Raw genomic sequence first — 56,193 nt, 5'->3', positions numbered from 1 at the left:
GTGTGACGGTCGTTTCTCCAATAAGAAAGCGCTGCTTCATTTGAATAGCCCCTGATCTCATCACAAAAATTTCTTTTTCACTCATTTTCACAACGGTTTTTACTTGACCCATTTCATGTTCTTCATGGTAAGTGAGATACGTTTTGTCATTCTTCTCTTGGTACGTTCCAGTCGTGCGGAATTCGATCGTTTCAGCCGGCTCCGTCTCTGGTTTCATCACTGACTTTACATGAATTGAAATTTGGTTTTGTGTCATTTTGCACTTCCTTTGCTAAGACCCGTTTAACTAAAATAGTATACCATAATCATGATCGCCTATCATACCATCATTTCTCTTCTTCACGACGATTAAACTTCGTTTTTCATCTTCAGCCATCCCTTTAGAAAAAAAGAAAAATACAACTGACCACTACGACAAGTCCAGCCTTTACACCTAAGTCTTTTCTTTTCATTAAGTAAAAAAGAGCCTGTATGCCTGAACTTGCCAAAAATGCCTGAAAAAAATCAAATGGTGCGATTTGATCCTTTTTAAAAACCACCTGCATGAATAACGCAATGGCCGTCAGATAGAAAAAGCCTCGATCGTGAAACAGCCCCAGCATCTCTTCCTTTGCTTCCTTCTTTGAAGCAAAAACAGGCGGATCAGCTGCGAGCTCTCGTTTCAATGTGAGAAAGCCTGCCCCTAACACACATAAAGCGAGGAACACCATCAATATTGACGAAAACATGAGCTCCCTCCTTTATTTTTTGACAATGTAAAAAAAAGAGCTTGTCCACATGAGATGACAAGCTCCTCTATCAACTGATTATTTCACAAATCCAAGCAGCATTTCGCGTAAAAGCTTACTCGCTGTATTCGCTGTTTGGTCAGAGTGATCATATACAGGTGCTACCTCGACTAGGTCTGCCCCAACGACTTTGACGTCAGATCCTGCGATCGCATGAATGGATGCAAGCAGCTCTTTTGATGTAATACCGCCAGCATCTACCGTTCCTGTACCAGGTGCATGTGCTGGGTCAAGTACATCAATATCGATCGTCACATATACTGGACGCCCTTTTAGCTTTGGCAATACTTGCTTCAATGGCTCGAGTACTTCAAATTTAGAAATGTGCATACCCGCTTCTTTTGCCCATTCAAATTCTTCTTTCATCCCAGAACGGATGCCGAAAGAGAATACATTTTCAGGTCCAATCAGTCCTGCAACTTTACGAATCGGTGTTGAATGTGAGAGCGGCTCACCCTCATATTCCTCACGAAGATCTGTATGTGCGTCCATATGGATGATGGCCAAATCAGGGTATTTCTTATACATTGCACGGAAAACCGGCCAAGACACAAGATGCTCGCCACCCATTCCTAATGGAAACTTCCCTTTTTCTAAAATGCTGTCGACATACTCTTCAATTAAATCTAAGCTCTTTTGTGCATTCCCAAAAGGAAGTGGGATGTCACCCGCATCGAAGAATGGCACCTCGTGCAGTTCACGATCTAAATAAGGGCTGTATTCCTCTAAACCGATCGATACTTCACGAATGCGGTTCGGACCGAAACGTGAACCTGGGCGGTAGCTGACTGTCCAGTCCATCGGCATGCCGTATAAAATGACCTTTGCATCTTCCCATGTCGGTTGACTTCCAATAAACACTTTTCCTGAATAAGCCTCGTCGAATCTCATGCAAGATTCCTCCTTTTACGCTTCAAAAAATGCGCAAACCGTCATTTGCGCATGTCCATTTCGCTTGATTTATTTGATTAAGTCGCTCACAAATTTCGGCAGAACGAATGCCGCTTTGTGCAATTCTTTTGTGTAATATTTCGTCTCAATATCAAAGAAACGGCTGTCTTCTACAGCAAGTGGATCATATTTTTTAGAACCGATGGTGAATGTCCAAAGACCGCTTGGATACGTTGGAATATTCGCTGTGTAAAGCTTTGTAATTGGGAAAATTTCTTTTACATCACGCTGTACATTTGTAATCAGCTCAGGTGTGAACCAAGGGTTGTCCGTTTGTGCAACGAAAATACCGTCTTCTTTGAGTGCTTTTGCGATTCCTGCGTAAAATCCTTTAGAGAACAGGTTCACAGCTGGTCCAACTGGCTCAGTCGAGTCAACCATGATCACATCATACTCGTTGTCAGCTTCAGCAATGTGCATAAAACCGTCTCCTACTTTCACATCTACACGAGGATCGTCTAGTTTCCCAGCAATAGAAGGAAGGAATTTCTTCGAGTATTCGATGACCTTTCCGTCAATATCAACAAGTGTCGCTTTTTTCACACTTGGGTGTTTGAGGATCTCACGAATGACACCGCCGTCTCCTCCGCCTACGACAAGAACATTTTCCGGGTTTGGATGAGTGAAAAGAGGAACATGTGCCACCATTTCGTGGTATACAAACTCATCTTTCTCAGACGTCATCACCATGCCGTCTAAAAACAGCATATTGCCAAACTCTTCTGTTTCCACCATTTCTAAATGCTGAAAGTCTGTTTGTTCTGTGTGAAGGGTTTTGTTCACCTTCAATGTAATACCAAAATTCTTCGTTTGCTTCTCTGTATACCAAAGTTCGCTCATTGTTCATCTTCCTCTCATCCAATAATAAACAAACATCTATTGTTAGCGCCTTTTATCGGCTTTGACTATATCGATTGTCCAAGAAAAAAGTATAGTGGATTCATATCAAATTGTAAAGAACCGCATGAGTTCTCTTCATTTTTTAAAGCGCTCCTGCAATCGCTTGTTTAAAACGGTTTTCTTTGTTCCATACTGATAAAAAACCGTCAAAATGGGGGCTTTGCATGGACACAATCATGAGTAATAAAAAAATCCGCATGACCGTGAAAACGATTCGAGCCTGTTTTTTTATCGGCTTGCTCGCTTTTCTATTTGCAGGTACCGTCTTTTTGACGATTCTATTAATAGCTAAATGGCAAGGTGCCCCTTCTGTTCAAGTTCCCCAATCCACTACCATTTATGCAGCCGATGGCTCAAAGCTTGGAGAATCCAGCTTTGGAGAAAAGAGATATTGGGTGCCATTAAAGGAGATGTCTCCTCATATCAGACAGGCAGTTGTCGCTGTTGAAGATAAAACCTTTTATGAGCATCATGGCTTTGATGTGAAACGGATGGCAGGTGCTGCGGTGGCCGATATTCGTGCCATGGCTAAGGTGCAAGGTGCCAGCACGATCACCCAGCAATATGCACGAAATCTGTATTTAGATCATGATAAAACGTGGAAGCGGAAGTGGAATGAAGCCTTTTACACGATTCGTTTAGAACAAAACTATACAAAAGATGAGATTTTAGAAGGATACTTGAACACCATTTATTATGGTCACGGAGCGTACGGTGTGGAAGCAGCCTCCCGTCTGTATTTCGGGAAAAAAGCAAAGAACTTAACCCTCGCTGAATCTGCCCTGCTTGCCGGTATCCCAAAAGGGCCTTCTCTTTATTCCCCTTATGTGAATGAGGAGAAAGCCGGCGCAAGAAAGAATATGATTTTGAGACAAATGCACGAGGATGGCATGATTACGAAAAAAGCAGCCGATGACGCTGCGAAAGAAAAGCTGTCCTATCGCCCTTTGCAAAAGAAGCAGCTGCAAGCAAAGCAAGCCCCGTATTTTTATGACGATGTGATTCGAGAGTTGAAACAAAGTTTGGGGTTAACTGAGGAACAGATTGAAACCTATGGGCTTCATATCCAAACGACTCTCAATCCAGAATTACAGAAAATCGCAGAAAAGACGTTAAAAAATACGATGAATTCCAAATCAGAAATCCAAATCGGCTTTGCCGCCATCCATCCTCAAACAGGGCATGTACTTGCCCTCATAGGCGGGAGGGATTATGAGAAAAGTCCATTCAATCGGGTGACACAAGCAAAAAGGCAGCCCGGTTCAACCATGAAACCCCTTCTTTATTACATTGCCTTGCAAAACGGGTTTACACCCGCAACCGTCATGCGCAGTGAGGAAACGGTGTTTGAATTAGATGATCAAGGCAGCGATGCCGCTTATTCACCAAGCAATTATCACGGCTATTACGCCAATGACGGCATTACAATGCTTCAAGCTTTAGCACTGTCTGATAATATTTACGCTGTAAAGACCCATCTATTTTTAGGAATGGAACAGCTTGTACGTGCAGGCAAGACATTTGGAATCAAGGAGAAACTAGATCAAGTACCCTCTCTTGCCCTGGGCACGTCTCCTGTGAAACCCATTGAAATGACCAATGCTTACGCCATGCTGGTCAATGGCGGAAAACGCGTCAAACCAACCTTTATTACGAAAGTAACCGACGCAAAAGGTAATGTGCTTTTTGAAGAGAAACAAAAACGAGAACAAATCCTCGATGAAAAAGCAGCATTTGTCACCACCGACATGATGTCAGGCATGTTCAATGATCAATTAAACGGCTATACAAGTGTCACTGGCCGCACCATTATAAAGGACCTTACAAGAACATACGGAGGAAAGTCTGGGACTACAGGCGCCGACAGCTGGATGATCGGCTTCTCTCCCCAGCTCGTCACAGGTGTATGGACAGGCTATGATAAAGACCGCACCATTGACTCAGTCGAAGAAACGGCCTATGCGAAAAAAATATGGGCTTCCTTTATGGAATCAGCTCTCTCGAAGCAGCCAGCCTCTTCCTTCATGCCGCCAGACGGTGTCAAAGGGGTATATATTAATCCAAAAACCGGCGACCTCGCAGGTCCAGGATGTGAATCAAAGGTATTCACCTATTTTATAGAAGGAACGGAGCCGACAGGTGTCTGCTATGGTGCTGAGGACAAAGCCTCTGAGCAGGAACCAGTTCAAGATCAAAAGCCAAAGAAATGGTGGGAAAAGTGGCTGAAACGTTAAAAAAGGCATGAAAAACCCCGAGATCTGCATCTCGGGATTCTCCATGTCCTAGCTTTAACACCAGTTTACTCAAAAACCGGAGAGAATTGGTAGCCATCCGCCAATCTTCACAAAAATTTCACAATTATTCAGGGACAGCCAATCCTTCTTTTAATTCATCTGTTGATGCGTCCCAGAGCGCTTGATTATGACCTTTTAAGAAATCAGCCAGCACCTTTTTGGATACGTCATCCATATGACTAACGACAATTTTTCGCTTCATCGATTTATCCATTAAATTCACATGCTCTGGAAGTGACTTATACCCGCGGCGGATCGAACGGTCAACAGTCATTTCACAAGCCGTCACACCTGCATAATAAGGCCCTTCTTCTCTGCGGTCAATCGTCACCCATACAAGCCAATACGGTTTTCCGTTCGGCACCTCTTCTTTTGTTTTCAAAAATTTAATTCCTTTTTCGACGGCACTTCTTGCATGCATGGCACCAATATCAATGACAGCTTCCTTTTCCTCTACATCAATAATGACTGGCGAGATATTATCAAGGCTGAGGGCACCTGCCCCAAAGCCTCCATGTCCGTCGGTTGCATCTGTTTTTTTAATGATGTTAAAACCAATTGGTTTCTTCTTTTTACCTTCCATTTATTAAACCTCCTAAAGCAGCGGCTTCAAAATAAGATTAAACCAGTGTATGATTTGATCCCGCATTCCGATCAATGGACCAAACACAAACTGTCCCAGCGGTGTGATCACGAATATGAGAAAAATAATGATCCCATATTGTTCAAATTGCGTCATTTTCGCCCGGATACGGGGGCTGACGACGTCCTCAATAATCCGATACCCATCCAGCGGCGGAAGTGGTAATAAGTTAAATAGGAACAAGATGACGTTTAAGTTAATAAAGATTAAAAAGAAATTATCGACTCCCGGCTCAAAGCGCATAATCCACTCCCCGCCAAATTTCTGAAGAAGCACATACACAAAAAAGCCCAAAAACGCCAGCACCAAGTTACTTAATGGCCCAGCAATGGAGACACAAATCCCTGCTAAGCGCGGTTTTTTAAAATGGTAACGATTCACTGGTACAGGTCTCGCCCAGCCAAACCCGGCCACAAAGATCAAAATCGTCCCGAATACATCGAGATGCTTCAGTGGATTTAACGTCAGTCTCCCTTGATTCTTAGCCGTCGGGTCTCCGAATCGGTACGCAACATATGCATGCGCCAGCTCGTGCATCGTAAATGCAACAACAAGCGTAATGGCGACATATGGAATAAGTTCTAATGGATAAACAAGAAATTGGTTCAAAGGCATGAATCCCTCTTTCTTTCTATACAATGATTTACTTCATTCAGTATACTATAAGAAGTCCCTTAAACTAAAGGGAAGCGTAGCATTAAAGGAAAAAGGAGGTTTTCGCCATGCCGATTGTCACCGTTCAAATGCTTGAAGGAAGAACAGACGAGCAGAAAAGAGCTCTTGTGGAGAAAGTCACTGATGCCGTTGTAGAAACAACAGGCGCAGGGGCAGAAAAAGTCTCTGTTATTATTGAAGAAATGAAAAAAGAACACTATGCCGTAGCAGGAAAACGCATCAGCGACCTGTAAGCATAAAAAAAGGACAAGCACATAGGTGTTTGTCCTTTTGTCTCTTATTTTATCTGTACCACGCTTTGTTACGGTTCACTTGATTTTTATGAGCCGCATCGAAGAAATCGACTGTGTAAGAATAATCATAATTCATTAGGCAGACAATGCCGCTTCCTTGAGGGTCGTGCGGTAAGCCAAAGTTATGACCGTATTCATGCGTAGCCGCTTTTGCAGTGTTCGCTGTTCCTTGATCAAGGTTAACGGCGAATGCACTTCCGCTTGGTGCACTATTGTAGACATAAGCGATTCCGCCAGCATCAAAGTTTGGATTTGCTGTAAATCCAGTGACAAAATCGTATCCTCTGCCATCAAAGCTGCGCGCAAGGTTGGAAAGGATTTGTGATGAATTTGATCCCGAAGACGTCCAAGATCCTACGGCTTGTACGACAAAGTCCACATCATGATCACGGTTAAACGTGACATCTGCTTGCTCGATGATGCTGACAATCCGTGTTTGCCAGTCACTATATTTCGCACGATACTGCGCATCAGCGACCGCATAGACAGTGACCTTCTGACTGCCTGTACTTGCTTTTGTTGAAATAGAATCTCCTGTATTGGCCTTAAAGGTTCTCGAGCCTACCTGCTTACCAGACTCATCTAATACCTTTGTTGTCACATCTCGTTCAATTGGAGGTGCTGTCGTCAAATCTTTAAAATCTTTTGCTTTTGGCAACCCCTCACTAATATGGGTTTCGAACGGCGCATGACCATGATCATGCCCATGACCTGCACTCGCTACTGGTGCTGAAGCTGAACTTACCCCCGGTAACAAACTACCTACCAATAAAAATGACAAAAAGACTGAACGCTTTTTCATTCCTATCCCTCCTTTGTTTTTCACAAGGTTATATATTCACTGAAAATTCACTATTTTCCTTCTATTCAGTCAAAAACAGGGAATTAGATGCACAGGAAGAAAGTCGAATTACGTCATTTTCACTAATTTTTCGGATATTTTGACACACATTTCATCGAAAAATAGCGCTTTTGGTCTGGGTCTTACAAAACAAAAAAAGCCCTGAAATTTGGGCTTCTGTTCAACTAGTTCAATTCCTTCAACTGATCAATATAAGCAAGGGCCGCCTCAAATTCTTCGTCCGTATAGCGCTGCTTGCTTTTAATGGTGAAGACCTTTTCCTTCACCTCATCTTCTGGCAGGTTATCAAAATATAATATCGTTGAGACAAGCTCTAGGAAACGGGATGATTGCTCGTTCATCTGCTGCGTCAGCGCTTTGAGGTCAGGCATGTCCACTTCACACTGATCAAGAAACTCTTTCCCATTGTCCGTCAGCGAATAGCGATATTGATAGTATCCGCCCTTTTTTTCCTTCATTTCGTCCAAGAATCCAAGGTTGCACAGCTCTTCAATTCTGAGCGTCAACTCCTCTGAATAGGGGCCATAAAAATGAAAATCGTATTTCTCGTAAAAAGGCAAATCTAGCTTTTTTGCTATGTAAATCATCTTTTGCAGCTTCTTCCGTCCAACGATTTCCCCTGATTCAGAGAATACCTTCATCAACTTTGCATGCTCTTTCAACAAATTCCCGACATCTCCTTTTTCAGTACTTCCTTATCCCAAACCAAGCAGCTTCATGATCGCCTTCTTTTCTTCAGCTTTTTCCGACATATCTACAATTAAGTCCATCGGGAAATAAAGTTTATGATCGGTTCTTCGTTTACCGGAAATGGCGTCAACAATATCTGACTGTCTCGACAGTTCTTTAATATGACCACTTTGCGTCAAAAGGTGGATTGGCAGCCTCTCTTCTTCCTCCCCTGGTCTGTAGAAGTCATAGGGCAAGTCAGAGGAAGAGTCGACCACTAAATAATAGTCAGGATCAATTCCGGCCTCCTTGAACAAGGCGGTCAGCTTGAAATATTTCGTCATTTCTTCATTTGGATTAAACTCTGTATATTGGAACAATCGGCGGTTCATAAAACGGCGGCACAAATCAGCCAGCACGTGATCTTCTTCATCTTCCCACGCCTGAAAATAAAATAAGACAATGGATTCATCCAGCTTAATATAGTCCTCTGTGGTGACATTCCCCTCAAAGATTGAATAAAAGTGAACGGGGGCATGTGTAAAAATATAACCCGTTTCATGCAGCTCTTTTGCACGGTGAAGAATTTTCGTTAAAATGACTTCCGCACTGCGTGTCACTGGGTGGAAATAGACTTGCCAGTACATTTGATAGCGGCTCATAATATAATCTTCAACCGCATGCATCCCGCTCTGCTTCATCACAATCTGATCTTCTCTCGGGCGCATCACACGTAAAATACGTTCCATATCAAAGTGACCGTAGCTGACGCCTGTATAGTAGGCATCACGCTGCAAATAGTCCATTCGGTCGGCATCAATTTGACTTGAGATCAAACTGACCACCTGTTTGTTTTGATACGTTTTGGCAATGACTTCAGCCACATGCTTCGGGAAATCATCACTCACCCGGCAGAGCACTTCATTGACTTCCGTCTGCCCTAAAATAATATCTCTTGTAAACGATTCATGGTCTAAGTGGAAGACCTTTTCAAAGGAATGAGAAAATGGACCATGTCCGAGGTCATGAAGCAAGGCTGCACTAAGTACAAGCTCGCGCTCCCCTTCATCCCATTCAGGCCGCCCTTTAAACACATCATCCACAATTCGTCTCACAATCTCGTATACACCGAGTGAATGATTGAATCGGCTGTGTTCTGCACCATGAAACGTCAAATAAGTAGTTCCTAGCTGTTTAATTCGTCTCAGGCGCTGAAACTCTCTTGTTCCTATTAAATCCCATATTAATGCATCCCTTACGTGAACATAACGGTGTACAGGATCTTTAAATACCTTTTCCTCAGATAATTTCCCTTTTGGATACGCCATCGTTTCGTCCCTCTTTTTTTAAGACGTGTTTCTATTATATCGGGTAACTTTTCCCGAAAACATCCTTGAATTTGCTGGTGAATGTGTTCTCAAAGATTGCACGGACGTAAAAAGCCCGACCTGACAGGGACGGACCTCTTTTTAGGTCGACTGAACACATTCAGTGACATTTATTTGACTTTTTTTTGAACCTTTTCAAGTAATTCATCTTCTGTTGGTGCGGATAATGGGCGATTGTTCACAAACGCAAAAGCCTTTTTTCGTCCTGGACCACAATAGGATTGACAGCCGATCTCAATTTTTGCATCAGGGTCAACCGATTTGAGTCGAGGCAATAACGTCTTTAGGTTCGTCGCATCACAATCGTCACATACGCGAAACTCATTAGCCATGGTCTTACGCTTCCTTTCAATGATGATACTTCATTCTATATGAAACAGTTGGACAGCCAATCGTGAATAATATACCACCCAACATTGTACATCGAAGCGGCTGGACTTGCAAGACGCTTTACCGCCCCAATCCCGAGCTTACATAAAAGCTAGTATTTTCCACTATCCTTTTAGCAAACTTGTATAAACCTTCTTGAACTTGGCTAATCTAATACCATCAAATCTTATGGGGGTTTAAACACATGTCAAAACAAAGACAAGATGCTTGGTCAGAGGAAAATGATCTCCTCCTGGCAGAAACCGTCTTACGTCACGTCAGAGAGGGCAGCACGCAGCTAAATGCGTTTGAAGAAGTTGGAGACAAGCTGAACCGCACCTCAGCGGCATGCGGATTTAGATGGAACGCTGTCGTCAGACATCAATATGAAAAAGCGTTGGCACTTGCCAAAAAACAGCGAAAACAACGGATGCGCGCACTTGGCAATGGCCAGCCTGCGAAAAAACGATTACTTTATCAGCCGCAAGTAGAAGAAACGGTTACTCAAGAGGAATTCTCACAGGAACTGGAGCCAGCAAAGGAAGAAACATTTGCACCAGCAGCTGAAACGGCCGAACAGCTTCAGTTTGTGGATCAAAGCTACAATGAAGAGTTAGCTAGTTTATCACATTTATTGTCACAGGCTGCTCCTGCCCCAAATACGGCAGAGAAAAAGCCGGAAGCAAATCCATTTAGGCAGCATCAAGAATTAACCATGGACGATATCATTAATTTCTTACGCCGTTATGAAGGCGATGGTCAGCAATCCACTGCCTTACGTATGGAAAACAGCCGCTTAAAACGAGAAAACAATGAACTTTCTCATAAAGTCTCGCAGTTAGAAGCTGAAGTGAAGAAGCTTGAAAAGGATCAGCTCACAATTCAAGAAGATTATGAAACACTCGTGAAAATCATGAACCGTGCAAGAAAACTAGTTTTGTTTGAAGAGGACGATAGTGCCGCACCAACCTTTAAAATGGACCGGAACGGCAACCTCGAAAAAATGGCAGAATAACAAAAAGTGCTCCCCGCCTCGGGAAGCACTTTTTTAAATGCCCAAAAATAGCATCACACTAAAAAGGACATTGATCAAAAACACGAACATAAAAATATATCTGACCTGCCTTACCTGAAAATCACCAAACATAAAAATATAAAGACCTGCGATGCCAAGTGTCAGGACAGGCTGAAGAAATGGCACTAAAAGCGAAATGCCGTAGCCGGCTCCCATGATGACAGGAAGCCATAGTAAATAGAGGTAACCGCCGTTTTTGGATTTCAAGAAACCACTCCCTCTCTTTCTTCTATCTGCTTGATTTCAGGCTGAACAAACTTGAGTCCGGCCATTGTGCGGCCGCGTCTTTGTGATGTCCAGACCGCAATCGCCGGCTGATCTGTCAGAGATTCTGTGTCAATGGTGATCAGCACTTTCTCATGTAATTTAATGACTTCTTCAGACTCTATTTTACACCCAGATACACTAATATCATGTATGTTCACCGGCACCTTCTCTTCTAACCGGCCCTCATAGGACAGCGTGCCTGTCACGCTTTGCAACGGTCTTCTCACCCATTTGCGCCGCAAGGCCCTTGGTACTTTCTCCGTTTCTCTTATAAAGCGGAGAAATGTCCGAACAGCATAGGATTTTTTCTCACGATCCGTTATCGATACATGCTCTCGTGTGAATAAGAAACGGATCAATGATAGGTACTCTGATTTTTCTGTATCAGTAAAAGCAACACCAACCATCAGCTTGTCTCCCTCTGGATGGCTCCAAACCACATCACACGCCACACTTTGATCCTATGAAAAGAACAATTGCATTTGTCCTTGACTTAAAGAAGAAGCTTGATCCAATGGAATGGATAGACGCGCACCTGAATCACTCATGTCTAGTAGAAAACAAGCAATCGACTCATCTTGATGATCAGAACAGAGCTGTCCCTCTTTTTCTATGACAAACCGCTCTGATTTTCGATAACGCGGACGATCAAACGCCACAATCAGTGCCATGAATAGACCTGCACCGTTATAAAGCACCCAAAAAATATTAATCAACGTGAGATCAGCATTCATCGTCCCATTTACCTTCATATCGTATCCTATTTTCACAAGGACAAGCAATGAGAGCAGCAAGAAGATCAAATGAGGAATCATCGTTTTCAAATGAAAATGTCTCTTGTCCGTTTGAATTCCCTTCGGCGTGACAAGGAATTCAACCCTCTTCTTCAAAAACAGCTCACTTAAAGCTACACCAGCCAGATGGAATGCCATAGAGCTTTCGTAAATATGACTCCAAAACATACTTCTTTTTTGATTCGACACCAGTTTAAACGCTAAATACGAACTAAAGAACGCCGGCAGCCAAAACATAAAAATGGACTGGAAATCTGCCCAGAAACTTTGAATACCAAATAATAAAAACAATATTGGTGTAAGAATGTAAATCATTTTAAACAAACCGTTAAACCAATACACAATGCCATCTAAATAAAGAACTCGCTGCATAAGCGTTAAGCCGCGAACCTTCAATGGATTAAACTTACGGGCGCACTGAATGTTCCCTCTCGACCACCGGTCTCTCTGCTTTAACAAATCAAGCCAGCTTTCAGGTGCCAGACCGACGGCTAATACTTCTCCGACAGACACAGATTTGAACTTCCCTTGGAGAAGCATTCCGGTCGCCATGTCTTCTGTAATCACTCCAGTAGCAAATCCGCCAATTTCCTCTAAGGCCGTTCTTCTAAATACAGTATTACTCCCGACATACATCACCGCATTGAACCGATCCTTACCAGCTTGGAGGGTTTGCATAAAGAAGTCCTGTTCATTTGGAATTCGATCCTTCGAGAACATATTATATTGGAAAGGATCTTCGTTATAAAACGCCTGTGGAACTTGAACAAACGCAGTCGCTCCATCATGAAAGTAAGGCACTGTCTTTTCTAAAAAGGCAGGAAGGGGGACCATATCAGCATCAAGTGTGAGAATCAGCTCCCCATTCGTTTGAGACATCGCATGGTTTAAATTACCCGCCTTAGCAAACTTGTTATCTGTTCTTGTCAGATAATGAACGCCAAACTCAGATGCAAGCTGCTCCACAGACTCCCTCTTGCCATCATCACATAAATAAATATGGACGCTGTCTTTTGGATAAGAGAGATTCAAACAGCCTGCCACCGTGCGTTTCAGCACTTCAATTGGTTCATTATATGTAGCTATGAAAATATCAACTGTTGGCAGCCTGTCCAAATCACTGATCATGACTTGTTTCCGATTTGAAGGCTTCCAAACAAGTGTATAAAACACAAGCAGCTGTAAAAAACCAATACATTCACAGGCAACAAGCAAGATGCCCATTATCATATTAAATGTACCTTCATGCGGCAGTGTAAAGAAGAGACGCCAGCAAATATAGGCAGCATTTGTTAACACACAGAGCACAATGATGATTTTTTTAACAGTAGAGGCCAGCGGCTGAATACGATACATCACATACAACACAGACAAAACACAAAGCATCAACAGCGGGTAATACGTGGTGAATAATGACAACAAATTTACCTTCTTTCTTACGCCATAAATGACTATCACATATAAAATTCCATAACAAAGGAGGGGATTTTTTCATCACATTGCCCCTCCAAATCTGTTCAAGCAGCCAAATCAACTATTATTTCCATATCCTATCTAACTGATTTGAATAAAAATCAATCGCTTTTCGATAACTTAAAATAGCAGGATCTTTTGTCGTTTCAGTTAAACAGTTCAGTAATATTTCCATCGCTTTGCTATGTTCCTTTAAATTATACAAAGTCATGGCATAGAACGTTTGAATGGCTTTGTTGTCCGGATAAGTTTCCATCCCTTTTAGGAATATCTGTTTTGACTTTTCATATTCTCCTAAAGTTCTGTATGTACTTCCTAACCCTAGTAAAGCGTCTTCTAGTTCTTCTGAAGACAATCCTAACTCAATGGCCCTTTCATAAAAAAAGACAGCTTGCCTTTCCTCTCCTAACAGGTCATAACTCCAGGCACATTGATAATGAATAGAGGCATGGTCTGGATACTCCTCTACAAGATGAGACAGCATTTCATTTGATTCTTGAAGATGTCCACTTTTTCGAAGTTCAATGGCTTTTTCAAGCTTTGTTTCCATCACTTCACCTCTACTCTTTTCAAGATGAAAAGGCTGATATTTATGAAAACAACTTTTCATTCCGTTCAATCATCCGCGTCATGTTTTTCTCAAATTCCAGCTGTTCTTCTGCGTTCAGGCCCGAGGCTGTCAGCTGATCACTGAGTTTTTGAAGCTCCTCTAGTAATAAACGCATAAGAAGTGTACAATCAATCGGTTCACCGATTAATTCTGATAAGGATGCCATCGTATCCGGCTGTATATCAGGAAATACTGCCTTCACTTCTTGCCGTTTATCCTTTAAGGCGGCGTCATAAAAACGGCGGATCAAGTCGGCACGTTCACGCCCGCTTCCATCTGCACACAAATAAATTTGCACAGCGACCCCACCGCGTAATCTACGCTGAGAAATGCCTGCAAATTTCTTTCCATTGATACTTAAATCGTAGCTGCCTGGACAATAGGAGCCGACTATTTCATAGGCTTCAATGTCCACCTCGTACATCGACAGCATCCGGCGGATCAATTCCACCATCGCATCATATCCGCGGTCAATATCAATGCCCTTCTTTTGTTCCGCAAAGATTAAAGACACATTCAGTACACCTTCATCCAGCACCACAGCAAGACCGCCTGAGTTGCGCACAATCACACGATATCCCTCTTCCTCAAGCAGCTTTACGCCATCTTGGAGAAATGGAAGTCTTGTATCCTGAATCCCAAGCACAATCGTATTGTGATGCACCCAAGAACGGGCTGTCGCTGGTGAAAGGCCCTTCCCCACCGACGCGCAAAGCGTATCATCCATCGCAAAGGATTGCTTCGGGTCCACATAAAGACCGAGACTCGACTGATCGATGATACGCCATTTTGGCTGTGTCAGTAACTCAATAGGTTCATTTTTCATCTCCTGCATATCCTCTCGTTCATAAACTGTGTTTATTATAACATGTGATGAATGGAGGGAGAATGCAAAAAGCTCTATGACATTTGGCGTCACAGAGCGTTTCAGTTGGATGATTTGGTTTTCTTGTTCTTGCTTTTCGAGATGAAATAAACAGTTGCAATTAAAACGACAGGAACCCCAACCACGAGGCATGCAGCGATCAATGTATTCCACGGCAAATCGATCATCTCCTTAATAGACTAAACTTCTATGAAACAGCCCTCATTTACCCAGCTCAACAATTCTTCAGCGACCAATTCCGAATGCTGAGGGTCCATTACACCAGCATCCACGATCCATACCTTTTTCTCCTCTTCAGCAAGCCGCATGAGAAATACTTGCCCGCCGCCATCGTCGCCAATCGCCACATAGCCGCTTGCATATTGCTGAACCTCCCATGTTTTATTGCGCTCCACCATGTCCTCCGTCCCGTATAGAAGCACCTCACCGCCAATGGAAAATCCATTTGTCTGTTTCAGCAATTCCTTATAAGCACGGGGCAGCACCATGTTTAGCTGGGATTCTGCCTCTTTGATATGTATGTCACTTACTGGTTTGTTCACGTGCAGATGTGGGATTTCAGGTAAATTGAGCATTTTAAGAGCCTCCTCTATGTTAAGCAGCTGATTTTTTTATGACCCTTTTATACAAACGAAGAAGCATTTTTAAAAGAAAATAGAAAATGACCACGTCAAGTATAAAACCCCACAATAGAAATTCAAAAGCATGATGTCCGTGCAGAACTAGCCAATCAATAGGGAAACCGCGATAATCAGCATCTGCGTAAGAAACTCCTCTCAGCAAAGCTGTTCCTATAACAATCAGAACACTGATACTTAATAGACAGTTGGATGTTTTTTTGTTTTGTTTATGTTCCATAGGCATTCCTTTCTCTGTTTTGCAGCCCGATACAAGACTTGATTCCAGTACTACAGACAACCGTCCTATCTATGACAGCATTTCTTTAAGCAAACTCTCTGCTTTATGTAATTCATCTAGAAAGGGGTTTAGATAGTCATTATAACTATCCAAATAAGCTCTCACCCCGCCAATGATCAAAATCTTTTGGAGATCTTCATTGTTCTGAATGATCCTTTGTGCATTTTTATATCTTTTGTATATTAATTGGAGAACACCTTGATTGATTTCTTGTGGATATTCTTTTTCTAGGATGTTGATGACTGTTTGGATTTGTTTCGTTAGTTGTTGTTTTTTGTTCATTGAACGCTCCTATTTTCAAGGTTTTATTTAAATCATTCAATGATACTTTACTGTTAATAATATTTATTGAGCTTTGATGATACACATGCGCTACCATATTTCAGCCCAAACTGCCCCAGTTATGAACCTACAGAAACCGATTTTGCCAACGATCAACTTGAAGCATATTTCGCTAACTCATAAATAATAAAAAGGCCCTCTTACCGAGCGCTTGTCAATTGTTACTCATCTGCCAATTCCCATACTATTTGACCATCTACCAAAATCTTATTTGGTGGATCATCATAAAGAGATATCTCAACTAAAGAGCTTTTCTCTTGAATTAACCAATCGTATACACTGCCACTGTTTTCATTAGGATGAGATAGAATATCATTTACTTGGAAAGCAGCAGCAATATATTCTGTAAAATGAATATCATCTTCATCTAACATATTATTTGTTTCAAAAACTGTATCTAGTTTTCCTAAGATTTTCAATCCATTATTCCATTCCAAAATCATATCTTTTTTTTCATACTTTATTAATGTTCCAATCAAAGAATCATAACCCATTTTTTACCTCCAATTCATCATTTTAAGGCCTCGCTGGTACGATGTGAGCACCATCTTTCCCATAATGTATCATTCCCTTAGTAGTCTCTTCATACTTTCCAGTATCAATATTATAGTATTTTCCTATCGCTTGGCCAAAGTCTATTCTTTCTTTATTCTTACCCAATTCTTTGCCTGTCCCTGCATATTTATCCAGCAATTCTTGTGCCTTTTTATTATCTCCGTAAAAAATGCTTTTCTTTTTTCCATTTGCTACTTCTTGCTTATAATTTGGTGTTTCTGGAATATGTTTTTCTTGAGCTCCTGATTTTACTTTTGCAGGGAAACCATTTACTTCACGGTACGGTCCTTTTGGTACAGATTGTTTACCGTAAGTAGGTGTTTTAACCCTCTTCACATTCTTCCCTTGATCCAACCTAAAAACATATTTCCCAACCTTCACTATCTTCGTCATTGGGATGATAGAGGCGGCGGATAGTGCTTGGTCTGTGCTGCTGATATTTTGGCTGGTTTCTGGGTCTTTGCCAGTAACGGCTCGGTAGCCGTCGTAGATGCCTCTGTATTCTAAGATGATGTTTTCGGTGGTTGAGACGACTTCACCGTCTAATATGCGTTTAGCGTTGCCACGGCTGCGGCTTTCTGGAATTTGGTCGACTTCTTCTATTCTTATTTCGCCGTTTGCGATATACGTTCGGATGATTTGTTTATTGGCGTAAACGGTGTATCTTCCACCAATAAAATCAATATCCGACGGATCCGTGACGACTTCATCTGCGATGTCGAATTCTTTTAACTTTTTAATGTCTTTTACGTTGTATAGTTTACCATTTATGACTCTGATGTCTCTATGAATCTTGTTTTTCCCGTTCACAGCTTCCTTTTGTAATGTCGTAAGCGATGGATCGTTTGCTGTGACTTGTTTACTGATGTTTTTATGGTTGTCATTCCGAACAATCGTCTCCACATTCGCCTGTTGTTTCTCTTTCAGTTTCTTCAGCATGATCATCAATGGATTGTCTTTTGGGGTGTCTATTTTATCCTTCAATCCACTGATGGTGCTGCTTACTTTTTCTTCTTTTCCATCTTTTAAAATAGATCCCTTTTGATAGCTCGTAATGTCGATTTTTGGGCCGGTGAACATGGTACTTAAGATATCTATGTATTGCTTCATTGTTTGAAGGGAGCTTTTGGTTTCATGTAAAGCACTTGTCTGCTCCCGGTCAAATGCATGAAGCAGACCAATGGTTCTTGAGGTCTCGAGCCATGCCTTTTGATAGTTTTGCTGAAACACTGATTCGTCTACATTTGGTAAATGAACAATATGACCAACTCTGCCGATGGCGTGGTTTACCTCTGATACAATTTCAGAAATCGTTCGTTCAGCTTTTTTTAAGCCTTGATCAAGATCATGTTCGATAAATGCTTGTGATATAAAGCCGTGCTCATTTGATTCTAGCGCGTGAAGAGCCTGCTTTGTGTTTTTCAATGCGGCGCTATATTCCTCAATGACGACCTGAAAGAATTGCAGGAAGGGAATATGGCATTCTGTATAAAAGGCGCGGATGGCTTGTCCCGCCTCTCCCTTTAGTGCGCCATCGAGTGAGATGATGTGATTGATTTGTTTTTCTAGGGAGCTGATTTGCTGGGACTGCTGCTTTAACGCATTCAGCGTTTGATCTATTCCGTTTATTAGCGCAAAGGCGTCAAGGGTTTTCATTGCGTTCTCCTTTATTTTCTTTTACTGCTGGAAGCAAGCGCCTTGTCCGTTTCAATCATGGTGTTCACCGCTTGTTCTGTTTGTACAAGCTGTTTCTGAAGAATGCCTATATAGGATGTACTTAATTCGTTCAGCTGCTGATTGATCTTTTCTAATGTGTCTGCCGTCAGGAGATGATTTCTCCCTTTGATGGTGGTTGGAAGGGCTGCATTCATTTGAGCGCCTGATTGCTTTGTATGCTGTAATACTTGTTTGACCTGACTGGCATCTATTTTAATTTCTCTCGTCATGTGACTACCCTCTTTTTTCTTCCAGTTGTTTCTGCTTTTCTTTCTCTATTTTTCTTTCAACCGAATGAATTTCATGTTCTAACGAATGGATATCCGATGTTAAATCACTGATTTTCTCATTGATTCGATTTAATAGATTGGTTAGCTGTACACCTTTTATTTCCTGACTGGCGGAAGCCATTTCGTCTCGAATGTCATCAAACGTGTCTGCCAAATGGCCAAACCATGTATGTGATGTCAGGTCTGGATGTGTGATTTTTTTGCTGGCATCTGACAGGGCCCACTTTGCCTCTTTGATTTCTTTTCGGCACATATTGAGTTCGATGATTTGTTCTTTTTTGATAGATATATCTGCCTTTAACGAATACAAGGCTGCTTTATATCCGATGATTGCTCCAGATATGGTCAAACACCTCTATTCCTTAAATAGTCCTCCGTTATGTTACCATTTACTAGCACAAGAGGCATATGATTGAAAGTGAATTTACCAAAAAATGAATCGTATGTATTGGGTTTTAATACCTATTTCTCGCGCGCAAAAAAGCTGGATTCATTTACTGAATCCAGCTTTTTATTCCTTATTTGAGCGATTCACCTGCTGATGCTGATGGATGATCGCTAAATGAGGTGTCTTTCTTTTCAGGAATATAATTTAGAGAGAAACCAACAAGACTGAAAAAGGCACTTAACACCAATGTTGGGTTTTTGAATAGGTTCGTACTTGCAATGATCATATCTCCCTTTTGCAAAAGAATCCCTAGTATTTGACCGAATACCAACAGGGCTCCTGACGTTAAGAACAGGACAAGCAGCACTTTAAATAAAAATTCCATCAATGCTCTCATGTGTTTCTCCTTTCTATACTGGAAGTATTCCCATTCCGATGAGCCAGCCAATTCCTACGATTGGCAGCATATAGTAGAGAATCAGCGGTATAAACGTTTTCTCCGGTCTGGCTCCTGCAAGACCAGAAGCAATGAAAATTGATCCTGATGCCGGTGGGGAAGCGCCTTCTGTTGATGAAAAAGCAAGAATGGCGACAACAGCCACAACTGGATCCACTCCGACTGAGACTAAAGCTGAAAATGAGACAAGTCCAACAGCTGTTAATGTGGCTGTAGAAGATAATGGTCCAGCCACCAGCGTGACAAGAATACCCACAATGAGCACCATGAGCCATTTCGGAATGGTAAGTACTGATGTGATTTGCGTCAAGTCTTCTGCCAATCCTAATTCAGCAAGCACCTGACTAGCAGCAACAGCAAACAGCATCAAGGCACCGATCGTTGTAAACTTAGGAATAGCCGACTTGAAAAACTGAGACCAATCTAGTGCAGACGCCTTTTTTCTTCCAATTGTTAAACTAATTAACATCATGAGAATCGGAATCCACGTAATTAAAGAAATTTGATCCATAGCCTCTGGTCCAATGTTTGGATTACTTTTCAAGTAGTTTGCCAGTGGACCTATCGTGACAATGATAGGAATCAAGGCACCGAAAAAAATAAAGATCGACTTCCACCCTTGTTTCACAGCTTCCCTAAAAGGAAGAATATCATCTGGCGGCATGGCCTGAATTTTATTCTTTTTCACCAGAATATACACAAGAATAAATCGGTATACAACTTGATACAGTCCTCCTATTAACAGGGCAATATATAAATCTCCCTCAGATACAAGGGCTGCAATTGGTGCAAACCCCAGCATGATAAACATTGAAGAGTTCGGAGGCAGTGCCGCCCCAAGTCCGCCATTCCCTGCTAAAATGGTCGCTGTATGCGTTCGGCTCCAGCCTGATTTAATCATCCAAGAAGCTGTGATAGAGCCAGTGGCCGCTGTGTTTGCAGAATTTGAACCTGAAAGAGCACCTAAGACTGCTGAACCTAACGTACTCATATAAGCCGCTCCACCGGGAAGTTTTCCTACAACCGAATTTAAGATTCGCAAGAGTGCATGAATTAATTCCAGCTTTTCAATTAAATAAGCCATGAATACAAATGCGACAGCTGCATAGAGCACCTCATATGTGGATGCAAATTTTAATCCATCCCAGAAAAGTCTTAATGCATCCAATCCGCCAAATAATGTGGTTGCAATAAAGCCTAATAGCATGGCTTCTCCCATATTCCGCTTCACGACGACATTCCATATAATGATGACAGCTATGAATACAATCAACGCAATAAAACCCATATCGTTTTTTCGCCTCCCCTTCATTAAATAAAACGCTTACAATTTATTGCCCCTGCTGCATCACGTCAATGACTTCTTCCCAGCTGGCCGGCTTTTTCCCATTAAACCGTTCAACGAATTGAAAGTCTGCTAATCTCTCTAGCTTCTGTTGTGCTGCCCGAGACATACTGGCATCAACCTCTGCTTCATCCAGCATTTCAATAGAGCCAAGAAGCTCGATCGCTCGTCTTTTCGCATGAAGTGCACTCCCTGTCACAAGACGGTTCATGGTCTCTTCAAAACTTTTGCTATCCATTGTATCGCTAAGTGAAGAAATCACTTGATGTTCCACGTTGTACTTTTTTGAAATTTCCAAAAATTCAACCATGAGACCAACGATCCCCTTCATATAAACGCTTCTGATCAGCTTCAAGGCCGAAGCATCTCCTGGCTGGTCACTGATTTTTTTAATATTCATGCCATAAGCATTCATTACTTTCATGAATTGGTCAGTTCCACTGCCGCTTGCCGTGATCGGAACCTTGTGTTTGTTAACTGGAAGAGGCCCTAGCATGGCAGCATCTACGAATAGAGCTTTTTGCTTTTCAATTTCGTTTGCCACTTGTTTTTTGATGTCTGGTGTTGATGCCGATACATCTACATATAATTGATTCTCTTTCAAACTTCCCGATACGGATTGGGCCACTTCTAAGGTTTTATTCGCTGGCACAGCAGCAATGACAATATTAGATTTCTCAATGACTTCACTAATACTGCTGGTTAATTGAACTCCTGTCTGCGATGCTTTTTCCTTCAACGCGCCAGCCAATTTCTCGTTTTGTAATAGTACATCATACGCATAAAATTGATCTAATCCTTCTGTTTTCAATCCTGTTGATAACTCATATGCAGCTTCTCCATATCCAATAAAGCCTATCTTCATCACAGATTCCCCTATCCCTGATATTTTTTCATTCTGCCTTCCAGCCATGCCGGTGCTAAGAGACTGATGTCTTGCTTTCCTTCGTTCATATACTGTTGAATCGTTTGTAATCTTTGATTTTCATACGCTTGTTTCTCTTCCGCTAGTGTCAGCAGGTGTTCCGCCTTTTCCTTTGGTACGATGACGACTCCATCATCGTCAGCAATGACTAAGTCACCTGGTGCTACTTTGACACCGCCGCACGAGATGGTTTGATTCAATTCCCCAGGACCATCTTTAAAAGGTCCGTTTGCCATAAACCCCTTACTGTATATTGGAAAAGCCAGTTCCTCTAAAGCGATTTTGTCTCGAACAAGCCCGTCAATTACAATTCCTTCTATTCCTGCAGCCTTTGCTACACCTGCCATCAATTCCCCTAAATATGCATGGCCCTTATGGTCTTTTCCATCAACAATCAGTACATCTCCTTCTTTCGCAGAGTAGATCGCTTGATGAAGAAATAAATTATCCCCTGGCCGTAAGCTGACGGTAAAAGCTGTACCTACTATATTCATGCCTCTTGCAACTGGTTTGATTTGATGATCCATCGCACCGGTGCTTCCCATCACATCTGCCAGCAAGGTCGAGTTCAGTTTTTTTGCCCGATCTATTAGATCATTTGACACGAATTGAACAGTACTCATTGTTGCCATCATCCCCTTTTAGTTATATTCATTACATTTAATTTTATATAAAGTAATATATATTACTTTTGTGATAAGATCATACCATCTCATTTTTATTTAGTAAAGCGCTTTCAGAAAATTTTAAAATAAAAAAATGAGTCACCACACGACTAATGTGTTGTGTGATAACTCATTTTCGTTAACATATGATTGATTTGATCTAAACGAGGTTTTGTCCTTTCAGGATCATTAATGGCTAAGGCACTTAAAATGTAATCTACGATAAAGATAGCAGATACGACAGAGTTATGAGAGCCCGCACTTGCTGAGGAACATGGTAATACATATTGTGCATACTTAGTTAGTGGAGAGCTGTAGCTGTCTGTAATTAAAAGCACTTCCACCCCATATGACTTCGCTGCCTCCAGCAAGTCCTTTATACGCTTTGCATAGCGAGGATAGCTGACCGCTATAATGAAATCATCAGATTGAAAATGAACGAGTTCATCCACCCAGTCGCTTTTGTCCGCATCAATATATTGACAGTTCCCCAATAGCCGATTGATTCCAAATGACAGATACTCGCCAACAGGTCTTCCACTTCGGACACTTGTACACAGAACCTGGCGGGAGCTGGCTATTTTTTCAACAATATGCTGAAAAGTTTCTTCCGTGATATTGTCTAAAGCGTACTGGATATTTTGAAATTGCAGCTCGACATGATTATGCAGGAGCTTACTTTTATTTGAATGTTTGAGGTTCGCTTCAAGTCTCGTTTGAGGGGCAGCTTTATGCTTCATATTTGATTGAAGCTCTTTTTGAAGCTCGGAGAAACCGGAATACCCTACAGCAGCAGAGAATCTCATGATGGTCGCTGTACTCGTCCCTACTTTTGACGCCAATTTATCTACTGTTAAAAACGCGACCTCCATTGGATTTTGCACGATATAATCTGCAATTCTCCTTTGTGCCTCGGTTAATCCCGCAACCTTATGCTGAAGCTTATGTATGAAATCGTCCATTATAGCACCTGCCTATTCTATCGGCTTTATCTACGATCAAAATTTTTTCTTTTCCCCCCTATATTGTACACATTTGTCATCAAAAAAACAGCCAGCACGAATCTATCGTACTGGCTGTCTTTGTCGAGATCATTATAGTGCTTGAGCTGCTGTGATAAGCGCAAGGTTGTAAACGTCTTCGGCATTACAGCCTCTTGATAGATCGTTTACTGGCTGGTTTAAACCTTGAAGGATAGGACCTACAGCTTCAAAGTTACCTAAGCGCTGTGCAATTTTGTAGCCAATGTTTCCAGCTTCGAGGCTAGGGAAAACAAATACGCTGGCGTCGCCTTTGATGACGGAATCTGGCGCTTTTTTCGCTGCTACTGAAGGAACGAAAGCTGCATCGAATTGGAATTCTCCATCAAGTACAAGCTCAGGTGCCTTTTCTTTTGCAATGCGAACTGCTTCAGATACTTTTTCTGTTTCGTCTGATTTTGCTGAGCCTTTTGTAGAGAAGCTAAGCATTGCCACACGTGGTTCGATATCAAACATTTTTGCTGTGTTTGCACTTTCGATCGCAATTTCAGCTAGATCTTGGCTGTCTGGTGCAATGTTGATTGCGCAATCAGCAAACACATATTGCTCTTCGCCGCGAGCCATGATGAAGACGCCAGATGTTTTCTTTACGCCTTCTTTTGTTTTAATGATTTGAAGTGCTGGACGCACTGTGTCAGCAGTTGAGTGTGCCGCACCGCTCACAAGTCCGTCTGCAAGACCTTTATACACAAGCATTGTACCGAAGTAGTTTTCATCCAGTAATGCTTTTCTTGCTTGCTCTTCTGTTGCTTTGCCTTTACGTCTTTCTACGAAAGCTTGTACAAGCTCTTCAAAACCTTCATATGTATGAGGATCATACACGTCAACACCATCAAGTGTAAGACCTAATTCTTTTGCTTTAGCTTCAACTTCTTGTTTTTTTCCTACCACAATTGGCTGCAATACTTTGCCATCTGCTAGTTTTTGAACGGCTGTTAGAATGCGTTCGTCCATTCCCTCAGGAAAAACGATCTTTACTCCTTTACCTGCAACCTTTTCCTGAACTGTTGAAAAAATATCTGCCACTTCAATACCCTCCTTGATTTTACAAAAAAAGCGTTCTCTTTTAAGCATACTCTTCTTCTACCTAAATTCAAACTACCAACTTATATTATAGCGCTTACAAATTAAATTCTTATTTTTCAAACTAATTTAATCAATTTTGAAAAAAGCTGTTTTTCTCGTTCAAGTTTTGATCACATCTCCATTTGGACAAACTATGTTATAGTTGGAACAGATGGAAAACTGTTAATAGGAGTGAAAGAAATGAGCGAACAACATACAACAAATGAAGCAGCTCAAACACTAGATGGCTGGTATGCGCTGCATGATTTTAGAACAATCGACTGGACAGCTTGGAAGCTGCTGACAAGTGATGAGCGCCAAGCCATCATTCATGAATTCACAGGTCTATTGGAAAAATGGAAAACAGCTGAGCAAGATAAAGCTGGAAGCCAAACAATCTATAGTATTGTCGGCCAAAAAGCAGATATTATGCTCATGATTTTACGTCCGACAATGGAAGAACTAGGTGAAATTGAACTCGAATTCAACAAGACACGACTAGCAGAGTTTACGATTCCAGCTTATTCGTATGTTTCAGTTGTTGAGCTCAGCAACTACTTAGCAGGAGGCGGCGATGGCGGTGATCCTTACGAGAACCCGCATGTACGTGCTCGCTTATATCCAGAGCTTCCTTCTTCTCAATACGTGTGCTTCTATCCAATGGATAAAAGACGTTCTGGCAATGACAACTGGTACATGCTTTCCATGGATGAGCGTAAATCTCTTATGAGAAGCCACGGTTTAATTGGCCGAAGCTATGCTGGGAAAGTAAAACAGATCATTACAGGTTCTGTTGGTTTTGATGATTATGAGTGGGGCGTTACCCTTTTCTCTGATGATGTGCTTCAATTTAAAAAATTGGTTTATGAAATGCGCTTTGATGAAGTCAGTGCACGCTACGGCGAATTTGGTTCCTTCTTTGTTGGAAACCGATTAGCAAACGAGCAGCTGGCGTCTTATTTCCATGTATGATAAAATCTTAAAGCTTCGGATCTCTCCGAAGCTTTTTTATGTATTTGTTTAGAAAGGTGATCACATCATGAAAAACTTCCCCATCGCTATTTTTGCGTTAACGCTCGGTGCGTTTTCGATTGGCATGACTGAATTTGTCATCATGGGACTTTTACCAAATGTCGCGAACGACCTTCATGTATCAATTTCTGCTTCAGGACAGCTGATTACTGGATATGCACTTGGTGTCGCAGTTGGCGGACCTATATTAACGTTATCGACTGGGAAAATGTCGAGAAAACGTCTCCTCATTCTGTTAATGATTCTTTTCGTGGCGGGAAATGCTGCTGCCGCTGTCTCGACCTCTTATGGTCTATTAATGGTCGCCCGTATTTTAACGTCATTTGCTCATGGAACGTTCTTTGGCGTCGGAGCCATTATGGCTGCACGGCTTGTGCCTAAAGAGAAAAGTGCAAGTGCGATCAGCTTCATGTTTACAGGACTGACAGTAGCCAATGTACTCGGTGTGCCGTTCGGTACCTTTATCGGAAACCAATTCGGCTGGCGTATGTCTTTTCTAGTCATTGCCGTCATTGGTCTCATTTCCTTAATCGGTATCATCAGCTTAGTCCCGAATCAGTCGAAGGAAGAAGTACTGGATATTCGAAATGAAGTATCCGTTTTGAAAAAACCACAAGTACTCGTTTCCTTTGCGATGACCATCTTTGGTTTTGCTGGTGTATTTACAGCCTTTACGTATATCAGCCCAATCTTGCTGCAAGTCACTGGCTTTCAGGAAAATGGGGTGACGCTCATCCTTGTCCTATTTGGACTTGGGGTCACTATCGGGAATTTAGTTGGCGGAAAGCTTGCTGATTGGAGGCTGATGCCAAGTATTATGGTGACACTGATCCTGCTCATTGCTGTCCTGTTATTGTTTACAGTCACTTCCGAATTCAAAGTGCCTGCCGTGCTGACCATTTTTGTTTGGGGAATCATTTCATTTATTCTTGTTCCTACCTTGCAATACCGCACGATGAACATGGCACATGAAGCACCGACACTCGCATCGACGCTCAGCCATTCTGCCTTTAATATTGGAAATGCCGGCGGTGCAGCGCTTGGCGGTCTTGCTATCGAAATCACACATTTACAGCTTGTTCCGTTATTTGCTGCAGCTGTGACATTTATTGGTCTTATCATTACAATTATGAGCTATCAGTCAGATAGACGAACAAAAAGGACCTAAGTCAGGTCCTTTTTTATTTCACCACGGTCATTTTTGGCTCTTCTATTTGTTTCACACGTTCCTGAATGGGATGAGAAAAAGATTGCTCTGACAAGACAATATGTGAGACAGTTTTTGTAAATCCAGATACTTCTTGAATAAAGGCTTCAATTTCTTCAAGAGAAGAAACTGACAGCTTAATGAAAAAGCAAGACTGCCCTGCCACTCGATAAGCAAAAAAGGCACGTGGATGCTCATTCATAAAAGTCACAAAACGCTGATACTCCCCATTTAACACCGTAACTTCCAGCAGGCAGTCAATCAGAAGCCCTAATTTTTTATAATTGACCTGAACAGAATACCCTTCGATAATCCCTGCATCCTCTAATTTACGCACTCTTTCTGCTACCGCAGGTGCTGATAAATTCACTCGTTTGGACAATTCCCTCATGGATAAGCGGGCATCTTCTCTCAATTCATTTAAAATATGCACATCTACATCGGTGATTTTCATTCGTACCTCTCCTGTCCAAAAATCGTTCCATTTGAAAAGTATTTTATGATAATACTTATGATGCGAAATGTAAAATAAAACTAAATAATGGTAGAATTTATTTTAACGGAATTGAATGAAAAAGCAAGTATGGAGGGATCACTTGATGAAAGAATCTTTAGACAGCCAGGCTTCTAAAACATTTCCCATCACACTTGCCATCGCACTCACACTTGGCGTTTTTGCTGCGGGATCGGAAGAGCTGGTGATTTCACCACTGCTGCCTGATTTATCAAACTCCTTTCAGCACTCTCTTGATGTTCTCGCTCTTTCCATCAGCATTTATGGGTTAGCTGTGCTGGTTGGAGCTCCACTGCTCGTTCCTTTAGGGGACCGGTATTCAAGAGAGCTGTGTTTGATTATTGGGCTGTCTTTCTTTTTGATTGGAACAGTGATGTGTGCTGCTGCCCCAAATTTGGCCGTGTTTTTTGCAGGCCGTGCTATTTCTGGGCTGGCGACTGGTGTATTTGTGCCAACAGCCTATGCTCTTGTGGGAGACCGGGTTCCATATGAATATCGCGGCAAAGTGATGGGACTCATTGTATCGAGCTGGTCTCTTTCTCTTGTCCTTGGTGTGCCCATTGGCGCCTTTATTGGTCAAAGTTTGAACTGGCGCTGGACATTTTGGATTTTCGCCATGATGAGCCTCGTTGTCCTGCTGCTCGTCATCCTTGAATCTCGAAAACAAGTCGCAGCAGCTGATCCGAAGGCATCTCAAGCGAGGGAGAAATCAGGCTCTATATGGGGGGCTTTAAAAATCGACCGAGTCCCTGCCTATTTGACCGTGACATTTTGTAACATGCTTGGATTTTATGGCATGTACTCATTTTTAGGGGCTTACCTGCAAAGTCTGTTTTCCGGGGGTCAATCAACAGCTGGACTTCTGATCATGGCTTATGGCGTTGGTTTTTCCATGAGTATATTTACCGGGAAATTAGCTGATTGGTTTGGCAAAACACGCTCACTTTTCTTTGTGCTGGGCGGCATTACGCTCGTTCTTGCCTTGCTTCCTTATGCACCGTTCTCATGGACATTGCTCATTTTCGCTTTATTTATTTGGGGTGCCATGCAAAGTTTATCTGTCACGCTTTTGAGCACCGTCCTGAGCGACTGCTCCCAAACCCACCGAGGCAAAGTGATGGCTTTTTACAGCCTTGCTTCCAATCTTGCCGTTATGCTTGGATCAGCTCTGATGGGACCTGTTTATGTCCATTTCGGCTATCATACGGTAGGACTTGTATGTGCACTCATTACGCTTGTTGGTTTTGTCATCAGCTTCGTCAGCTATAAACGTGAAAAAACCTTACAGCAGAAACATAAAAACACATTTGAAACGTGAGCTCATTTCACTGCACATCTCGATATGTGCAGTTTTTTAGATCAATTTTTAATATCATCATAAAATACATTTTTTATAAATTTTGTTGACAATTACCATTTTTATTTTTTATAATCTAGTAAAAATTTGAAAAAGATTGGATGGTAAACATGATCTTAAAGAATGATGTTTTTCATTTCAAAGAAGAGCCCATCGTTTCACCTAAGATGTTTACAGTCAATACATTAGGCCCTAAGGGGACAAGCAGTGAATATGCAGCAAAACATTTCATCTCTCATTCCACCACTACACTCGGCACCCATACGAAACTATCCCTTTACGACACATTCGAAACTTGCATTGAACATACTCTCTCTAACGCACTCCAATACACTCTCGTTCCACACGCATACGAAGGAATCAAACACTTCTACATGAGACCTGACCTACAGCTTTTACAAATATTCAGATGTGACACGCCCATGTATGGGTTGGCTGTCAGACCAGATTTCCCCTTTCAAGAACAAATGCTTCACCATTTAAAAATTGTTTCTCATCCTGCACCTGTGAATTTGATTCAATATTTTATTCATCAAAATGCTGAATTTGAGCTTGTCAATTCTACAAGTACAGCCGCACAAAAAGTAAGAGACGGAGAATTTGATTTCGCTTTAACCAATGAGGTGGCAAGAGCTACATACGGGCTCACCTTCATTCGAACATTTAAAAGCATTCCTATGAGCTGGTCTATATTCGGAAAAGGAGAGATGTAACATGACAACTGAACAAAAGGTGCAAGAATTATATTTTCCTCAAGCGAAAAAACGAGAATGGGATAATGGTGTCATCCAATATTCTACTGTCAGAGGCGATACGGAAGTGTTAATTTCATACGTCCCTCCTCACACGATCATCGAACCTCACGAGCATCCAGAAGCACAAATCGGCATCGTATTAAAAGGCGAGCTTCAAATGACGGTCGGCCAATCGACCCAATTGCTGACCCCATTAGAATCAGCTTATATTGCACCACCATTCGTTCCTCACGGCGCATCGAATCTGACAGATGAAGAAGTGATCGCCATTGATATTAAGAGATTAAAAGATGGCGAAGAATATACGGCTCCTCCTACTTATTTCTTAGACATTTTCAAAACGCGTGATTTACTTCCTGGCATGGAAGTGACTTTTTTTGTAGAGGACTGGATGGAGCTTATGATTGCCAACATTCCGGGAAATGGCGGGGAAATGCCTTTTCATAAGCACCGTAATGAACAAATCGGGATTTGCATTAGCGGTGGGTATGATATGACGATTGAAGGCTTTACAGAAAAGATGGAATTTGGCACGACTTATTTCTGTGATCCAAAAGAAGATCACGGCGCCATTAATCCAAAGCCAGAAGCATCAAAGTCTATTAATCTCTTCTTCCCTCCACGCTATAACCGCTTAAAGCCAAAAGCGTCTAAGGTGAAGAAATGAACATTGCCGGAAAAGTCGTCCTGATTACAGGAGGTGCGTCTGGGATTGGGCTTGCCGCCGTCAAGCTTTTCCTTGAGCACGGAGCAAAAGTAGCAGTGGCTGATATCAATGAAGATAGCGGTAAACAACTCGTTGAATCATTGCCTCATGAACATGCTGCGTTTTTCAAAACAGATATTACGAATGAGTCTGACTGTCAAAAAACCGTTCAATCCGTGCTGAGCCAATTCGGGACAATTGATGTTTTGATTAACAATGCAGGCATCGAAATTGTCTCACCTATTCACGAGATGACACTGGAGGATTGGAACCACATTCTACAGGTCAACCTGACTGGTGTATTTCTTATGAGTAAGCATACATTGCCCCATATGCTTGAAAAGAAAAGCGGAAGTATTATTAATACTGGATCTGTCGGAGGTCTCGTTGGCTGGCCTGACATTCCTGCATACAACGCAACAAAGGGCGGTGTCATCCAGCTCACCAAATCGATGGCGATCGACTATGCCGCTCATCAAATCAGGGTGAATTGTATCGCCCCAGGCATCATTGATACGCCATTAAATGAAAAATCCTTTTTAGACAATCATTCAGAAAGTCTTGAGGTTGTCAAAAAGGAAAAAGCAAAGGTGAATCCCTTGCTTCGTCTCGGAAAACCCGAAGAAATTGCGGGCGTGATGCTGTTTCTCGCCTCTGATCTATCCAGCTATATGACTGGAAGTGTTGTCACAGCAGACGGCGGATACACCGCTAGATAAAAAGGAGTGCTTTCATTGAGTAAAAAAACCGTACTTGTCATTGCTGACTTAGGAGGATGCCCGCCCCATATGTTTTATGAAAGCGTGGCAGCATCTTATCATATCGTTTCTTATATCCCGAGACCCTTTGCCATTACAAAGGGTCACGCTGAACTAATCGAAAAATACTCCATTGCCGTCATCAAAGATCGTGATTATTTTGAGACACACCCTTCTTTTGAACACCCTGATTCTATTTACTGGGCACATGATGATTATTTGAAATCAGAGGAAGAGGTGGTGGAAGACCTAGTCCGTGTGGCTTCCTTTTTCAAAGCTGATGCCATCACCACCAATAATGAATTATTCATTGCACCAATGGCAAAAGCAGCTGCGCGGCTGGGGCTGCGCGGCGCTGGGGTAAAAGCAGCTGAAATGGCACGTGATAAAAGTCAAATGAGGGCTGCATTTAACGCTGCTGGTGTCAAAGCGGTGAAAACTCAGCCTGTCACGACTTTAGCTGATTTCCAGCAAGCTATTGAACATATCGGGACACCACTTATTTTAAAGCCTACATATTTAGCAAGCTCCATTGGTGTGACCCTTTTTCATGACAAAACCGGCAGTGATGATCTCTTTTTAAACGTACAATCCTACTTGCAAACAATTCCCGTCCCAAACGCTGTGACATATGAAGCACCATTTGTCGCTGAAACGTACTTAGAGGGCGCTTACGAGGATTGGTATCAGGAGGATGGCTATTCCGATTATGTCAGTGTAGAAGGGTTCGTCGTGGAGGGGGAATATATCCCTTTTGTCATTCATGACAAGACCCCTCAAATCGGTTTTACAGAAACGGCTCATATTACTCCCTCGATCCTAGACAATGAAGCCCAGCAAATCATCATTGAGGCAGCAAAGAAGGCAAATGAAGGGCTGGGCCTTGAAAACTGTGCGACTCATACAGAGATCAAACTCATGAAAAATCGAGAAACGGGACTGATCGAATCAGCAGCTAGATTTGCTGGCTGGAATATGATTCCGAATATCAAAAAAGTGTTTGGGGTGGATATGGCCAAGCTGCTGATCGATGTATTAGTCGATGGAAAAAAAGCGGCGCTGCCAAAAGAGCTGCTTTCTGGACATACGCATTATATTGCAGACTGCCATTTATACCCTCAGCATTTCAAAGAAAGCGGACACATACCGGCAGAGGCCACACATATCACCATTGATCATATCCATATTCCGCAGGATGCTTTAGTTGGAGATACTGTGATCGTCAATAAATCCGTCCCGTCCAAAGGCACCTTTGTCGATCTATCTTTATTTGAAGCCTTTAACGGCATCGTGTCGCTTGAGTTAAAAGGGTCATCCTCACAGGATGTTGCTGCATCCATCCGCAACTTACAGAAGCAAGCTGCCATTCATTTAATGGATGAATTAGTCAAGGGATAGAAAGAGAGGGTAACGTGGTGGAGATCTTACCATCTAACATGATTAAACGGCTGCCAGAACAGAAATTTGGAACCGTATTTGAGAAAATTGCGCAAAAAGCACAAAACGGAGCGAACATCATAAACCTGGGTCAGGGAAATCCCGATCTTCCTACTCCTGCACATATCGTAAGCGCCCTTCAAGAGGCAGCAGCCACTTTGCAATTTCAGCAATATGCACCTTTTAGAGGCTTCGACTTTTTCAAGCAAGCCATTGCAGATTTCTACAAAAAGGAGTTCGGCACTGAGATAGATCCACAGAAAGAAGTTGCTCTTTTCAATGGAGGGAAAACAGGCCTTTATGTCATGAGTCAGTGTCTGCTTGACCCTGGGGACGTTGCCCTCATCCCCGATCCAGGATACCCAGAATATCATTCTGGGATCTTGATGGCAGACGCTAAGCCCTACTGCATCAAACTTGAATCGAAAAATGGCTATTTGCCAAATCTCTCTTCAATTGATCCGGAGGTGATTAAAAAGGCAAAGGTTCTTTTCTTAAATTATCCGAATAACCCAACAGGTGCTGTGGCAAATGATGCATTTTTTGAAGAGGCTGCTGATTTTGCATCGGCTCACGGACTGCATGTCATTCATGATTTTGCCTATGGTTCATTTCATTATGAGCAAAAACCAGTAAGCTTTCTGAACGCTCCTCTTGGGAAAAGCGTAGGAGTGGAATTATATTCTCTATCCAAAACATTTAATATGGCAGGATGGAGAGTCGCTTTTGCTGTAGGTAATGAGGACATCATCCAAGCCATTAACGCCTTCCAAGATCATGTGTTTGTCAGTATGTATGGCGGATTTCAACAAGCCGCAACCGTCGCTTTGCAAAGTGATGACTGTCACATACAATCATTAAAAGAGGTCTACCTTGAACGAATTCACTTTTTCATCCGTCAAGCAGAAAAACAGCTAGGATGGTCCATCGAATATCCAGCTGGCGCCTTTTATTTATGGGCTCCCATCCCTGATGATTTTGAACATTCTCATACATTTGCTGACTATTTACTCGAACATACTGATGTCGTTGTCACGCCGGGGGGTGTGTTTGGAGCACATGGAAGCCGTCATGTCCGCATCTCAATGGTCGCTCCAATTGAACAGCTTGCCCTGTTTATCGACCGGCTTCGCATCCTTCCAATTCGCTTTAATCAAAAAACCCGCATATAGCGGGTTTTTTGATGCTATATACTTTTCATTGCTCCACCATCGACGGATATTTGTTGTCCTGTAAGATAGGAGGCTTCCTCTGATGCGATAAAAGCGGCCAATGAAGCCATTTCACTCGCTGACCCCACTCTTTTCATTGGAATTCCTGACGCTACAGCCTGTACAGCTTCTTCCCGCGATAATGCCTGTTTACGCATCATGTTTCCGATAAATTGTTCATACCGATCTGTAGCTATAAATCCCGGGTTTAAACAATTCACTGTGATCCCTGAAGGTGCAAGCTGTGTGGCAGCATTTTTACTAGCATTAATAATCGCTGCATTCATCATACTGTTCGTAAACATTTGGTCACCAGGCTCCTTCCATAGGTTCCCGACAATTTGAATGATCCGGCCATATTCATGTCGTTTCATCATCGCTGCCGCACGCTTCATCGTATCAATGTACGCAATGGCTTTTTGAGAAAATGCTGCCATCATCTGCTCGCTGTCACATGAATCAAAGGTATCCGGCTTCCCCCCTGGAATGTTATTAATCAACACATCCAGTCTGCCAAACTCTTTTTCTATTTTCGTAAAAGCCTCAGCCCTCACTCCTTCATCTGACATGTCCCCACAGAAAAGAGCCACCGGTTCCTTTGTTTCTGCCATACGCCCAATGTGCTGCTGCGCTTCTTCTAGTGAGGATTGATTTCTAGAATTGATGATGACCTTTACATTGTCTTGAGCGGCAAGCTTTACGGCGATGGCCATTCCAATCCCTGTACTTGCTCCTGTTACAAACGCAATTCTTTTAGACAAACTCATCCACATCCCTTTTCTTATCAGCTTCGTACATATACATAAAATGACACATATAGAATGTATTTCAACAAAAAAAGACCTTTCTCCTGCGAAAGGCCCCCCGTTCTCTATTTAAATGTCGTTTCCCAATTAAACCCGATCGTTTCGTCATTCCAGGCGATTCGCTTTTCATCTGGGTTTTTCGGGTCATACGATTCTGTTGTGAAATACACAATTTGCAGCGGCGTCTCACCTAGTACACGGTAGCCATGCGCGACACCCTTTGGGATGAGAAGCAGCATCGGATTGTCTTCCCCCATATAATACACATCGGTTTGCCCCTTTGTGGGAGAGTCCTCACGCAAATCATATAACACGACCTGTGCATGACCTGCCGGGAAGAACCAAACGTCGTCTTGTTTTTCATGATAATGAAAGGCTTTGATTACGCCTGGAAAGCTTTTCGACCAGGACGCCTGACCAAAGCGTTTCAGCATCGGTTCATCATCTCGAATGAGCTCTGCAAAAAAGCCGCGGTCATCACAATGTTTCATGAGTTTTTTTGTTTGAACACCATCAATCATGCTGTTGCCATCTCCCTTCTTTCTGCAAATATTCGTGAAGTGCATCCTTCCAATGCCTCGGCTGCCAGCCTGTGGCTTCAATCGCTTGAAGATCTAAGACAGAATAGGCTGGACGTGGCGTTTGGAAGCCGTACTCCTCAGTGGAAATCGGCTCAATTGTAGCGGACAGGCCGCTTTTCATCACAATTTCTGACGCAAAATCAAACCAGGAACAGCTTTCTCGATTACTGACATGGTACACGCCTGCCTTCTGATCAAACAAATGAATCAAGGCCTCGGCTGCATCCTTTGTATAAGTAGGAGACCCTATTTGATCATTCACAATGCGCAAATGATCCTTCGTTTCAGCGAGCCGAAGAATGGTATTCACAAAGTTATGCCCCTCATGTCCGTAAAGCCACGAGGTACGAATGATTTTCACTTCGTCTGACACAAGCTGAATCAATTCCTCACCAAGCTTCTTACTCTTTCCATAAATGGTTTGAGGATCTGCTTGTGCATCGACTTGGTAAGGGGTGTCCGCCTGCCCGTCAAACACATAATCTGTACTGACATGTAACACATCAGCGCCTGCGCGCTTTGCTTCCAGGGCTGTATAGTAGGCGCCAATGCCATTCACAAGATACGCCTTTTCGGTTTCTGTTTCACATTGATCAACAGATGTATAGGCTGCTGTACTGACAACAATATCAGGCTGATAGTGTCTCATCGCATGTCTAACTGCCTGTTGGTCTGTGATATTGAGCATGTTCCTCGTTAAGGCAATGACGGTCATGTCTTTTTCTTTGAGCTGTCTGCTCAATTCTTTCCCTAATTGGCCGCCTGCACCTGTGATTAAAACTTTCATCCGTCACCCTTCTTCGCTCTGATCGTATTTGGTTCGATACCAATTGATCGTTTTTTCGATACCTTCTTCAAATGACGTCTCCTGCGTCCAGCCGAGCTCGCCTTTTAGCTTACTGGCATCAATGGCATACCGTCTGTCATGTCCTTTTCGGTCTTGAATAAACGCAATTTGATCATGACTGATTCCGAGCTGCGATAGAATCGTTTTGGTTAAATTGAGATTTGTTTTCTCATTGCCGCCGCCAATATTGTATACCTGCCCGGCTGTGCCGTTTTCGAGCACCTTCTTCACAGCTCTCGCATGGTCCTCTACATACAGCCAATCGCGAATTTGCCGGCCGTCTCCATAAATCGGGATTTTCTCTCCATTGACTGCTTTTCTAATAATGGTCGGTATTAATTTTTCCTCATGCTGATACGGTCCGTAATTGTTGCTGCATCGTGTAATCATCGCGGGTAATTGGTGAGTGTGGATATAGGATTTCACAAGCAGGTCTGAACTCGCCTTGCTTGCTGAATAAGGATTATTCGGTGAAAGTGGTGTTTGTTCTGTGAAAGCAGGATCATCTGGCTCCAAATCTCCATATACTTCATCTGTTGAAATATGAATGAGCTTTTTCGCCTTTCCTTTTAAGACCGCTTCAAGCATACGATACGTTCCGAGGACATTTGTTTGAATAAAAGGCTCTGCTGATTCAATGCTGCGATCAACATGCGATTCTGCCGCAAAATGAATGATCGCATCATAGACTTCGTCAAATGCTTGATCCAGCTCATGCTGAAGGGTAATATCCCCTTGAATAAACCGAAAATGAGACAACTTTAATAATTCATCCATCTCGTCTGGATGACTGGCATATGTTAATTTATCAAAAACGGTGAGCCTGACATTTGTATCCTGAAGCAGCAGCTTCACAAAATTCAGTCCGATAAAACCCGCTCCGCCTGTAATTAAATAAGACTTCGTCATTCGGATCCCTCTTTTTTCTTCATCGTTTCAAACATTTTCGCAGATGCTTCGTGGAGAGATTCATGTGTTCCTGCATCAATCCACCACCCTTTTAACATATCATAGGTCAGCTGGCTATTTGAGATATAGAGATTGTTCACGTCTGTAATCTCTAATTCGCCTCGATCTGACGGCGAGATTCTCTCAATATATTGAAAGACTTCTTGATCATAAAAATAGATGCCCGTGACGCAGTAAGATGAGCGCGGATGCTCCGGCTTTTCCTCTATTGATAAAATCCGTTGGCGCGTGACATCAATTTCTGCAATGCCAAACCGGTTTGGATCTGCCACTTCTTTCAACAAAACCTTGGCTCCTCTATCTTGCCGCTGAAAGGCTTCAACAAAAGGGTTTAGCGAATCCTCAAATACATTATCACCAAGCATCAGCACAAACTTCTCCCCTTTGACAAAGGGCTTTGCATAGGATAAGCCGTCTGATATCCCAGACGCTTCAGGCTGTACCTGATATACGATGTTCATCCCCAGTTCCTGCTCGCTTTCAAGCAGCTTTTGAAACAGCGGGATTTGTTCTTCTTGTGATATGACCATCACATCTAAAATCCCTGCTTCCTTCAATTTGAACAATGACCAATAAATCATTGGATATGGACCAACCGGCAATAAATGTTTATTGAAAATCTTCGTTAAAGGCGCCAGTCGTGATCCCTTTCCTCCTGCTAAAATAACTCCCTTCACATCTACACATCCTTATGTTCTTTTTGGTGATGATTCATGAGGTGTATAAGAATGTTTTTCACTCGTTCAGTTCCTTTTCCATCGATGAGTGTCCGTCCATTGAGATGGATGCTCCTGCGGAGAAAATAGCTGCCAGACAGCCTTTCCACAGCACATCGTATATCTTTTTCATCCACAAGTTCACCTAATCCAAGATGACGGCAGGCTCCCTTTTGTGCAAAACGAGCGGCTGTCACTGCTTGGTGGTCGACTTGTGAAAGGACAATACTGGGCACTCCGATACAAACTGCCTCGTATAACGTCATCCCGCCAGCCACTATTGCCAGATCAGCTTCCGAAAGGCGCGCAGGTAATTGATCTGTATGACGAATGAATTGAATATGCTCAGCCTCTATTTGTTCTTCAATGCGGGAGGCTTTTCCTGTAACTGCTAAGATGTGTAAGTGGTCAGCTTCGAGGAGTGCTGATACAGCCTTTGATAACAATCCGCGCGGGTCACTGCCCCCAAGGCTGATGACCACCTTTTTGCATTCTTTTCGAACCTCATATGTGTCTTTTAATCGGCTTATCTCTTGATCTAACAATAAATAAGGTGTTCCATAAAAATATTCTGTCCCATCTACTTGCATGTGCTTTTCGTCCAGACCGCCATAAATGCCGTTCACGACAGCATCGGCAAGCTGACAAGCTTCTGCTCTTATTTCTTCAAATAAAACCAGCCTTGCAGAGCCGGAGGACGCTTTGATCAATCGAAGAAATTGGAGGTCACAATCAAGTACATCAATCAGCAGAAGATCTGGATTCAGCTCTTTTATGTCCTGCTCCATCTGAAGGAATGCCTTCGACTCCTGCACCAAATGAACGTGCCAATCTGGACCTGAGAGCATTTCTACACAGATCTGTTCATTTGTATAGAAAGATATGTCGTTTCCTTCTTGAAACAGTTGATTTGCCAGCCGTTTCATTCTGACGACATGCCCCATTCCTCTTAAAAACCCACCGTACACAACAATCATGATTTTCTTGTTCATTCAGCATCCTTCTGTTTCACAAATTGATTCAACCGAACAATATCAGGGTCTTGTTCGCAAATGGTGATGAGTTCAGCCGTAGGCACAGCAATGGAGCCGCCAGCTTTCTCTAGTAAACGGGTCGCAAACACATAATCTTCTTCTGTATCAATCGTGAATCGATAAGCAGGATATGCAAGTTCTTTGGGCGGTGTGAATAATTGCAGGTGAAATTGCTCAGGATGCTTTCTGATATAGAGCGTGACATGCTCACGCTCTGGCTGCGTAAGGGGAAAATTGTCGATTTCACTTAAAATCTGTGCGTCGATCATTTCCCCGGAAATACCGAGTGGTGTTCCAGCCGTATACGTGTAATCAGCCTTCTCTTGTCTATGTTTTTCAAGCATTTTCGACAAAAGGACTGGATCTATAAATGGGTTATCTCCTGTTAAACGCACAATGGTTTGCGGTTCAAAATGACGGACAATCTGCGCAAATCGCTGCAGTACATCCGTCTCACTGCCACGAAATACTTTATAGCCCTTGGAGAGACAATAATGAGCCAGCAGATCATCTTCTGCCTCAACTGTTGTGGCGATCATGAGATTCTGCGTTTTGTGATTGTAATGATCTGATTGCTTTACTCGTTCAACAATCAGGTCGATCAGCGCCATACCGCCGATCGGTTTCATTACCTTTTTTGGCAGCCTTGTTGAGCCCATTCTCGCCTGTATGACAAAAAGGACATCATTGATCATTTGGCGTCTCCTTCATGAGTACATCTTTCCACGAAACCCCTGTATGGGCTGGGATATCTCTGACAGCCTTTGCGCCAAGTAAAACCGCCATATACCTTGGATGCAGACCTTGGCTTTTTTGTCCTGGACGTAACACGGCTAGATTTTCTGCGGTCAATGTCTCGCCCTTCGCAATGCCTTTTGTCGTAAAAATACCTCGATACGCAAATTCACGAATCTTGCCTTCAATAGCTGTTGTCGTTTTATAAGAACTGCCAAGGAGCTCTTCTGGCACTGAATGAATGTCAGCTTCTTTTAAATTCCGCTGCTTTTCTGCCGCTCGAATATGCTGAACCATTTCCTTCAATTCTTCAGGATCAAGCGCAAAGGAATGATCAGCCCCAGGTAACGTTTTATCGACTGTAAAATGCTTTTCAATAATTGCTGCCCCAAGCTTCACAGCAGCTACAGGCGCTTCAGTTGGATGCTCACTATGATCAGAAAAGCCAATGACTGCCTCGGGAAATGCCGCAGCTAAAGTTTGAAGCACACGCAGATTCGTGTAAGCTCTAGGTGCTGGATACTTTGCTACGCAATGCATGATCGCGACCTGCTGATTTTGCTCGCTTGTAATCGCCTCGTATGCTTCATGGACATCCGAAATGGTTGCCCCGGCTGTTGAGAATATGATGGGCTTTTGAAAAGATGCCGTGTGACGCATAAGAGGCAGATGATTGATTTCATAGGATGCCAGCTTGAAAGCCGGCGGATCGGTTTGATTCAATAGATCCGCAGATTCTTCGTCACACACTGTGCTTAAAAATATCAGCCCTTTTTCCGCGCAACGTGACAATAACACCGGGAGCCATTCTGGCGGCAGCTCCATTTGTTCCACTAAAGAAAAAATAGACACCTCTTCTCCCTTGGCTGTTTCGTACAAACCCGGTTCCTTTTGATACATCCGATCAGCTTGAAACATTTGAAACTTCACCGCATCGGCACCTGCTTCTTTTGCCACATCAATTAAAGCAAGCGCCTGATCCAGCTTTCCATCATGGTTAATGCCTGCCTCTGCAATGATAAAGACAGGCGCACCATCCCCTACTTTGCGATCTCCGATATAGAAATGCGCCATCTTACCTCTCTCCTTTTTTCGGCCACACATGGTAATACAAGAAGGCATTTTTTGTTCTAAAGCCTAGCTTTTCGTACAGCTGAATCGCGGTTGTGTTATGCATCTGAGTTCCGGCAGACATAAACCGATGCCCTCTCTCATAAGAGGCTTTTATTATCGCCATCACGAGCTTTTTTCCGATCCCTTTTCCTTGTGCATCCGGTCTAATGGACAATAAATCAAGCACTAGTTCATCGCCCTTTGTTACCCCTTGAATCAAACCAATGACTTCATCGTTTACCTTTGCCGTGAGATTGATATCTGCACGTCCGAGTAAATTGTTTCTCATCCATTCCTGAAAGAAAAGCTGGACGACATTCTGATCTAAAAAAGGATCAAGTGCGTACCGGCTTTTCCCAAACGCCTGATGAGCAAGTGAGACCGCCTCATCGTAATCCTTTTCATTCGGCAGACTAATAACCACATCTTCACCCGTTGATGGAAGCTCCATTTGAACAGGCGGCGCCTCAAGACGAGTGAGACCTCCCACATAGTACACATGTGACAGTCTTTGAACGATACGGTTTTTTACAAGATCAGATGCTTCAAGACGTAAAAAGAAAAAATCGCATTTTTCAGTTCTCATCCAATTGATGAAACGCTCCATCAATTCTTGAAAGGAAGACGCTGACTCCGCTTCCACAAACTTCACATGAAAAATATGCTGATCAAAAATGCCGCTTTCCCATTTTGACCATTCATATAACAGGACTGCTTTGAGCTGGGCGCCATTAACAAGAGCAAACTGCTTGAAGCCGTTCATTTGTTGCGCTTGTTGACCGTATTTCTCCAGCCAAGCAGCCAGCACCTGATCATCTACAGCATGAACGACCTTCATGATGATGCCCTCTGTTCTTTTAAAATTGACAACACCGCTGTGATAACATCCTGCACATCTTCATCTTTCATACTTGGATAGAGCGGCAGTGAGAGCGTCTGCTTGTAGTATGCGAGTGACTCAGGGAAATCCTCTGGTGAATAGTGATATGTTTCCTGATAGTATGGATGCAAGTGAACAGGGATAAAGTGAACACTCGTGCCGATTTTATATTCCTTTTGCAGCTGATCAATCAGTTCATCCCGCGTGATGAATGCTTCTTTTGGATTCACTTGCAGTACATACAAATGCCATGCATGTCTTCCTTCTTGATGCACAGGCGGCAGGATCAGACCCGCTTCTTTTTGAAAAGCCTGATTGTATGCTTTTGCAATCTGTTCTCTCCGTGCCTGCATGTCATCCAGACGGTTTAGCTGAACAAGCCCTAACGATGCCTGCACGTCAAACATGTTCATTTTATAGCCTGGTTCCTCGACCTCGTAATACCACGTTCCTTTTTCTCCATAACGATTCCACGCTCCCTTGCTCATCCCATGGAGCGCTAGTCTTCTAATCCGAGCAGCAAGCGCATCATCATTTGTTGTCAGCATGCCGCCTTCACCAGTCGCTAGGTTTTTCGTTGCATAAAAGCTAAAAGCGGTCGCATCACCAATGGATCCAACGGGCTGACCGTGGTACGTTGTGTAAAGAGCATGGGCAGCATCTTCAAGTACAAATAGATCATACTTTTTGGCAATCGCTAAAATTCGGTCCATATCGCACGATTGACCGGCAAAGTGAACAGGAACAATCGCTTTTGTATGTGGTGTAATGGCCGCTTCTATTTTCTCTGCATCCAGGTTGAGTGTCGCTGGATCAATATCGACAAATACAGGCGCTGCCCCCGTATGGATAATCGTATTAGCTGTTGCGCAGAATGTCAGAGGGGTTGTAATCACCTCATCCCCAGTCCCAATCCCTCTTGCCTTTAAGGCTAAAAATAAAGCAGCCGTACATGAATTGACAGCGATCGCATGTTTTGCACCTGTCAGCTGCTGAAATTCTTCCTCAAACTGTCTTACTTTTGGTCCAGTTGACAGCCAGCCGGACTTTAATGTTCCAATGACTTCATCAATTTCCTCCTGCTCAATGAAAGGCAGAGCATAAGGAAGAAATTGTGCTCTCTTTTTTCCCATATCGCTTGCACACCCCTATCTTCATCTCTGAAAATCCACACCAGTTTTTGTTTTGAGCAGAGAAAGCAGAACATCGATAGATCGCGCATGCGGATAATGCTGTTTAATGAACTGTGCTCCTTGCTGCTTTGCCAGTTTCATCTCTTGTTCATCCGACAAAATACGAATGGCTTTCTCAGCTAGTTCAACAGGGTTTTCCATATGATAGCTGCCAAGCGACTCGTAATATGGGTATCTTCTGCCTTCTGTCATTTTCCCGATCAGCACACTCTTTTCAAAAAGCATCGCTTCAAGACCAACTGTGGATGTGAGCGTAATCACGATATCCACATATGGCAGCAGGTCATACAGATCAATTTCTTTTTTAATCAATTTCACATGATTTCCCGCTCGTTCAATAGACACATAGTCATTTAATCGATTTCGAGCAATTTCCCAAGGATGCGGCTTCATGATCAGCTGAATGTCTTTCCGTTTGGCGATCGTTTTAAGAACATCGCCATAAAAGGCTTCAGAAAACGGCTGCGTTGCCACAAGCACAGTCTTTTTAGCCGGACTGAAATTCAATTTACGAAAAATGAGATCCTGTTGAAGCGGCGTTCGCTCCTTCACCAAATCAAACCTCGGATGACCTGTGATTTCCACTTGTTCCGGCTGACAGCCTTTGTCTACATACCAATCCTTTTCATACTTTCCAAACACCCCATGGCAAGTCGTAAAAATCGGTAAAAAGGCTTCGTCTCCCATAAGCGCGCCATGCTGAAGACAGATACTCGTAAGCTGGCGTTTCACTGTTTGCAAAGCGAGTACGCGGCTGTAGACATCCTCTGTCGTTCCAACAATAACAGCTGCAATCGGCTGCATTTGAAATAGCATTTCTATCTGGTCAATGACATCAATAAATTGCACAATGTCCTTTCGCAGTTTTTCTCTAAAAAAGACATTGCCAAAGACAGGGTGGTGAGCGTAAGGTTTAAGAAGAGCATTTGCTTTTTCAATATATTCAGCGTGGGCTTCTTTATTAACCTCTCCGGCTAATTCCGGCTTACTGATCACGGGTAATCCGTAATAATCCGCCTTCTTCCAGCGAGCGAGCACCACCGTTTGGTTTGGATGGAACCGCGTGTAATTTTGTTCCGTAAAACGCAGGTGTTCAAAGTGAAGCAATACCTTTCCATTCGCCGGACGATAATCAATACGCTTGATCTGCTGTTTATGCTGATCAAAAAATGGCTGAATCTCTTCCGGTAATGGACAAGCGGTTGTCAGTTCTTGACCGAATGCCTCATCTTCCATGCGTTCCCTCACTTCAGGACTGATATATTGATAAAAATTACTGATCAGCCCAAGAGGAATTTGCTTGTAGGACAAATCCTTCATCAGATTCACATACTCAAAATACACCTGCCAATAATGATGAATATAGTGCGTCACTTCAGGTCACCTCCCATGTCTTTGTTTTAATATACTGCGAAGCTCCCAGCAGGTGGACTGCTCGGGAAGTGCTTGAATAAAGGCACTTTTCTCTTCTTCTGCCAGCTGATAATGAATGGACTGTTCTGTAATGTAATTTGTATCTAATATTTCATCAAAGGGATAGAACGGATAAAAATGATTTAACCGGAAAAAGAAACGGGCATCCCCTATTCGATAAAAATGCGGACTCTCGTCCCAGTAAGACCCAAATTCCTCATGAATTTTTGATAAAATGGATGTACGATGCACGACCGAGCAATGATCTATGGCGCAGGGGGCATTCCATTGCACTGTTTGCGCCGGCCGAATCGTTTCCTTCACTGGCTCTTTTTTGCTATTTAAATAGATCACTTTAGAACTAGAATAGACAATATCCTTACCTGGATGGGCATCTAGATAATGAGTGAGCTTCTCTAAACGGTCCGGGGCGTAGACATTGTCATCTGTGGCATAGGAAATATACTCCCCTTTTGCCAGTTCTAATGCTTGATTAATCAGCACGGCGTAGCGAGTTTTCGCTGTTCTCTCTTCCAGCGTTTTGACACCGCTTTGGATAAAATGAACGCGGGGATCTTTGCGAAACGGTTCAATAGCAGCAAGGGTTTTTTCGTTTGATCCATCATCCATGATAAAAAGTTCAAAGTCTGACAGCGTCTGCTGCAGGACCGCTTCAATCGATCTGCCGACGTAAGCTGCCTTGTTGTAGCTCGTCATAATGACAGTTACTTTTGTCAAAGTTTTCACCTCGGTCTCTTTCAAACTATGTTTATCATATGTGTCTCCTCTTAAAGAGACTGTAGAGTGACCTATTTTTTATAAAATTGTATTTTTTTATTGATCTATCTTTGAAAAATGCGAACTTTTTGGTAATATAAGTAATCATTTGTGTGTATTAAAGGAGTAAAGAACATTGGAAGCTATGAAGAATGATCACTCCCAAGAAGAGGAAGTAAAAGGATTTTTTCGATTTTTTAAAATTTTCGTCGCGACAAAAACGATTATTCGCTCATATCAACATTCCAATATTCCCATTTGGCTGATGATGCTCCTTGCAAGTATCGCCGGTACGGGCTGGATCTACGAAGGGTATTTTAGCGAGTATATGGGCAATCATATTCCATTCCCTTTTATTCTGTTACAAGGAGCGGGATATGGTATTTTGGCAGGCAATATGATTCTATTTTTCGGTGTCCTCATCATCAAGTGGTTAGGACGTCTCTTTTTCGGCTGTCAAACGGCGTATCGAGATATACTCAAAGCCTGCACACTGACGGTCTTTTTCCCTTCTGCTTTATTTTCACTTACTTGGATTTTCACTGTTGGGATGCTAGGTCCGTATACGTTTGTTAAAATCTCACCATATTTAGATCAGCATTATGAAGTATGGTATTATCTCGATCTTTTACCTCTTACGGAAGCATATGCTAAGACGTGGATATTGGGAATGGCTGTTTTAGGCATTGTCGCTGTGATGAAGCTCAGATTATGGCAAGCCTTCATCATTGTGATCACACCGCTCGCCGCGTTTTTTCTCATCATGACACTTTTATTTGATATTCAGCACGCTATAAACTGGATCATGTAAAAAGGACGAGTACCGATAGAATACGAGGGATTGTCTTCACGCTGAGGAATTGCATAGCAGTTCCTTTTTTTCGTTAAATGTACATATTCTCCCCTCCTGTCTCATAGTGTGAAAGAGAGAAAGAATGCTATGGAAACAACAGGTGCTTTAGCGCCTTCTGTTTAGAACACCATGAGGAAAGAGGAGGAACGTTATGAAATTGAAAAATCAATTTGGGCAAGGTTCGGGTTTCGAAGGTCAAGATTTCCGCCAGCAACAATATGGAGCAAATCCGTATCCTGCGCAGCAGATGGGTTATTCAGTCCCTCCCCAAACGCAGGGTCAAATGCAGCAGGGGTTTTCACCAATGCCGTCTACCGGTACTTCACAAGGAGGCCAAGGAACGCAGGGCGGCGGTCAGCCCTATCAAATTCCTTCTGGACCGGTTTATCAGCAGAATGTCACCGGGCAGCTGCCTATTGAGCAGTCCTATATTGAAAATATTTTACGATTGAACCGCGGCAAGGTAGCCACGATTTATATGACGTTTGAGGCGAGTAAGGAATGGAATTCGAAGATTTTTAGAGGCGTCATAGAAGCTGCAGGCCGTGATCACATTATCATTAGTGATAATAAGACAGGAACACGATACTTACTATTAACAATCTATCTTGATTACATTACGTTTGATGGAGAAATTCAATATGATTATCCTTATTCGATGTCAACATATTCTCCGAGATAACGTCAAGCATGGCAAAAGCAAGGCTCAGGTGCCCTTGCTTTTTCTTTTGTCTAGGTTTTTGTCACACCTCTGGGACGCTGCTCATAAGATGCCTAGTAGTTTTATCAAAAGCCTAGAGGTGACATCAATGACTGTTGAGCTGGATTATACATCACCAAATGTCAAATTTTCATACGATCTGAATCAAAGCCCCCTTGTGAAATTCGATCAGCATAACCTGATTAATGTGTTAGGAAAAAAACAATTAAACTCGTTGGATCAAGTGTCCCTGCTGGATATATATTTGAGTAAAAGCAAAGTCGTAGAGCCTCATTATCATCAAAATGCGGCAGAGCTTGTTTATTGTATAGCCGGTTCTGCTGCCGTATCGATGCTGAATCCATTTACAAAAAAACTGCACACCTACACCATCACACCTGGACAGGTGGCAAACGTGCCTCAAGGCTGGTGGCACTATGAAGTCGCTCTCCAAGACAGAACTCATTTGTTAGCTATTTTTAACGCATCTACACCTGAAGTGATCCTAGGCTCAGACCTTCTCACTCTCACCCCTTCTCACATCATGGCCCATACTTATTGCATGAACGAAACACAGTGGAAGCAGGCGATAAAGCCTGTGAAACCAAGTGTGTTTATCGGACCATTTTGCCACCGGGAAGAAGAGTCTCAAACGCATCCTGTCCCTCCATCTCACTACGTCCCATATTATCAAGCACCGCCCAACTATACCCCTTACTGGAGTTAAGAAAAAAAACCGATGCCCCTATGAGAGCATCGGTTTATTGGCTTATAAATTTTTTGCTGCTGCAATGACAAGCATGATCCAAGAGGCGATAAATGCTACTCCGCCAATAGGAGTAATGGCACCTAGAATCTTCACCTGCGTCAATGCCAGCACATAAAGGCTTCCTGAGAAGAAAAGGATGCCTGCAAGCATCACCCAGCCAGCGGTTGGAACTAGGGAGACACCTGACAGCTTATCTGCAAGAAAAGCGACAACAAATAGGCCAATGGCATGGAACATCTGATATTGAACACCTTTATTCCATATTTCTATATATTTTTCAGGGATTTTCCCTTCTAGACCGTGCGCACCGAAGGCTCCAAGTCCAACAGCAAGCATGGCGTTAATGGCACCTAAAATGAAAAATAGTTTCATTCGTCATTCTCCTTATCTCGTCAATTATATTTATCATAGCGCGGGTGAAGGGTGACATTCAACTTTCCCTTTACGTTGACACGAGATTGTCGGATTTCTTTTTCTTTCGTAACAAGACTTGGTCGACCACGATCGCAATGAGTGTGCCTAGAACAAGACCGTTGCTTAATAATGAAATGAGCACAGGATGCATCCCTTTCAAGGCCCCCTGAGGCACAAACATCGCCCCTACGCCTGCTAAAACAGCAATACCAAGAACAAAGCGAATGCGCGGAATTTCTTCTTTCTCATACTGATCAAACTCCGACATCGCAATCCCAATCATAGAAGAGAAGACCACAAAGTTTACAGCAAGCCCCACAGGTGATGGCAATGCAGAGAAAAAGCTCATGAGCAGGGGAAACAAACTAATGAGAACAACAAGCAGACTTCCTATGAAAAAAGGCTTTCTCGAAGGAATTTTGGTTGTCTGGATAAATCCGGCTGCCCCCGAAATAGGTACAGGCGCAATCGCCCCGATCAGCCCGCTTAATAAATGACCAAATGCAGCGACAAAACCAGCAGGACGTGCTCTTTTCCGCTCACGCAGATCACCAAATGCCTTCACTGAGCTTTCCACAATTCGAATACTTGCCAGCATGTTCACAATGAGTAAAATCGTTATAAAAAAGGACGTGACAAGCAATCCACTGTCAAAGACCGGCATACCGAATGGAAACAGCTTCGGAAACTCGATGATTTGTTCTGGAATTCGGACCGGCTTCGCCAATCCGAGTAGAGCGAATAACAGCCATCCGCCTGCAAGTGCGAATAACACAGAAAACTGTCTTAAATAATGCCATTTTGAGCGGCTGATCATGAAGGTAAGGATAATAATCAAGATCGATAAGCAAAAGACAAGCCCATCTACTTGATTTCCCCGATAGCCGATGCCCATCAGCCCTTTCATAATTGGCTGACTTAGCTGCACAACAAGCAGCAGCAGGTAAATGCCTGTGACGACTGGCGTAAATAAAGACGCGAGCCAATTGATGATTTTAAATAGACTAAAAATAAAAAAGAAAACAGCACTAAAAATTAAAGCCCCTTGTAATGCTTGCAGGGTTTCAGGATACGTCGCAAAGATTGTACCTGTCATGCCGGCATAAAGGGTATACACACCCCACCAAAGCCCTGCTGGACTTTCATTAATCGGCAGCATATGGCCGCATAAACACTGCACCATTGCCACAAGACCAAGTGAAAAGAACGTACTTTGAATCAGCTCCGCCGATTGCACTTGGTTCAATTCAAATGCTTGTGCAATCGCAATTGGTACGGCAATAGAAGCTGCGATAAAAAATGCCATCCACTGAATGGCGCCCAAAAATAGTTTCAAACCAATCACCTTCCCTTTGTCGTGACAAGACCATTAAAAATCAAAAATAGAGTCGCCGTTCCCGTCCTTCTCTTTTTGACCCTCATCATTTTGCTGAAATTTCTTCGCGCCACTTGTGCCCATGAGTTTCTCCAGCATGGCTTGATCTGCAGACACAGATGGTGCTGATGGTGTATGTATCGATGAAGGTGGTGAAATGACCGGCGACTGCGGCATTTGCACCTGTGATGGTGCGTCGAGAATAACATCACATAGTGAAGAAATGGCAGCCACTTGACGTTTCACCTCTTCATCATTTCCACTTTGTTTTGCTTTTTGAACCGCTTCCTCCATTTTTTGAAGCAGGCTTGATATATGAATATTCAAGGGTAGACCCTCCAATCTAAAAAAATCTCTTTTCAACATTATTTTACCAAATGAACAAAGCAAATGGGTTCATTTTTTCAAAGCAGTGCGCTCACGACTCTCTTATTTGACCCGTCATCTTCATTCACACATAATAAAAGAAACAACATCGTCTATGAAAGGATTGAATAATGGACAAGCTCACTGCTCTATTTCAGAAACAAAAAGTCTTTCAGAAGCCGGCGGTTCAAGAACGCATCCGCATTCTTCAAGACTTAAAAGCAGCCATCAAACAGCATGAAAAGGATATTTTACAGGCCTTAGCCCATGATTTACATAAATCCGAACAGGAAGCCTATACAACAGAGGTCGGGATGGTGTATGAAGAAATCAATCATACCCTCAAGCACCTTCACAAATGGGCGAAGCCAACTCGCGTGAAAACACCGCTGACTCATATCGGATCAAAAAGCATGATCATCAAGGAACCCTATGGAAGTGTGCTCATCATTGCTCCTTGGAACTATCCTTTCCAATTGGCCCTTTCTCCATTAGTCGGCGCGATTTCTGCGGGAAATGCTGTGATTTTAAAGCCGTCTGAGCTGACGCCAGCAGTCTCACAAGTGATCAGCACTATCATCAAACATGTATTTCAAGAAGACCATGCGGCTGTCGTAGAGGGCGGTGTCGATGTCAGTACAGAGCTGCTGAAGCTGCCCTTTGATTATATCTTCTTTACTGGAAGTGTGGCAGTCGGCAAAGTCGTCATGGAAGCCGCCGCAAAACATTTGACCCCTGTCACACTTGAGCTTGGCGGAAAAAGTCCCAGCATCGTCATGCCTGATGCCGACATCAAGTTAGCAGCGAAGCGGATCACCTTTGGAAAATTCACCAATGCAGGGCAAACCTGCATTGCACCAGACTATTTGCTCGTTCATGAATCCATCAAAGAGGAACTTTTGCGAGAAATGACGGCCTGTATCCGTGACTTTTATGGTGAACATCCCGAAACGCATCCGCACTTTGGAAAAAATGTCAGCCAGCGTCATTTTGACAGGCTTACACAATTTCTCTCAAATGGAACGATCGTCACAGGTGGACAGCGCAATGAACAGGAGCTCAAAATCGCTCCGACCATTTTAGACCACATCACATGGGATGATCCCGTCATGCAGGAGGAAATTTTCGGACCGATTCTGCCTGTCATGACCTTTGATTCTCTGCATGAAGCAGTTCATATGATCAAAGCAAGGCCAAAGCCGCTTGCGCTTTACTTATTTACAACAAATAAAGAAACAGAAACCTATATTCTAGACAACCTCTCATTTGGCGGAGGATGTATCAATGACACGCTTATGCATGTCGCTACACCTTACCTGCCATTCGGAGGCGTCGGCGAAAGCGGCATGGGGCGATATCACGGGAAGGACAGCTTCTTTACTTTTACGCATGAAAAAAGTGTCCTGCGGCAAACCAATCGCTTCGATTTTTCCTTCCGTTATCCAAATGCGAAAAACGGACTCGACTTGGTTCGTAAATTTTTAAAATAAACAGGACGAAGGGTCTCTCCCCTCGTCCTATTTTCATTCAATATCCTTGATACACCAATTGATTTCTTCAATCCCCATTTGCTTTAAATACGCGTTTACCTTTGAAAACGGCCGGCTGCCAAAAAAGCCGTTTCTTGCAGAAAAAGGACTTGGATGAGGTGACTCAATGATAAAATGCTTGTTTTGATCAATGCGTTCTTTCTTGTTTTGAGCATGTCTTCCCCATAACACAAAAACGACGGGCTGTTCACGCTGATTCAGCACATCAATCACGCGGTCTGTCACACGTTCCCAGCCCTTGCCTTTATGAGAATTCGCCTCGCCCTTTCTCACAGTCAGCACAGTGTTTAAAAGCAGCACACCCTGCTCTGCCCAGCTGACAAGTGAGCCGTGGTTTGGAACAGGACAACCAAGATCATCCTTTAGCTCCTGAAAAATATTTCTCAAAGATGGCGGATGTTTGACGCCCGGCTGAACAGAAAAGCTTAATCCATGTGCCTGCCCTGGGCCATGATAAGGGTCTTGTCCTAAAATCACCACTTTGACCTTTTCATATGACGTCAAATGAAGAGCACGATACACGTCATCTGGTTTTGGAAAAACAGTCTGCGTGCGATATTCTTCCTTCATCCATTCACGTAATTCCTGATAATACGGCTGTTCAAATTCACTTTTCATCACAGCCCACCAGCTATCATTTAAAAATGGCTTCATTGTGGTTTTCCTCCTTCTACTTGCTGCGCTAGTCTGGAGATCATCGGTTTTCCATCCCACACAATCTCACTCTCTGATTCTCTTTTTTTCATCGCTGGTTCTTCTAATAATATCGCAAAGTTCGCTGTCGGCAGATCGCCCAGTTCATGCTTTTCACTTAAATCATCTAAGTAGTTTTTCCTTGTTTCACCAAGATCACTAGATTGATTTCCACCGCCGTCAAAAAACGCATAGATCACGCTCGCAGCTGGCACTCGTTTCACTCGGGCATGCTGTGATACACGCAAAAAGAAGTCCCAGTCCCAATAATGATGCATCGCTGGATCAAAATAGCCAATCTCATCGTGTATACAGCGTTTGTACATACTGCCTGAAGGAACATATGTAGAAAAGACACGCATATCCTCAATATCTGCTGTATAAGCAAACAAACGTCTCGACAGTGGAAAACGGGTCGCGCCTTTTTCTTCAAATGATACAATTTCTGCATCAGAAAAGACAAAATCGGCATCCTCCAGCGCCTTACTCATGCGTTCGATATGACAAGGTGTGAAGTAATCATCGTCGTCACTCAGCATGATGACGTCGCCTGTCAGCTCCCGCACTCCCACATTTCTGGCATTCACATGCTGGACATTCTCATCTAAATGAATCAAGCGGATCGGAAGCTCAGGGTAAAGTTCCTGAATGATGTCGACTCGCTCTCCTGCATCATTGACGACAACAATTTCAAAAGGCGGTACGGTTTGTCTTGTAATGGATTCAAGCAGCTCACACAGTGCGCTGAGCCGGTTATGTGTCACAATTAATAAGGAAATCTTCATATGCAGCTTACTCCTTTAATAGATTCGTCTTTTTCCATTAAAACATAAATTGACTTACTTCTCATGATATAAAAGGCGGTTTGATTTGATGGGAAAATGGGAATTTTTGATGAAAAGGAGTGATGATGATGGAATATATCACGGTGGAGAATAGTAAAGAAGCAAAACAGACCATTGACCACATTCATTCATCGGGATCATCAAAGGACGCTGTTTTTGTTTTTGCCTACGACCCAGAACGCTCTGATACCGTAACAGAGCATACAGACGCCAAAAGCATGACAGCGGTCGATCAAGGAATTTTGGATCAAGTCGCCAATGTCATTCGCACCCGGGATGATGAACTGATGGCCAAAATGATGTCAACTGGGGCCGATCAAGAGTTAGCCTTAACGCTTTTAGACGAGATGAAAAAAGGGAAATTGGTGATTTGTAAAAGGTAAGAAAGAGAGGCGTTCCGAAGAGAGGAACGCTTTTTTATGCCGTTTCATTGTGATAAACGGAAAAGCTGATTATAATAAGGGATAGAACAATAACTGCTACACATCACATTGGAGGTTCAGCAACTATGTCTATGAATAAAGCACTCACCATCGCAGGTTCGGATTCAAGCGGCGGTGCAGGTATCCAAGCAGATTTAAAAACGTTTCAAGAAAAAAACGTCTACGGGATGACAGCTTTAACCGTTGTCGTTGCAATGGACCCACATAATCATTGGGATCATCAGGTGTTTCCAATTGATACGGCGACAATTCGCGCGCAGCTCTCTACCATTGTAGAAGGCATTGGTGTAGATGCACTGAAAACGGGTATGCTTCCTACCGTCGACGTGATTGAGCTTGCAGCTGACACCATCAAAACATATGACCTTAAAAATGTCGTCATTGATCCTGTTATGGTTTGTAAGGGTGCAAACGAAGTCCTTTACCCAGAGCACGCGGAAGCACTGCGTGAAAAGCTCACGCCACTCGCAACCGTTATCACACCTAATCTTTTCGAAGCAGGTCAATTAAGCGGAATCGGCGAGATCAAAACGATCGAACAAATGGAAGAAGCAGCAAAACGCATTCACGAACTTGGTGCAAAGTATGTGGTCATCACTGGAGGCGGTAAGCTAAGCGAAGACAAAGCCATCGATTTGCTTTATGATGGACAAACCTTCGAACGCCTTGAAACAGATAAAATCGACACAGAATACACACACGGCGCAGGCTGCACATTCTCAGCAGCAGTCACAGCTGAACTAGCGAATGGATCAGACGTGAAAGAAGCCATTTATGCAGCAAAAGAATTCATCACGGCTGCCATTAAAGGCTCTTTCCAGCTAAACGAATACATTGGACCAACAAAGCATTCTGCTCATCGTTTTGACAAATAAAACAGAAAAAACCGATTCGCCTTGTTAGGAGGTGAATCGGTTTTTGTTTATCGAAAGCTTCGTCTCTGTGCAAACAGCCAATCTGTTAAGCCTGGCGTCTCATAAGCAGGCGTCCATGATGCATGGTCATATCCATACTTACTTGCATACTCCGTATAAAGCGGCTGGCCGCCAGCTTTTTGAATAGCTTGAATGGTATTTCTTGCATAGCTGATAGGGATAATGGAATCATCTTCTGCATGAAATGCCCATATTGGCTTGTTTGCTAAAATTCCTGCCTTGCTTGGATCTGCTCCCCCCGCAATAGGAATCATTGCTGCAAACAAACGAGGATATGTGATGTTCAACTGGTACGTGCCAAATCCACCTTGTGATAAACCCGTCGCATAAATTCTTTTCTGATCAATCTGATAAGAAGTTAACACATGCTGAAGGACATCATAAGCTTTGTGTAAATCTGGTGAAAATTGAAACACGTTCGTCAGATCAATTTCATTTTGCAAATTTCTTGTTAAAGCAAAGCCTCCATCGACAGCATCTCGCGCCTGAGGTGCAAGTACATACGAAGGATGTTTCTTTTGGACTTCAGGAGAAGCCCATAAAACTGCACCATCATTCGCAAGTAACTGCTTTTGATTGTCTGTTCCCCTCTCCCCGCCTCCATGTAAGAATAGGACGAGAGGATAGGCTTTACCCCTTTTATGGTTTTTTGGAATATACAGCCGATAAGGCATTCCTTTGTATTCGAAAGATAAAAAAGATGATGCAATGTCCTCTCGTGTGACAAAGCGATAATTGTACGTAGACGTGGAAAGGCGGCGGTTTTTCTTGTAAACGCTTACTTTTAAAGTCGTATCAGTTTCGATATGAATGGGCTTTTTGTATAACTGACTTTGAGTTGTCGGCTGGCTGCCATCTGTTGTGTAATAAAGAGAAGCTTTTTGAACGTGAGAATGCAGAGCTACCTCTTGTGAACGATAATATTGACCAGATGGGACTGAAGCAGTTGATGCAGCATACGACGTATGATTTCGGGCAGAAGAAACGGAAGGAAAAAGAAAACTCATAGAAAATAGGACAATCATAAAGGTGATCAGGCATTTCTTAGTTGTATGGTTCATATCGTTCCTCCTGTACATGCTCAGATGAATTTTTTATTTATTATTGATCATGACAATACAAATGTCAACGCTTTCATTTAAATTCCTGAATAATCAGACATAATACAAAAAAGCGTACCCGCACGCAGGTACACTCTTTTATCCATACATGAATGCCTATTTTTGCTGATCGGACTCTTTCGCCATTTTTCGAATAAAGGCTTCAATGGATTCAACAAATAAAGCATATTCTTTCATTTGTTTATACGTATCTGACAGCTTCTCTTTCACTTCTTCCTGCTCTAAAGAAGGTTCACCGAGAATAGATTGAACTTGAATGAGCAATTCTTTATATTCTTCACGTTTATCTTCAACATGATCTGCCATTGTCTCCAAGCGTTTTCTAGTCGTCGGCTGCTGTTTTGAATTCAAGTAAACAACCCCTTTTTTTGTCCTACCGCATTTGGATAAACGTCAGCCTCAGCTGTATATATTTTAAAATGATACCATAATTCCACCTGTTATCATATATGTAAAACGTCATCAAACCGCTTTAGGCCAACCTTGTATATACACGTTATAGGCTTTAAGATACAGGCTGATCTCACTAGAAAAAAGCAGATCATTGATCTGCTTAGATTGTAGAGAAATCCATGTTTTTCTAAAATTTTTTGCGTAAGTATGATGAAGTGTTTTAATGAAAAAAAGCCTACCATAATCCGAACATTTTTTCACAAGCAACATTTATTTTTTGCAAAAATGAACGACAGTTCCGATTGAGTTTATCCTCTTTCTATTCCTGAACCATCATTTTGTACCTGGCATCAATCAAGCTAAAGTATATTAAGACATTTTGGTCTTCTTCCATATTTTTGCGGGCTATTACAATCTCTTTTCTTTTACTTTCTGCATTTAGTATGTCCTGTTCCGTTCCAATCACCGATCATCTTAGCAACAAGTGGGCTTGCTACTTTCTCTGCCAAACAGACCTCCCCCTATCATTTTCCCTTTATTTTCATTATTACAAGTTGGATGGGAAATTTAAAGAAAATATGTAAAAAATAATTAATACAAATGTTAAAATAAATAAAGCTCATGTTCGTGAACACAAGCTTTGACTGGTTACTATGCTCTTTTATAGCCATAATACACGTCTCGAATAATTTTTGTAATTACAGTGGTACACATGCATATAAAAGTCACAATCCCTACCCAATACATATTTGACATGTCAAAACCAGTATAGGCAAATATGAAAATGGTTGATGTGATAAATGTGATCATTAGAACCACATAAACCTTCTTAAAAATTAAATAGCCAATAACCCCCCAAGTTAAATACAACAACGGCAATGTGAATAACACAAGACCCATGGGTTGAAGATAATGTAAGTTAATATACTCCACTCTCCTATACAGCTATCTTATAACTTCCATGCTTGTCATTTCCCAATCTCTATCAGATTTTAGAGATATTTCTTTGGAGTCTTTGCTTTCAATATTATATTCAATAATTCTGCCAATAA

General features: G+C 42.6%; 65 protein-coding genes and 1 pseudogene (2 of these 66 running past the window's edge). 17 read left to right on the top strand and 49 right to left on the bottom strand.

Annotated elements, in window-relative coordinates; translation table 11 throughout:
- The 4 genes from M1D84_RS01730 to speE all read right to left on the bottom strand — a co-directional run.
- Nucleotides 1-256, bottom strand: partial view of a YwiB family protein gene (locus M1D84_RS01730; protein ID WP_003215400.1) — the 5' portion only. Its footprint begins 167 nt before the window's first position; 256 of the gene's 423 nt are visible here — the first part of the coding sequence; it begins with the start codon at nt 254-256; the stop codon falls past the left edge of the window.
- 124 nt (nt 257-380) lie between these two features.
- Entirely contained in the window at nt 381-728 is a 348-nt protein-coding gene (locus M1D84_RS01725) for a hypothetical protein (protein WP_034621833.1), read from the bottom strand.
- A 78-nt stretch (nt 729-806) separates the two neighbouring features.
- On the bottom strand, nt 807-1,679 hold the full coding sequence (gene speB / locus M1D84_RS01720; RefSeq protein WP_151039748.1) for an agmatinase: 873 nt from the start codon (nt 1,677-1,679) through the stop codon (nt 807-809).
- Between the two features lie 69 nt (nt 1,680-1,748).
- Complete coding sequence (gene speE / locus M1D84_RS01715; RefSeq protein WP_025093862.1) at nt 1,749-2,579, bottom strand: spermidine synthase; 831 nt, start codon at nt 2,577-2,579, stop codon at nt 1,749-1,751.
- Between the two features lie 224 nt (nt 2,580-2,803).
- On the opposite strand from speE, the gene M1D84_RS01710 reads away from it, so the two are divergent.
- A complete protein-coding gene (locus tag M1D84_RS01710; RefSeq protein ID WP_458106385.1) occupies nt 2,804-4,873 on the top strand; it encodes a transglycosylase domain-containing protein in 2,070 nt (689 codons plus the stop codon).
- Nucleotides 4,874-4,997: 124 nt separating this feature from the next.
- Here M1D84_RS01710 and M1D84_RS01705 read toward each other — a convergent pair whose 3' ends face one another.
- Complete coding sequence (locus M1D84_RS01705; protein WP_024423769.1) at nt 4,998-5,516, bottom strand: YwhD family protein; 519 nt, start codon at nt 5,514-5,516, stop codon at nt 4,998-5,000.
- Between the two features lie 12 nt (nt 5,517-5,528).
- A complete protein-coding gene (locus M1D84_RS01700; RefSeq protein WP_024423770.1) occupies nt 5,529-6,185 on the bottom strand; it encodes a site-2 protease family protein in 657 nt (218 codons plus the stop codon).
- A 113-nt stretch (nt 6,186-6,298) separates the two neighbouring features.
- Here M1D84_RS01700 and M1D84_RS01695 point away from each other — a divergent pair, with 113 nt between their 5' ends.
- The gene (locus tag M1D84_RS01695) at nt 6,299-6,484 is read left to right on the top strand and encodes a 2-hydroxymuconate tautomerase (protein ID WP_012011601.1); all 186 of its coding nucleotides are present in this window, start codon (nt 6,299-6,301) and stop codon (nt 6,482-6,484) included.
- Between the two features lie 49 nt (nt 6,485-6,533).
- Here M1D84_RS01695 and M1D84_RS01690 read toward each other — a convergent pair whose 3' ends face one another.
- The 4 genes from M1D84_RS01690 to M1D84_RS01675 all read right to left on the bottom strand — a co-directional run bounded on the left by M1D84_RS01690 (nt 6,534) and on the right by M1D84_RS01675 (nt 9,795).
- On the bottom strand, nt 6,534-7,346 hold the full coding sequence (locus M1D84_RS01690; protein ID WP_103131736.1) for a zinc-dependent metalloprotease: 813 nt from the start codon (nt 7,344-7,346) through the stop codon (nt 6,534-6,536).
- A 224-nt stretch (nt 7,347-7,570) separates the two neighbouring features.
- Nucleotides 7,571-8,071 carry a YwgA family protein gene (locus M1D84_RS01685; protein ID WP_024426378.1) on the bottom strand — a complete coding sequence of 167 codons (501 nt, stop codon included), beginning with the start codon at nt 8,069-8,071 and terminating at the stop codon, nt 7,571-7,573.
- Between the two features lie 30 nt (nt 8,072-8,101).
- On the bottom strand, nt 8,102-9,403 hold the full coding sequence (locus tag M1D84_RS01680; protein ID WP_044330970.1) for an HD domain-containing protein: 1,302 nt from the start codon (nt 9,401-9,403) through the stop codon (nt 8,102-8,104).
- Nucleotides 9,404-9,573: 170 nt separating this feature from the next.
- Nucleotides 9,574-9,795, bottom strand: coding sequence for a YuzB family protein (locus M1D84_RS01675; RefSeq protein WP_003215259.1), 222 nt, complete (start codon nt 9,793-9,795; stop codon nt 9,574-9,576).
- A 242-nt stretch (nt 9,796-10,037) separates the two neighbouring features.
- On the opposite strand from M1D84_RS01675, the gene M1D84_RS01670 reads away from it, so the two are divergent.
- Entirely contained in the window at nt 10,038-10,847 is an 810-nt protein-coding gene (locus M1D84_RS01670; protein ID WP_073207760.1) for an RsfA family transcriptional regulator, read from the top strand.
- A gap of 33 nt (nt 10,848-10,880) precedes the next feature.
- Here the strand turns inward: M1D84_RS01670 and M1D84_RS01665 are convergent, their stop codons facing one another.
- From M1D84_RS01665 to pta, 17 genes and pseudogenes are all read right to left on the bottom strand, one after another.
- On the bottom strand, nt 10,881-11,114 hold the full coding sequence (locus tag M1D84_RS01665; RefSeq protein WP_024426379.1) for a DUF5970 family protein: 234 nt from the start codon (nt 11,112-11,114) through the stop codon (nt 10,881-10,883).
- Nucleotides 11,111-13,387, bottom strand: a pseudogene (locus M1D84_RS01660) (glycosyltransferase). Before M1D84_RS01660 ends, M1D84_RS01665 begins: the two are co-directional and overlap by 4 nt.
- A gap of 118 nt (nt 13,388-13,505) precedes the next feature.
- On the bottom strand, nt 13,506-13,991 hold the full coding sequence (locus M1D84_RS01655) for a tetratricopeptide repeat protein (protein WP_073208432.1): 486 nt from the start codon (nt 13,989-13,991) through the stop codon (nt 13,506-13,508).
- A gap of 40 nt (nt 13,992-14,031) precedes the next feature.
- Complete coding sequence (locus M1D84_RS01650) at nt 14,032-14,877, bottom strand: lipoate--protein ligase family protein (protein ID WP_103131845.1); 846 nt, start codon at nt 14,875-14,877, stop codon at nt 14,032-14,034.
- A gap of 239 nt (nt 14,878-15,116) precedes the next feature.
- Nucleotides 15,117-15,512: an SMI1/KNR4 family protein gene (locus tag M1D84_RS01645; RefSeq protein ID WP_458106384.1), complete on the bottom strand. Its 396-nt coding sequence runs from the start codon at nt 15,510-15,512 to the stop codon at nt 15,117-15,119.
- Between the two features lie 19 nt (nt 15,513-15,531).
- Nucleotides 15,532-15,795, bottom strand: a complete 264-nt coding sequence (locus M1D84_RS01640; RefSeq protein ID WP_283859708.1) for a hypothetical protein — start codon at nt 15,793-15,795, stop codon at nt 15,532-15,534.
- 69 nt (nt 15,796-15,864) lie between these two features.
- Nucleotides 15,865-16,137: a hypothetical protein gene (locus M1D84_RS01635; protein ID WP_024426384.1), complete on the bottom strand. Its 273-nt coding sequence runs from the start codon at nt 16,135-16,137 to the stop codon at nt 15,865-15,867.
- 221 nt (nt 16,138-16,358) lie between these two features.
- A complete protein-coding gene (locus tag M1D84_RS01630) occupies nt 16,359-16,691 on the bottom strand; it encodes a hypothetical protein (RefSeq protein ID WP_044330988.1) in 333 nt (110 codons plus the stop codon).
- Between the two features lie 22 nt (nt 16,692-16,713).
- Complete coding sequence (locus M1D84_RS01625; protein WP_458106383.1) at nt 16,714-18,408, bottom strand: T7SS effector LXG polymorphic toxin; 1,695 nt, start codon at nt 18,406-18,408, stop codon at nt 16,714-16,716.
- Between the two features lie 11 nt (nt 18,409-18,419).
- Nucleotides 18,420-18,698: a YwqI/YxiC family protein gene (locus M1D84_RS01620; RefSeq protein WP_411209681.1), complete on the bottom strand. Its 279-nt coding sequence runs from the start codon at nt 18,696-18,698 to the stop codon at nt 18,420-18,422.
- A gap of 4 nt (nt 18,699-18,702) precedes the next feature.
- Complete coding sequence (locus M1D84_RS01615; RefSeq protein ID WP_024426388.1) at nt 18,703-19,101, bottom strand: YwqH-like family protein; 399 nt, start codon at nt 19,099-19,101, stop codon at nt 18,703-18,705.
- 175 nt (nt 19,102-19,276) lie between these two features.
- The gene (locus tag M1D84_RS01610; RefSeq protein ID WP_024423787.1) at nt 19,277-19,543 is read right to left on the bottom strand and encodes a hypothetical protein; all 267 of its coding nucleotides are present in this window, start codon (nt 19,541-19,543) and stop codon (nt 19,277-19,279) included.
- A gap of 13 nt (nt 19,544-19,556) precedes the next feature.
- Nucleotides 19,557-20,891: a TRAP transporter large permease subunit gene (locus M1D84_RS01605; RefSeq protein WP_024426389.1), complete on the bottom strand. Its 1,335-nt coding sequence runs from the start codon at nt 20,889-20,891 to the stop codon at nt 19,557-19,559.
- A gap of 43 nt (nt 20,892-20,934) precedes the next feature.
- On the bottom strand, nt 20,935-21,813 hold the full coding sequence (locus M1D84_RS01600; RefSeq protein ID WP_458106382.1) for a prephenate dehydrogenase/arogenate dehydrogenase family protein: 879 nt from the start codon (nt 21,811-21,813) through the stop codon (nt 20,935-20,937).
- A gap of 11 nt (nt 21,814-21,824) precedes the next feature.
- On the bottom strand, nt 21,825-22,496 hold the full coding sequence (locus M1D84_RS01595) for an RraA family protein (protein WP_122631618.1): 672 nt from the start codon (nt 22,494-22,496) through the stop codon (nt 21,825-21,827).
- A gap of 152 nt (nt 22,497-22,648) precedes the next feature.
- Nucleotides 22,649-23,500: a MurR/RpiR family transcriptional regulator gene (locus M1D84_RS01590; protein ID WP_103131745.1), complete on the bottom strand. Its 852-nt coding sequence runs from the start codon at nt 23,498-23,500 to the stop codon at nt 22,649-22,651.
- Nucleotides 23,501-23,632: 132 nt separating this feature from the next.
- Nucleotides 23,633-24,604, bottom strand: coding sequence for a phosphate acetyltransferase (pta, locus tag M1D84_RS01585; RefSeq protein ID WP_024423792.1), 972 nt, complete (start codon nt 24,602-24,604; stop codon nt 23,633-23,635).
- A gap of 240 nt (nt 24,605-24,844) precedes the next feature.
- Here pta and hemQ point away from each other — a divergent pair, with 240 nt between their 5' ends.
- Both hemQ and M1D84_RS01575 read left to right on the top strand, forming a co-directional pair.
- Complete coding sequence (hemQ, locus tag M1D84_RS01580) at nt 24,845-25,615, top strand: hydrogen peroxide-dependent heme synthase (protein ID WP_024423793.1); 771 nt, start codon at nt 24,845-24,847, stop codon at nt 25,613-25,615.
- A 67-nt stretch (nt 25,616-25,682) separates the two neighbouring features.
- Complete coding sequence (locus M1D84_RS01575; protein WP_411263412.1) at nt 25,683-26,843, top strand: MFS transporter; 1,161 nt, start codon at nt 25,683-25,685, stop codon at nt 26,841-26,843.
- Between the two features lie 13 nt (nt 26,844-26,856).
- Here the strand turns inward: M1D84_RS01575 and M1D84_RS01570 are convergent, their stop codons facing one another.
- Entirely contained in the window at nt 26,857-27,336 is a 480-nt protein-coding gene (locus M1D84_RS01570) for an Lrp/AsnC family transcriptional regulator (protein ID WP_133744442.1), read from the bottom strand.
- Nucleotides 27,337-27,481: 145 nt separating this feature from the next.
- On the opposite strand from M1D84_RS01570, the gene M1D84_RS01565 reads away from it, so the two are divergent.
- The 6 genes from M1D84_RS01565 (at nt 27,482) to M1D84_RS01540 (ending at nt 33,581) form a co-directional block, all read left to right on the top strand.
- Nucleotides 27,482-28,714, top strand: coding sequence for an MFS transporter (locus M1D84_RS01565; protein WP_411263413.1), 1,233 nt, complete (start codon nt 27,482-27,484; stop codon nt 28,712-28,714).
- Between the two features lie 149 nt (nt 28,715-28,863).
- Complete coding sequence (locus tag M1D84_RS01560; RefSeq protein ID WP_024423797.1) at nt 28,864-29,466, top strand: type 2 periplasmic-binding domain-containing protein; 603 nt, start codon at nt 28,864-28,866, stop codon at nt 29,464-29,466.
- A 1-nt stretch (nt 29,467) separates the two neighbouring features.
- The gene (locus M1D84_RS01555; protein ID WP_034281271.1) at nt 29,468-30,175 is read left to right on the top strand and encodes a cupin domain-containing protein; all 708 of its coding nucleotides are present in this window, start codon (nt 29,468-29,470) and stop codon (nt 30,173-30,175) included.
- Nucleotides 30,172-30,933, top strand: coding sequence for a glucose 1-dehydrogenase (locus M1D84_RS01550; RefSeq protein WP_034621859.1), 762 nt, complete (start codon nt 30,172-30,174; stop codon nt 30,931-30,933). The genes M1D84_RS01555 and M1D84_RS01550 overlap by 4 nt, the downstream gene beginning before the upstream one ends.
- 15 nt (nt 30,934-30,948) lie before the next feature.
- Nucleotides 30,949-32,370, top strand: a complete 1,422-nt coding sequence (locus M1D84_RS01545; protein ID WP_458106381.1) for an ATP-grasp domain-containing protein — start codon at nt 30,949-30,951, stop codon at nt 32,368-32,370.
- Between the two features lie 17 nt (nt 32,371-32,387).
- A complete protein-coding gene (locus M1D84_RS01540) occupies nt 32,388-33,581 on the top strand; it encodes an aminotransferase class I/II-fold pyridoxal phosphate-dependent enzyme (protein WP_458106380.1) in 1,194 nt (397 codons plus the stop codon).
- Nucleotides 33,582-33,595: 14 nt separating this feature from the next.
- On the opposite strand, the gene M1D84_RS01535 is transcribed toward M1D84_RS01540, so the two are convergent.
- The 12 genes from M1D84_RS01535 to M1D84_RS01480 form a co-directional block, all read right to left on the bottom strand.
- On the bottom strand, nt 33,596-34,387 hold the full coding sequence (locus tag M1D84_RS01535; RefSeq protein WP_458106379.1) for an SDR family oxidoreductase: 792 nt from the start codon (nt 34,385-34,387) through the stop codon (nt 33,596-33,598).
- 104 nt (nt 34,388-34,491) lie between these two features.
- Complete coding sequence (locus M1D84_RS01530; protein WP_024423802.1) at nt 34,492-34,947, bottom strand: dTDP-4-dehydrorhamnose 3,5-epimerase family protein; 456 nt, start codon at nt 34,945-34,947, stop codon at nt 34,492-34,494.
- Nucleotides 34,940-35,794 (bottom strand): dTDP-4-dehydrorhamnose reductase, encoded by an 855-nt coding sequence (gene rfbD / locus M1D84_RS01525; RefSeq protein ID WP_458106378.1) that lies wholly within the window; start codon nt 35,792-35,794, stop codon nt 34,940-34,942. Before rfbD ends, M1D84_RS01530 begins: the two co-directional genes overlap by 8 nt.
- Nucleotides 35,795-35,797: 3 nt before the next feature.
- Nucleotides 35,798-36,763, bottom strand: coding sequence for a dTDP-glucose 4,6-dehydratase (gene rfbB / locus M1D84_RS01520; RefSeq protein WP_122631611.1), 966 nt, complete (start codon nt 36,761-36,763; stop codon nt 35,798-35,800).
- Nucleotides 36,760-37,500, bottom strand: coding sequence for a sugar phosphate nucleotidyltransferase (locus M1D84_RS01515; RefSeq protein WP_283859718.1), 741 nt, complete (start codon nt 37,498-37,500; stop codon nt 36,760-36,762). Before M1D84_RS01515 ends, rfbB begins: the two co-directional genes overlap by 4 nt.
- Nucleotides 37,501-37,502: 2 nt before the next feature.
- Entirely contained in the window at nt 37,503-38,531 is a 1,029-nt protein-coding gene (locus M1D84_RS01510; RefSeq protein WP_247721672.1) for a PseG/SpsG family protein, read from the bottom strand.
- Nucleotides 38,528-39,268 carry a cytidylyltransferase domain-containing protein gene (locus M1D84_RS01505; RefSeq protein WP_029707507.1) on the bottom strand — a complete coding sequence of 247 codons (741 nt, stop codon included), beginning with the start codon at nt 39,266-39,268 and terminating at the stop codon, nt 38,528-38,530. Before M1D84_RS01505 ends, M1D84_RS01510 begins: the two co-directional genes overlap by 4 nt.
- Nucleotides 39,258-40,382, bottom strand: a complete 1,125-nt coding sequence (locus M1D84_RS01500; RefSeq protein WP_283859719.1) for an N-acetylneuraminate synthase family protein — start codon at nt 40,380-40,382, stop codon at nt 39,258-39,260. Before M1D84_RS01500 ends, M1D84_RS01505 begins: the two co-directional genes overlap by 11 nt.
- Nucleotide 40,383: 1 nt before the next feature.
- A complete protein-coding gene (locus M1D84_RS01495; protein WP_073207812.1) occupies nt 40,384-41,259 on the bottom strand; it encodes a GNAT family N-acetyltransferase in 876 nt (291 codons plus the stop codon).
- Entirely contained in the window at nt 41,256-42,434 is a 1,179-nt protein-coding gene (locus M1D84_RS01490) for a DegT/DnrJ/EryC1/StrS family aminotransferase (protein ID WP_073207815.1), read from the bottom strand. The genes M1D84_RS01495 and M1D84_RS01490 overlap by 4 nt, the downstream gene beginning before the upstream one ends.
- Nucleotides 42,435-42,455: 21 nt before the next feature.
- Entirely contained in the window at nt 42,456-43,868 is a 1,413-nt protein-coding gene (locus M1D84_RS01485) for a capsular polysaccharide export protein, LipB/KpsS family (protein WP_133744430.1), read from the bottom strand.
- Nucleotides 43,869-43,874: 6 nt separating this feature from the next.
- On the bottom strand, nt 43,875-44,645 hold the full coding sequence (locus tag M1D84_RS01480) for a glycosyltransferase family 2 protein (protein WP_024423812.1): 771 nt from the start codon (nt 44,643-44,645) through the stop codon (nt 43,875-43,877).
- Between the two features lie 175 nt (nt 44,646-44,820).
- On the opposite strand from M1D84_RS01480, the gene M1D84_RS01475 reads away from it, so the two are divergent.
- The 3 genes from M1D84_RS01475 (at nt 44,821) to M1D84_RS01465 (ending at nt 46,964) form a co-directional block, all read left to right on the top strand.
- Nucleotides 44,821-45,495 (top strand): YIP1 family protein, encoded by a 675-nt coding sequence (locus M1D84_RS01475; RefSeq protein ID WP_024423813.1) that lies wholly within the window; start codon nt 44,821-44,823, stop codon nt 45,493-45,495.
- A gap of 193 nt (nt 45,496-45,688) precedes the next feature.
- Nucleotides 45,689-46,219, top strand: coding sequence for a spore coat protein GerQ (gene gerQ / locus M1D84_RS01470; protein ID WP_024426405.1), 531 nt, complete (start codon nt 45,689-45,691; stop codon nt 46,217-46,219).
- A 127-nt stretch (nt 46,220-46,346) separates the two neighbouring features.
- Nucleotides 46,347-46,964: a cupin domain-containing protein gene (locus M1D84_RS01465; RefSeq protein ID WP_024423814.1), complete on the top strand. Its 618-nt coding sequence runs from the start codon at nt 46,347-46,349 to the stop codon at nt 46,962-46,964.
- A 42-nt stretch (nt 46,965-47,006) separates the two neighbouring features.
- Here M1D84_RS01465 and M1D84_RS01460 read toward each other — a convergent pair whose 3' ends face one another.
- The 3 genes from M1D84_RS01460 to M1D84_RS01450 form a co-directional block, all read right to left on the bottom strand.
- On the bottom strand, nt 47,007-47,378 hold the full coding sequence (locus tag M1D84_RS01460) for a DUF423 domain-containing protein (protein WP_103131754.1): 372 nt from the start codon (nt 47,376-47,378) through the stop codon (nt 47,007-47,009).
- Nucleotides 47,379-47,448: 70 nt separating this feature from the next.
- Nucleotides 47,449-48,756, bottom strand: coding sequence for a purine/pyrimidine permease (locus M1D84_RS01455; protein ID WP_024423815.1), 1,308 nt, complete (start codon nt 48,754-48,756; stop codon nt 47,449-47,451).
- Between the two features lie 33 nt (nt 48,757-48,789).
- Nucleotides 48,790-49,122 carry a YwdI family protein gene (locus tag M1D84_RS01450; RefSeq protein ID WP_024423816.1) on the bottom strand — a complete coding sequence of 111 codons (333 nt, stop codon included), beginning with the start codon at nt 49,120-49,122 and terminating at the stop codon, nt 48,790-48,792.
- Between the two features lie 170 nt (nt 49,123-49,292).
- Between M1D84_RS01450 and M1D84_RS01445 the strand changes: the two genes are divergently transcribed.
- The gene (locus M1D84_RS01445; RefSeq protein ID WP_172880430.1) at nt 49,293-50,651 is read left to right on the top strand and encodes an aldehyde dehydrogenase; all 1,359 of its coding nucleotides are present in this window, start codon (nt 49,293-49,295) and stop codon (nt 50,649-50,651) included.
- 33 nt (nt 50,652-50,684) lie between these two features.
- Here M1D84_RS01445 and M1D84_RS01440 read toward each other — a convergent pair whose 3' ends face one another.
- Both M1D84_RS01440 and M1D84_RS01435 read right to left on the bottom strand, forming a co-directional pair.
- Nucleotides 50,685-51,365 (bottom strand): uracil-DNA glycosylase, encoded by a 681-nt coding sequence (locus M1D84_RS01440; protein ID WP_024426408.1) that lies wholly within the window; start codon nt 51,363-51,365, stop codon nt 50,685-50,687.
- On the bottom strand, nt 51,362-52,189 hold the full coding sequence (locus M1D84_RS01435; RefSeq protein WP_206534239.1) for a glycosyltransferase family 2 protein: 828 nt from the start codon (nt 52,187-52,189) through the stop codon (nt 51,362-51,364). Before M1D84_RS01435 ends, M1D84_RS01440 begins: the two co-directional genes overlap by 4 nt.
- A gap of 128 nt (nt 52,190-52,317) precedes the next feature.
- Between M1D84_RS01435 and M1D84_RS01430 the strand changes: the two genes are divergently transcribed.
- Together M1D84_RS01430 and M1D84_RS01425 are read left to right on the top strand one after the other, a co-directional pair.
- Nucleotides 52,318-52,632, top strand: coding sequence for a general stress protein (locus M1D84_RS01430; RefSeq protein ID WP_206534238.1), 315 nt, complete (start codon nt 52,318-52,320; stop codon nt 52,630-52,632).
- 125 nt (nt 52,633-52,757) lie between these two features.
- Nucleotides 52,758-53,567, top strand: a complete 810-nt coding sequence (locus tag M1D84_RS01425; protein WP_024426411.1) for a bifunctional hydroxymethylpyrimidine kinase/phosphomethylpyrimidine kinase — start codon at nt 52,758-52,760, stop codon at nt 53,565-53,567.
- 47 nt (nt 53,568-53,614) lie between these two features.
- Here M1D84_RS01425 and M1D84_RS01420 read toward each other — a convergent pair whose 3' ends face one another.
- From M1D84_RS01420 to M1D84_RS01405, 4 genes are all read right to left on the bottom strand, one after another.
- The gene (locus M1D84_RS01420) at nt 53,615-54,688 is read right to left on the bottom strand and encodes a chitobiase/beta-hexosaminidase C-terminal domain-containing protein (protein WP_206534237.1); all 1,074 of its coding nucleotides are present in this window, start codon (nt 54,686-54,688) and stop codon (nt 53,615-53,617) included.
- A gap of 156 nt (nt 54,689-54,844) precedes the next feature.
- Nucleotides 54,845-55,099: a hypothetical protein gene (locus M1D84_RS01415; protein WP_024423823.1), complete on the bottom strand. Its 255-nt coding sequence runs from the start codon at nt 55,097-55,099 to the stop codon at nt 54,845-54,847.
- 361 nt (nt 55,100-55,460) lie between these two features.
- Nucleotides 55,461-55,535 carry a response regulator aspartate phosphatase gene (locus tag M1D84_RS01410; RefSeq protein ID WP_229137478.1) on the bottom strand — a complete coding sequence of 25 codons (75 nt, stop codon included), beginning with the start codon at nt 55,533-55,535 and terminating at the stop codon, nt 55,461-55,463.
- 551 nt (nt 55,536-56,086) lie between these two features.
- A protein-coding gene (locus tag M1D84_RS01405) for a hypothetical protein (RefSeq protein ID WP_044331046.1) crosses the window boundary here: on the bottom strand, nt 56,087-56,193 show its end. It continues 1,012 nt past the right edge of the window; the window shows 107 of its 1,119 coding nt (coding positions 1,013-1,119); the start codon falls outside the window, past its right edge — the gene reads right to left on this strand; the stop codon is at nt 56,087-56,089.

Source organism: Bacillus sp. PK5-006 (assembly GCF_054161415.1).
The sequence above is the reverse complement of the archived record's forward strand: the minus strand, read 5'-3'. Positions and strand labels throughout refer to the sequence as shown.

Excerpts from the sequence above, each read along its gene's own strand:
- hemQ (WP_024423793.1), top strand. The coding sequence starts at position 24,845 with ATGAGCGAACAACATACAACAAATGAAGCAGCTCAAACACTAGATGGC.
- M1D84_RS01590 (WP_103131745.1), bottom strand. The coding sequence starts at position 23,500 with ATGGACGATTTCATACATAAGCTTCAGCATAAGGTTGCGGGATTAACC.
- M1D84_RS01710 (WP_458106385.1), top strand. The coding sequence starts at position 2,804 with ATGGACACAATCATGAGTAATAAAAAAATCCGCATGACCGTGAAAACG.
- M1D84_RS01445 (WP_172880430.1), top strand. The coding sequence starts at position 49,293 with ATGGACAAGCTCACTGCTCTATTTCAGAAACAAAAAGTCTTTCAGAAG.
- M1D84_RS01655 (WP_073208432.1), bottom strand. The coding sequence starts at position 13,991 with ATGGAAACAAAGCTTGAAAAAGCCATTGAACTTCGAAAAAGTGGACAT.
- M1D84_RS01425 (WP_024426411.1), top strand. The coding sequence starts at position 52,758 with ATGTCTATGAATAAAGCACTCACCATCGCAGGTTCGGATTCAAGCGGC.
- M1D84_RS01630 (WP_044330988.1), bottom strand. The coding sequence starts at position 16,691 with ATGGGTTATGATTCTTTGATTGGAACATTAATAAAGTATGAAAAAAAA.
- M1D84_RS01725 (WP_034621833.1), bottom strand. The coding sequence starts at position 728 with ATGTTTTCGTCAATATTGATGGTGTTCCTCGCTTTATGTGTGTTAGGG.
- M1D84_RS01490 (WP_073207815.1), bottom strand. The coding sequence starts at position 42,434 with ATGGGAAAAAAGAGAGCACAATTTCTTCCTTATGCTCTGCCTTTCATT.
- M1D84_RS01620 (WP_411209681.1), bottom strand. The coding sequence starts at position 18,698 with ATGACGAGAGAAATTAAAATAGATGCCAGTCAGGTCAAACAAGTATTA.
- speB (WP_151039748.1), bottom strand. The coding sequence starts at position 1,679 with ATGAGATTCGACGAGGCTTATTCAGGAAAAGTGTTTATTGGAAGTCAA.
- rfbD (WP_458106378.1), bottom strand. The coding sequence starts at position 35,794 with ATGAAAGTTTTAATCACAGGTGCAGGCGGCCAATTAGGGAAAGAATTG.
- M1D84_RS01505 (WP_029707507.1), bottom strand. The coding sequence starts at position 39,268 with ATGATCAATGATGTCCTTTTTGTCATACAGGCGAGAATGGGCTCAACA.
- M1D84_RS01690 (WP_103131736.1), bottom strand. The coding sequence starts at position 7,346 with ATGAAAAAGCGTTCAGTCTTTTTGTCATTTTTATTGGTAGGTAGTTTG.
- M1D84_RS01675 (WP_003215259.1), bottom strand. The coding sequence starts at position 9,795 with ATGGCTAATGAGTTTCGCGTATGTGACGATTGTGATGCGACGAACCTA.
- rfbB (WP_122631611.1), bottom strand. The coding sequence starts at position 36,763 with ATGACGAAGTCTTATTTAATTACAGGCGGAGCGGGTTTTATCGGACTG.
- M1D84_RS01435 (WP_206534239.1), bottom strand. The coding sequence starts at position 52,189 with ATGAAGATTTCCTTATTAATTGTGACACATAACCGGCTCAGCGCACTG.
- M1D84_RS01645 (WP_458106384.1), bottom strand. The coding sequence starts at position 15,512 with ATGCTCAATTTACCTGAAATCCCACATCTGCACGTGAACAAACCAGTA.
- M1D84_RS01440 (WP_024426408.1), bottom strand. The coding sequence starts at position 51,365 with ATGAAGCCATTTTTAAATGATAGCTGGTGGGCTGTGATGAAAAGTGAA.
- M1D84_RS01695 (WP_012011601.1), top strand. The coding sequence starts at position 6,299 with ATGCCGATTGTCACCGTTCAAATGCTTGAAGGAAGAACAGACGAGCAG.
- M1D84_RS01535 (WP_458106379.1), bottom strand. The coding sequence starts at position 34,387 with ATGAGTTTGTCTAAAAGAATTGCGTTTGTAACAGGAGCAAGTACAGGG.
- M1D84_RS01495 (WP_073207812.1), bottom strand. The coding sequence starts at position 41,259 with ATGAAGGTCGTTCATGCTGTAGATGATCAGGTGCTGGCTGCTTGGCTG.
- M1D84_RS01640 (WP_283859708.1), bottom strand. The coding sequence starts at position 15,795 with ATGGAACATAAACAAAACAAAAAAACATCCAACTGTCTATTAAGTATC.
- M1D84_RS01650 (WP_103131845.1), bottom strand. The coding sequence starts at position 14,877 with ATGAAAAATGAACCTATTGAGTTACTGACACAGCCAAAATGGCGTATC.
- M1D84_RS01595 (WP_122631618.1), bottom strand. The coding sequence starts at position 22,496 with ATGAGTACTGTTCAATTCGTGTCAAATGATCTAATAGATCGGGCAAAA.
- M1D84_RS01565 (WP_411263413.1), top strand. The coding sequence starts at position 27,482 with ATGAAAGAATCTTTAGACAGCCAGGCTTCTAAAACATTTCCCATCACA.
- M1D84_RS01575 (WP_411263412.1), top strand. The coding sequence starts at position 25,683 with ATGAAAAACTTCCCCATCGCTATTTTTGCGTTAACGCTCGGTGCGTTT.
- M1D84_RS01530 (WP_024423802.1), bottom strand. The coding sequence starts at position 34,947 with ATGATTGATGGTGTTCAAACAAAAAAACTCATGAAACATTGTGATGAC.
- M1D84_RS01460 (WP_103131754.1), bottom strand. The coding sequence starts at position 47,378 with ATGAAACTATTTTTCATTTTAGGTGCCATTAACGCCATGCTTGCTGTT.
- M1D84_RS01570 (WP_133744442.1), bottom strand. The coding sequence starts at position 27,336 with ATGAAAATCACCGATGTAGATGTGCATATTTTAAATGAATTGAGAGAA.
- speE (WP_025093862.1), bottom strand. The coding sequence starts at position 2,579 with ATGAGCGAACTTTGGTATACAGAGAAGCAAACGAAGAATTTTGGTATT.
- M1D84_RS01500 (WP_283859719.1), bottom strand. The coding sequence starts at position 40,382 with ATGGCGCATTTCTATATCGGAGATCGCAAAGTAGGGGATGGTGCGCCT.
- M1D84_RS01430 (WP_206534238.1), top strand. The coding sequence starts at position 52,318 with ATGGAATATATCACGGTGGAGAATAGTAAAGAAGCAAAACAGACCATT.
- M1D84_RS01550 (WP_034621859.1), top strand. The coding sequence starts at position 30,172 with ATGAACATTGCCGGAAAAGTCGTCCTGATTACAGGAGGTGCGTCTGGG.
- M1D84_RS01605 (WP_024426389.1), bottom strand. The coding sequence starts at position 20,891 with ATGGGTTTTATTGCGTTGATTGTATTCATAGCTGTCATCATTATATGG.
- gerQ (WP_024426405.1), top strand. The coding sequence starts at position 45,689 with ATGAAATTGAAAAATCAATTTGGGCAAGGTTCGGGTTTCGAAGGTCAA.
- M1D84_RS01670 (WP_073207760.1), top strand. The coding sequence starts at position 10,038 with ATGTCAAAACAAAGACAAGATGCTTGGTCAGAGGAAAATGATCTCCTC.
- M1D84_RS01600 (WP_458106382.1), bottom strand. The coding sequence starts at position 21,813 with ATGAAGATAGGCTTTATTGGATATGGAGAAGCTGCATATGAGTTATCA.
- M1D84_RS01510 (WP_247721672.1), bottom strand. The coding sequence starts at position 38,531 with ATGAACAAGAAAATCATGATTGTTGTGTACGGTGGGTTTTTAAGAGGA.
- M1D84_RS01555 (WP_034281271.1), top strand. The coding sequence starts at position 29,468 with ATGACAACTGAACAAAAGGTGCAAGAATTATATTTTCCTCAAGCGAAA.
- M1D84_RS01680 (WP_044330970.1), bottom strand. The coding sequence starts at position 9,403 with ATGGCGTATCCAAAAGGGAAATTATCTGAGGAAAAGGTATTTAAAGAT.
- M1D84_RS01465 (WP_024423814.1), top strand. The coding sequence starts at position 46,347 with ATGACTGTTGAGCTGGATTATACATCACCAAATGTCAAATTTTCATAC.
- M1D84_RS01705 (WP_024423769.1), bottom strand. The coding sequence starts at position 5,516 with ATGGAAGGTAAAAAGAAGAAACCAATTGGTTTTAACATCATTAAAAAA.
- M1D84_RS01610 (WP_024423787.1), bottom strand. The coding sequence starts at position 19,543 with ATGAGAGCATTGATGGAATTTTTATTTAAAGTGCTGCTTGTCCTGTTC.
- M1D84_RS01635 (WP_024426384.1), bottom strand. The coding sequence starts at position 16,137 with ATGAACAAAAAACAACAACTAACGAAACAAATCCAAACAGTCATCAAC.
- M1D84_RS01625 (WP_458106383.1), bottom strand. The coding sequence starts at position 18,408 with ATGAAAACCCTTGACGCCTTTGCGCTAATAAACGGAATAGATCAAACG.
- M1D84_RS01420 (WP_206534237.1), bottom strand. The coding sequence starts at position 54,688 with ATGAACCATACAACTAAGAAATGCCTGATCACCTTTATGATTGTCCTA.
- M1D84_RS01560 (WP_024423797.1), top strand. The coding sequence starts at position 28,864 with ATGATCTTAAAGAATGATGTTTTTCATTTCAAAGAAGAGCCCATCGTT.